The sequence below is a fragment of the Bacillus sonorensis NBRC 101234 = KCTC 13918 genome, assembly GCF_001592005.1.
In the GTDB taxonomy this organism is placed as follows: domain Bacteria; phylum Bacillota; class Bacilli; order Bacillales; family Bacillaceae; genus Bacillus; species Bacillus sonorensis.
On the sequence record NZ_BCVZ01000005.1, the window covers coordinates 1 to 57177 of the forward strand.

Sequence of the window (57177 nt, forward strand, 5' to 3'; positions counted from 1 at the left end):
GAGGGTTTGTCGACACGCTGAAACAGCCTTCAAAAATTGAAGGCTGTTTTTTTACGCTTTCAGCGCCGGTATTTCTTCAGGGCGGCTTCTATCGCGTTTCCATATCAGCTGAAGGATGAATAAGAGAAGGAATATACCGAGCCCTATCATATCTGTGTATCCTTCAGGATAAATCAGCAAAAGGCCGCTGAGCGCCGCAAGGATTCTTTCAAACCAGAACACTTTCCTCATCCAATACCCGATCATCCCCGCTCCGATAGCAATCATTCCTGCCAATGCCGTAAAGATGACCCAAATGATTTCATACCAGTGGGCATCAATCAGCAGCAGCTCAGGCGATAGTACGAAAACATACGGGATGATAAAGGCGGCAACGGCCAATTTGGCGGAAATGACACCGGTCCTGATCGGCTCGCCCCCCGCAACACCCGCCGCGGCAAACGCAGCCAAGGCGACCGGCGGTGTAATATCAGCGACAATCCCAAAGTAAAAGACGAACAAATGAGCCGACAGATCAGGCACGCTCAGCATAATAAGCGCCGGCGCCGCTATCGTCGATGTAATTACATAGTTAGCCGTTGTAGGCGATCCCATCCCAAGGACGAGGGCGGCAATCATCGTCAAAAAGAGAGATGGCAGCAAAGCTCCTCCGGCTAAATCAAGCAGCCCGTTGGCAAGCTTCAAACCGAGCCCTGTCTTTGTTACCACGCCGACAATAATGCCGGCCGCCGCCGTCGCGGCAGCGACAGAAAGCGCCATTCTCGCCCCGTCAGCAAGGGCCTGAATGATGCCTTTGACGCCCATTCTTGTATCCTTGTTAAAAAAGCCGACAATGACAGCCAGGACGATCGAATACAATGCCGCATGCATGACAGTGATCCCGGTCATTAAAAGAAAGACGACCGCAACAATCGGAAGGAGGAGATAGATTTTTTTAAATACCTCTTTGCGGTTCGGCATCTCTTCTTTTCTCAAACCCCTCAAACCGAGCCGCTTCGCTTCAAAATGGGTCATGATCCAAATTCCCGTAAAGTAAAGCACAGCCGGTATTGCGGCCGCCTTTGCGATGTCCCAGTACGTAATTCCGCCGCCGATAAACTCCACCATTAAAAAAGCAGCCGCTCCCATAATCGGAGGCATCAGCTGGCCGCCGGTCGAAGCTGACGCTTCCACCGCACCGGCAAACTCTTTTTTGTAGCCGAGCTTTTTCATCATCGGAATCGTAAACGATCCGGATGTGACGACATTGGCAACAGAGCTGCCGCTGATCGTTCCCTGCAGGGCGCTTGAGAAGATTGCCACTTTGGCGGGTCCCCCCGTGCTTCTTCCCGCAACCGCCACGGCGAGATCGTTAAAATATTGTCCCACACCCGTTTGAACGAGAAAGGCGCCGAATAAAATAAACAGGAAAATGAAGGTTGAGGAGACGGCCAGCGGTGTCCCCAAGATGCCTTCCGTTGTAAAATACATGGTCTGAATAAGCCGTTCCAGCGTCAGTCCGTTGTGGGACAAAAAACCGGGCAGACTGGAGCCGTAAAGGCCGTACAACAGAAACAAGCCGGCTATGATCGTAATCGGCAGCCCGACGGCTCTTCTCGTCGCTTCCAATACGAGCAGGACAGCCAATAATCCGACATAGAAGTCAACAGTTGTAATCAGGCCGATTCCTGTGACGATCGTTTCATAATTGATGACCCAATAGACGCCGACTCCTGCTCCTAAAACGGCTAAAACCGCGTCATACCAGGCCACTTTACATGTTCCGGCTGCCTTGAGATTCTTTGTCGCCGGAAACAGCAAAAAGATCAGGCCGAGCGCAAATCCCAAATGAACCGATCTTTGGATTTGCGCTGGAAACACCCCGAAAATGGCCGTGTATAATTGGAATAATGAAAAGCTGAGAAGGCCGGCGAAAGCGATGATCCCAGCCCAGCCCGCAAGCTTTCTCGTCCCGGCCTCAGGATCGTATTTTTCCAGCAGCTCCTGCTGCTCTTTTTCAGAAAGCGACATCCCGTGCTCCTTTTGTTCAGCCATTTATCTCCACTCCCTTCAATTGCTGCAAAACATTGATTTTTTGAACCGACATCCTTGTCCACGAACCCGGGGGAATATAGCGCTTTAATTCGTATTCCTTGCCTTTGTACTTGAGCCTGTGATTTGCCCTCACCCTTCCGATCCGCATATCGATGTACGGAAACGTCCGCTTCATATTGGAAAGGGTGTAAGTTCCGTCTGTAATGATAAGCTTTTCTCCCTGTTCCGCATTTGCCGGCATGCCGACCGCCGGATCATGATATACCAGGGCAGTCTGCCGGATCACCCCGTTTTCCCACACATACGTTTCTGCCACTTTTGTTTTGTGGATGGAATGCGTATAGATGATATCAAACGTTTTTTCCTTTTGCAGGGGAAGAAAAGCCATGACATCATCGCTGTCTTCTTTCTTGAATACAACGGCCGGCATATACGGAATCATACAGGCCGCCGTCACCATACAGGCGCAGCATACAGCCGCAAGCCATGCAAGCTTTTTCTGTTTTCCCATGATCCGCATATCCTCCGCTGATAGAAAAACGATAGACCATGGTTTCAGGTGCGGCGGTCTATCGTTTCAGATATTTACATATCAAAGACAATCGCAGATTACGATTTTTCGATCCCTTTTTCTTTAAAGTATTTGGCGGCGCCCGGGTGAATCTCGATATCGCCCAACCCTTCGAGCGCTGTCTCCGGCTTAATAAACTCACCCTTTGCATGATTGATTTTATCTGCTTCAAACAGCGCTTTCGTCATCTGATAGACCGTATCCTCATCAAGCTTGTCGGTGGCGACGAGCATCGCTTTAACGGCAACGGTGCTGACATCTTGGCCAATGCCGTAGGTGCCGCGTTTAATCGTGTCCTTGGCGTAAAACGGATACTGTTCGATCAGCTTTTTCTGCTTGTCTTCTTCAATATTTAAAATCTTGATTTTATTTTGGGCGGAAAGCCCTTCAACTGCCCCGGTAGGCGTTCCCGCCGTAATAAATGCAGCATCGATCGCTCCGGATTGAATGCCGTCGGTTGATTCTTCGAACGATAGATTTTGCGGTTTAATATCGTCAAAGGTGAGCCCGTGGACCTCCAAAATCTGCTTCGCATTGATATTGACCCCTGCACCTGCGGCACCTACAGAGACCGTTTTGCCTTTTAAATCGTCAACAGATTTGATTCCGCTCTTTTCTGTCGTTACGATTTGAACGGTTTCAGGATAAAGGGCGGCAATCGCTTTGATTCCGTCAATTTTTTGCTTGAACATCTCTTTTCCTTCAATGGCATATGTGGCAATGTCGGTTTGTGAAAAAGCGACTTCAGCCTCACCTTTTTGGAGAGTGGCCATATTTTCAGCTGAGGCGCCTGTTGTCTGTGTCGTAAATTTATCGCCTGTCGCTTCTTCCCAAAGGTTTGCAAACTGTCCTCCAAGCGGATAATATGTACCGCCTGTACCGCCCGTCAGCAGGCTGTAGCTTCCTGACCCTTTAGACGCAGATCCGCCTTCCTTGTCACTTGAGGCATCATTGCTTCCGCATGCGGCCAGCCCCATGACAAGAGTCAGCAAAAACGCCGGCAACGATATGGCTTTCCACCTTTTCATGCATTTTCCCCCTTTTTTGTTATACAAATATCAATCTCATGGATCATAAAAAATGCACTAGTTGTCAATAAATTCGTTAAATTTCAACTGTTTAGTTAATTTTATGTGCGGGCAGTTTTTAATATGCCGCGTCATCCTAAAATCCCGTCCACATCAGGATGCCTTCCTGGACATCTTAATCATTGGCCAGGCGAAGGGCAAGGATGATGGAAGGTTGTATTCCAAAACAAAACGAAAACCTGCTAAAAGCTGCAGGTTTTCTGGCTATTTTCGAATATGGACGCTGGAAAACACAAATTTATCATAACGGTGCCGTGCAAACGAATATTCGAAAGGCTCGCCGGTATTTAAAAAAGCGACCTGTTCGACTTCCAGCACCGGATCGTCATAGGCGCACTCCAAATACTTCCGGTCCAGCTCCGTCGGCTTATCCGCCCTGATTTTCCGGTGGGAGCCGGCGATTGTCAGTTTTAATGTTTCGGTAATATGCCGATAAACAGAACCGTGAAGCACCTCTTCATTCAATTCTGAAATCAGGTTTGAAGGCATATACGTTTTTTCAATAACATACGGCTCGCCTTCCACCTTCCGCAGCCTGATAATGTGGTACACCGGAACGTTTTTTTCGATTGATAGTCGCTTTGCTACTTCATTTGACGGAAATTCGACATCAAATTGAATGATGCTGCTTTCAATCTGCTTGTTGGCAAGAAGCTTTGTCAGTCCGAGGTTTTCGCGGTCGGTCACACTGACGGGAAGATCATGAATGGACGATTTGATAATAAAGGTGCCGTGTCCCCGTTTCCTGTAAAGCATCCCTTCCGATACGAGGATATCGAGAGCCCTTTTCATCGTCATTCTGCTGCAGTCAAATTCTTTGGCAAGAGAAAGTTCATCAGGTATCGGCTGGTCGGCAGAGTAGTACTCTTCCCGGATTCTTCTCCTCATTTCATTAGAAATATATTCGTATTTTCTCATGTTTTAACCACCAGTACTAAGGATTCTGTTTTATACCAAGCTTCTTTATTATTATATCGATTTCTCGGTTGAAATAAAAAGATGGCCGAAAAGACCATCTCTTTCTGATTCATATGGACTCCAAAATCCTTAGCCGTAACATTTAAAAACCGTTGTTATCTATCACGCGTTTAAACCAATACCCGCTTTTTTTCACCGTCCGTTCTCCGTTTTTATCAAGATTGACGGATACGAATCCGTAGCGGTTTTTATAAGCGTTCGTCCATGACCAGTTGTCCATGAACGTCCACAGATGGTAGCCCTTCACATTCGAACCTTCCTGAATCGCCTTGTGGACCCATTTTAAGTGCTCTTTTATAAACTCAATCCGGTAGTCATCCTGAATCATCCCGTCTTCCCCGCGGAAGCGTTCTTCCCCTTCGACCCCCATGCCATTCTCAGAAATAAAGCATTCAATATTCCCGTAGTTGTTTTTGAGATTCATCAAAATGTCGTAAATTCCTTTCTCGTAAATCTCCCAGCCGCGGTGGCGGTTCATTTTCCTTCCGGGCATTTCATAATGGTCAAAGAAGCGTTCAGGCGTAAAAGGCGCGTTCGGATGAGGCAGGTGTTCTTTTGCCTTGACCCGTCTCGGCTGATAATAGTTGATTCCGAGCAGATCAACCGTATTGTTTTTGATCAGCTCCAAATCCCCCGGTTCCATATCGGGAAGAAAACCTTCTTCTTTTATGATATCGGCCAAAAGCTGAGGAAACTCCCCTTTAACCGCTGGATCAAGGAATGATCTGTTAAAAAAGGCGTCGGCTATTTCTGATGCTTTCACATCTTCGGGATGACGGCTTCGCGGATAGGACGGCGTCACATTTAAGATAATGCCGATTTTCCCGTCTCCGCCAAGCTTCCGGTATGCTTCTACAGCTTTGGCGTTTGACAAAATTTCATGGTAAGCGACCTGAACCGCTTTTTGAAAATCAATTTCGTTCGGATAATGAAAATCGTATAAATAGCCGCCTTCCACGGGGACAATCGGTTCGTTATGGGTAAACCATGTTTTCACCCGGTCTCCGTATAGGCGGAAACATGTTTCTGCATAGGAGACGAAATGGCTGACGACTTCACGGTTTTCCCAGCCGCCGATTTCCTGAAGGGCCATCGGCATATCGAAATGATAAAGGTTGACAAAAGGCTCGATGCCTGCCGCCGTCAGTTCATCAATCACATCGCTGTAAAAGGAAGCGCCTTCCGGGTTCAACTCACCTTTTCCTTCGGGGAAAAGCCTTGACCAGGATATCGAAAAACGGAACGAATGGTGTCCAAGCTCCTTCATCAGCTGAATATCTTCCTTATACGTCTCGTAAAATCTTGATGTCTCCTCAGGACCCACACCGTCAAAAAAGCGGTTCGGCTCTATTTCGTACCAGTGGTCCCAAATATTTTTCCCTTTTCCCCCTTCATTCGCCGCCCCTTCGATTTGGGTGGCGGAGGCTGCCGATCCCCACCAGAAGCCTTTTGGAAACCGGTATTGGGCCTGTGCTGTTTTTACTTCTGTTTTTGACATGTGATCAGTCTCCTTTTACAATCCTATCGTCTTATTTTGGTCAGGCACATTGATTTCCTGTTCTTTTTTCACGTTCATCCGGTCGATGAATGTAAGGAACGGAAACCATATTGCAAAGACGACGGCTAAATTGACAATTTGCAGGATGCCCCCGGCAAGCGAGTTGGTCGCCATCATTCCGCTGATAAAAATCGGAACCGTCCAGGGAATCGTCACACCGGTAGGCGGCGGGACGAGACCTGATGCCATGGCAAAATACGTAATCAGCGTGACGATCATCGGTGACAATACCCACGGTATGATAATCAGCGGATTCATGACGATCGGCAGTCCGAAAATAATCGGCTCATTGACATTGAAGATGCCCGGAGCCGCTCCAAGCTTGGCTACCTGTTTGAGCTGCTTGCTTTTCATGAACAACAAAATCGCGACAATGACGGCCAAGGTCATACCGGTACCGCCCATGCCGACGGTATACACTTCCATGAACTGCTTATTGATAATATGCGGCACTTCCCCTGTTGCCGTATAGCTGTTTAAATTTTCAAGTGAAAGCGTATTCCAAATCGGGTCCATGACCGCGTTGATGATGATTTGGCCGTGCAGTCCGAAAAACCACAGCAGCTGGGTAAAAAATATCGCGATCAAAGTCGGGATAATACCGCTTCCAAGTCCGACAAGCGGAGCTTGAACAAGGTTGTAGATCAAATCGTGCAAATTCGAATGGAACGCCTGGGTTATGATGATATTGATGATTAAATAGACTGACAGCGTCATTACGGCCGGAATCAGCGCCGCAAATGATTTCGACACTGCAGGCGGAACGCCCGCGGGCATTTTGATCGTATAATTCTTTTGGACGAAGAACCTGAAAATCTCGGCTGCTGTGAAGGCGGTGATCATTCCGAGAAACATTCCTTTCGCACCGAGCCTGTCAACCGGAATGACATTGGCGATCGTTTGTCCGCCTTCGCCGTTTAACATAAACGGCGTCAAAATGAGAAAGGCTGCCAATGCGACGACTCCCCCAAAAACAGCTTCAACCTTATAACTTCTTGACAGATAATAGCCGATCCCGAAGACGACGAAAACGGACATGATATTGATCGTCGCACTCGGCGCGATGCTTAAAGCAGATTGAAACGCTTCAAGCGCTGATTTGCTCATCATTTTATCAAGAAACGGCAAATTTGTGATGACAACGATAATCGACCCAAAAATCGTGAGTGGAAATGCCAGCATGAACGCGTCTCTAAGCACGCCTAAATACCGGTTGTTATTAAGCTTGCCGGCAATCGGAACTAAAAAACGGCTCAGTTTCTCAAACATGGACTTATCTCCCTTCTATTCTATTTGGCGCATCTTGAATTTTGTCTTTGAAAATTTCCAGAAGCTCATAAACCAGTTCCTTCATCGTGAGACTCGACATCAAATGGTCCTCCGCATGGATTAGAAGCAGAGAAACATCCTGTTTCTTGCCGCCGGCTTCTTGCTGAACCATTTGAAAATGAATGTCATGGGACTGCCTCAGGTCTTCTTCGGCCTGAACGAGCAGCTTCTCCGCTTTCCCGACGCTCCCTGCCCGGTATTCCCTCAAGGACTGGATAACCTTGCTGCGGGCATTCCCGCTGTGAAGAATCAACTGAAAGCAAATTTGTTCGTCTGTCAATTTATTAAGTTTTGTCTTTTCCATTTCAATCAATCTCCCATCAGGCTTACCGCCTGTTCATACGCTTTTTTTCCATCTGCCATTCCATATGCCATCATATCAATCACATCAACCCGGATTCCGTATTTGTCCGCTTCTTTTTGCAGCTCATCTTTTAAAAAGCTCATTTGCGGCCCTATTAACACAACATCCGCCTGTTCCATTTCTTTTTTGGCCTGGTCTTGCCCTACCGCCCAAATTTTGGCTTCATCACCGATTGACTTTACGTATTCCTCCATTTTGGTGACGAGAAGGCTTGTCGACATTCCTGAACTGCATGCCAATAATATTTTTTTCATAATGATCCCCTTTCTATATTTAAAAGCGCTTTCAATATCTATTATTATAACTTTTTATTTTTAAATGTCTATACATTTAAAAATAAATGTTTGTATTTATTTTGACTGATACAAAACAAAAAGCCCTCTCAATTGAGAGGACTTTTGTACAAACCCGTTTACCGCGCTTTTTTCTGAAAGAGGCGGACCGCTTCTTTCGGCACATAAAACGATCCATTGCTTTCGACGATGACGCTGTTTAATTCATATTCTTTTCCGTTGATCCGGATGATGTTTTTGTTGACCGGCATTTCTGCTTTTGCTTTTTTGCGCGATACGGTAAGCACCGGGTTTGCAGGGTCTTTTTTATCAACTTTGACGCGGGCGCCTGCTTTTTTGAACGCTTCGCCGGCTTCAATAAAGATTTCGTTTGTTAATTTGTCTAAATTGAATCCCATCGCTTTGGCCATTGTCTTGGCTATGTCGGTATTCTCGATAAGCCCCTGCGGTTTTTCCGGTCCATACGAATACAGGAAGACGTCTTCCCCTGTGTGGCCTCCAGTTGTAAAGCCGAGATTCGCACGGTTTCCGAGCAATTTAACCAAAACAGAGCCGACAGCTTTTTTGTCTTTCGCGCCTTTCAGCTGTTCTTTTTCGGGTGCTGTTAAATTGTCCAGTCCGTACAGCCGGGCGACTTCTTCAATGTTTGACAAATCATCTTTTAATTTGCCTGTGGCGCCCTCAAGCGTCATTTTCGCTTTTTTGAGCGGATCAATGTATGCCGATACAGGTGTTTGATCATAGCCTTTTGTCGTATTGCTGTTGCCGATCGAAATCCCGCTGTTTCCATGGTCGGAGACGGCGATGACCATTGTATTCTTATCCTTTTTGGCGAACTCCAGTGCTTCTTTGACTGCGTTATCAAATGCCAGCACATCGCTGATCATGCCGATCGGATCATTTTGATGCGCCGCCCAGTCCGGCTTGCTTCCTTCGACAAATAAGAAGAAACCGTCTTTATCCTTTGACAGCGTCTGAATCGATTTTTTCGTCATCTCGGCAAGCGTCGGCTGTTCGGGATGTGTAGTGCCCCGGTCCATGTCATAAGCGAGGTCGCGCTGGGAAAAGGCGCCCCAGATTTTTTTTGATTTGGAACGGAGGAGTTCATCCTTTGTTTCCACAAAATCATACTTTTTCTCTTGAATCACGTTCACGAGGTCTTCATTGTCTTTGCGGTTTTTTTCCTTCGTTCCCGGCTGAAGCGAATCCTTTCCTCCCCCTAGGACAATGTCCATGTTTTGATAGACCTGTTGTTCCCCGAGCACTTCAAAGTTATTACGGTTCAAATGGTGGGCGGAATAGGAAGCTGGCGTAGCGTGCTGAATTTCTGATGTCGCGATGATACCGGTTGCTCTGCCGGTCTTTTTCGCTCCTTCCAGCACATTTGCCAAAGGACGATAATGATCTTTTTCACTGACAGGCTCGGCCCCCGGCGAATTCACCACTGAAGGCTTCACTCCGACATATGAGGAGTTTGACTTGTTGCCCGTGGCCATGGCCGTTCCGGCAGGCGCTGAATCTGTAATCGCCGATTCTGCCGAATACGTTCTGACTCCGCCTGTCACAATGCTGTCCAATGCAAGCGGTTCGCCTTTATACCAACGCGCCAAAGTTGTAGCTGTGGAGCTTGTTCCATCCATTACCATCATAATGACGTTTTTGGCTTTGCGATCTTCTTTTTTCTTCGCTGTTTCCATTGCGGCGCTGCCTGTTCCCGCCGACCCTAAGGCTACAGCACCCGCTAATGTGATGCCGACAATTCTGTTGCGGAAAAATCCCATCTGTACTCCCTCCAAAACTGCTTTTTTACTGACAAGCCTACACTATCATTCCCTTGTAAACAGGTCTTTTATTTTCTATTAATCTTATGTAAATATTCATGTAGTATGATGAAAAGAAGGCCTTTCGCCTTCTTTTTGCCTTATCCTTTTCCAGCCTGAAAACCCGGATATTTCGTCATTCCGCCATCAACATAAAGCGTCAGCCCCGTGACATAGCTTGCTTCGTCCGACGCCAGCCAGACCGCGCAGGCCGCCACTTCTTCCGGTTTTCCGATATACCCGATCGGAATCAGTTCGATAACTCCTTTTTTCAATTCAGGATCTGCAAATTTTTCGGCGTTAATCGGCGTATCGATCGCACCTGGTCCGATGGCGTTCACACGGATGCCTTTCGGAGCGTATTCAAGAGCGAGCGTTTCCGTCAATAATTTCGCCCCCCCTTTGCTTGCTGCATAATGCACAAAGTGAGGCCACGGAATCTGCTGGTGAACGGATGACATATTGATGACAGACCCTTTGATTCCGTTATCAATCATATAGCTGATCGCTTCCCGGCATCCTAAAAACATTCCCGTCAAATTGGTTGAAATCACGCGATTCCAATCTTCCAGCGACAAATCCTCTGAAGGGACTTCATTTTCAACGCCGGCATTATTCACCATGATGTCAACCGAGCCAAACGAATCAACCGCTTTATTGATAAGCGCTTTTACGTCTTCTTCTTTTGAGACGTCCCCCTGAAAAGCGACCGCTTTGGCGCCGCTTTTTTCAATTTCTGTTACCGTTTCTTCCGGGTTTTCTTCTTCTTTAAAATAGTTGATGACGACGTTGGCCTTTTCCGCACCGAACCGCAATGCCATCGCTTTCCCAAGGCCCGTGCCGGCCCCTGTGATCACAACCGTTTTTCCATGTAAACTTGGATACATGTCTTTGATTCCTCCTTATGAAAACGATTTGTTCTGATAGGTTGCCACAGAACGGCGGAAAGCATGCATCCGGCAGGAACCAAAAAAACCGCAGCCGTTATGGCTGCGGTTTGTCGCTATCATTTATTTCATCCACTCAGTGTGGAAAATGCCTTCTTTGTCTGTACGCTCATACGTATGGGCGCCAAAGTAGTCGCGCTGTGCCTGAATCAAGTTGGCCGGCAGCGTCGCTGTGCGGTAGCTGTCAAAATAAGCGAGAGCGCTTGAGAAGCACGGTACCGGAATTCCTTGTTCAACCGCAAGGGAAACCGTCTTGCGAAGTGCTCCTTGATAGCTTTCAACAATGTCTTTGAAATAAGGGTCAAGCAGCAGGTTGTCAAGTTCAGGATTGCGGTCATACGCATCTTTGATTTTTTGCAGGAAGGCTGCGCGGATGATGCATCCACCGCGGAAAATCATCGCGATATCACCGTATTTTAAATCCCAGCCGTATTCTTCTGAAGCGGCTTTCATTTGGGCGAAGCCTTGCGCATAAGAACAGATTTTGCTCATGAAGAGGGCTTTTCTGACCGCTTCAATTAGTTCTTCTTTGTTTTCCGTTACCGGTTTCGCTTCAGGACCTGTAAGCAGCTTGCTCGCTTTGACGCGCTCTTCTTTCATCGCCGAGATGAAACGTGCAAACACGGATTCCGTAATAATCGGAAGCGGAACGCCAAGGTCAAGCGCGCTCTGGCTTGTCCATTTTCCTGTTCCTTTTTGGCCTGCTTTGTCTAAAATCACGTCAACCATCGGCTTGCCTGTTTCTTCGTCTTTTTTCGTGAAGATATCAGCAGTGATTTCGATCAGATAGCTGTCAAGCTCTCCTTTGTTCCACTCTGCGAACACTTCATGAAGCTCATCAGATGATAAGCCGAGAAGATTCTTCAGAATGAAGTAAGATTCGGAGATCAGCTGCATGTCGCCGTATTCAATGCCGTTGTGGACCATTTTGACGTAGTGGCCCGCACCGTCCGGCCCGATATAAGTCGTGCAAGGTTCTCCATCCACTTTTGCGGAAATCGCTTCAAGAATCGGCTTGACAAGCTCGTGAGCCTCTTTTTGCCCGCCAGGCATAATAGACGGGCCTTTCAGCGCGCCTTCTTCACCGCCGGAGACCCCGGTCCCGATAAAGTGAATACCGCTTTCGGCAAGCTCCCTATTGCGTCTTTGCGTATCTTTATAATATGTATTTCCGCCGTCAATCAGGATATCGCCTTTTTCAAGATGAGGCAGGAGCGACTGGATTGTAGCGTCTGTCGGCGTTCCCGCTTTGACCATCAGCAAGATTTTGCGGGGCTTTTCAAGAGATGCGACAAACTCTTCAATGCTGTATGTGCCGACAACGTTTTTGCCTTCGGCCTCTTTCAAAAACTCTTCCGTTTTCTCGCTTGATCTGTTGTAGACAGAAACCGAAAATCCGCGGCTTTCAATATTCAAAGCCAAGTTTTTTCCCATAACTGCTAAACCAACTACACCTATTTGCTGTTTTGCCATGTCTAACGTCCCTTCTAAACGCTTTGCATTAATAATTTAATTTTTATTTAAATTGAAATTACCATACTTTGACCCACATTTTCAAGCTATTGATCTTTTCTTCCTTCTTGGAAAAAATCTTTGTTAAAGCTTGTTCCGCTCGTGTTGCTTTCTTTTTCGACGGCTTTGACCCCTTTTTTGATCAGCGCTGTTCCAAATTTTTCATTCAGTTCTTCCACCAGCTTTTGAATCGGTTCATCCTTGGCATCCTCTTCGAACGAAAACAAATCGAGCTGTTTGAAAGCCTCCGTCCGTTTGACAAGCCCTGTCCCCGTAACGCCCAGCAGCCTGACCGCATCACCTTGCCAATGCTGTTTGAACAGCGCTTTTGCTTCCTCTGCGATCTCATCTGCTTGATCGGTCGGATTTTGAAGGGTCTTGCTTCTCGTCATGTTCGTCCAGTCGGCGTAGCGGATCATGATAAAGAGCTTCGAAGCCATGACTTCCTTTCGCTTCAGCCTGTTGCTGACAGATGCGGACAGCTTGTCAAAAAGCCGGTTGAGTTCCTTTTCATCTGTGCTGTCATGCGGAAGCGTCGAAGAATTGCCGACGCTTTTAAACTCATAAATTCTGTCGGGGTTTACCTCGCCAAAATCGATTCCATTCGCCCTTCTTTTTAATCTCGGGCCGTTGATGCCCAAAAGCTGCTTCAAAGCGACTTCGTCTGCGCGGGCCAGATCCGCGATCTTTTCAATGTTCAGCGTTCTCAGCTTTTCAGCGGTCTTTTGGCCGATTCCGTACATCTCGGCTATATCAAGGGGCCAGAGTACGTCAGGCACCTCACGTTTTCTCAAAATGGTAATGCCAAGCGGCTTTTTCATATCCGAAGCCATTTTCGCCAAAAATTTATTCGGCGCGATTCCGATGCTTGACGGCAGAAGCAGCTCTTTTTGCAGACGCTCCTGGATTTCCAGGGCTGTTTTATACGCTTTTTCCCGATACGGCGTGTCCGTAAGGTCCATATATCCTTCATCGATCGATACAGGCTCCACAAGATCCGTGTATTCTCTCAGCACTTGAAACATTTCCCTTGAAGAGCTTCTGTAGCGGTCAAAGTTCGGAGGTTTTACGATCAGCTCCGGACAGAGGCGCTTTGCCTCCCACAGCGGCATAGGGGGTTTCACGCCGCGGGCTCTCGCTTCATAGCTGCATGTAACGACAATCCCTTTTCTTTCTTTCGCATTCCCTGCAATGGCGAGGGGCTTTCCGCTCAATGAAGGGTCATACGCCGTTTCAACGGAAGCGTAGAAGCTGTTCATATCAATATGAAAAATGACTCTTCCTTTATGTTTCCCGCCAGTCAAAACGGCTTCCTCCTCATCTTCTGATTAGACATATCAACCATACTTATAGTAAGATGTTATTGAAACGGAAGTGATAATCGTGATTCTCGAATCCTTTAATGATGCATTTTTTCTGTTTGAGTTTTTCACAATCATTTTACCCGCGCTGACGGCGATCGGAATCGCCCTTATTTTAAGAAATTGCTATACGGGTGAAAATTGGAAAACAAAACGGATTGAAGAAAATAAACCGATTCATTTTATTTATAGAATCGATTTTCTCGTTATCCTATATCATCGCATTACCTTATGGATTAGTAAAGTGATTCGCATGAAGGCTTCGTCGAATGATGATGAAGACCATCGTTTCCTTCTTCTTTCAATTTAACAGGTGTACGGGTGCTCGCTGCGGGCCCCGGATAAGAAGGAGGAAAATGTGTTGACCACAAAATTAAAGCAAATGTTTACAATCGCAATATCTTTATTGATGTTTTTGGCTGTAGGCGGGCATGCCTCAGCTGCAACCGGAGCTCCGAGTTCTGACGGGAACTTTTTCCAGCATTATATTGTGCTTCCTTTCTCAGAGCTGATTAAAGGAATCGCCGGATTTTTCAACGGCAGCTACGGGCTTTCGATCATTGTCGTGACGATCATCGTCCGTTTTCTCGTGATGCCGCTGTTTGCCAATCAGTACAAAAAACAGCGGACCATGCAGGAAAAAATGGCGCTCGTCAAGCCTGAAATGGATGCCATTCAAAGCAAATTGAAAAAGACGAAAGACCCTGTGAAACAAAGGGAAATTCAGCAGGAAATGATGAAGCTTTACCAAAAGCACAACATCAATCCGCTGGCGATCGGCTGTCTGCCGATGCTGATTCAATTTCCGATTTTGATCGGTTTTTATTACGCCATCCGCTCGACGCCTGAAATTGCCACACATACTTTCCTTTGGTTCAACTTGGGACATTCGGATATCATCATGTCTTTATGCGCCGGCCTGATGTATTTTATCCAGTTTTATGTATCGCAAAAATTAAATGCACAGAACGCGGCGCAGTCAAACCCGGCGGCACAGCAGTCAGCCAAAATCATGGGCTTCTTTTTCCCTGTGATGATGACGGTCTTTTCAATCAACGTACCGGCGGCCCTTCCGCTCTACTGGATGACAAGCGGAATGTTTCTGACCGTTCAAAACTTCGTCTTTCATCAAATGTATAAAAAGAACAAAAGCATACAGCCGGCTGAAACAGCTACGAAATAAAAAAGGCTGCGCCTATTGGGCGCAGCCTTTTTTGATTTCTGTCAGCCGGCAGTCGTGTGTTCATGATCAATGTGTTCGGAAATCGTCTCAAATCCGGCAATTCTTCCCGTGACGGCGTCCAGATCCAATTGAATGATCAGCTGACTGTTTCGTTCCAGAACGCCTTTGAAGCAATCCGACTGTAAGTGAAAGGGTTTGATGTCACCCTCATGAATCGCAATCATCTCTTTTGCATCTGATACAAGCAAGCCGGCCAGGCCTATCTTTGATGAAAAAATCAGCAGCTTGCTTTTTTCGTCAATCGAAAGCGGCTTATGGTGGAGGATGACGCCGGCGTCGATCACCGGAATCATCTCTTCCCGAATCTTGGAGATCCCGCGGACTTCGGGAGGAAGCCCGCTGATCTCTTTCAGATGTCCCATCCGTTCAATCGCCTGAATATGACGGATGTCCGCTCCATAGTCTTCCTGATTCACTTGAAAAAGTATGGCATGTTGATTTTCCACGTTGAACCCCTGCCTTTATTATGAAGGATTTGCAACTTCCTCAATAATCGCAATGACCATTTCAGCTGTTTTCACAAGCTCTTCAACCGGCATTTTTTCATTTTTCGTATGAATTTGTTCATATCCTACAGCAAGGTTGACGGTCGGAATACCGTGGCCCGCAATGACATTGGCGTCGCTGCCGCCTCCGCTCGTCAGCAGTTCGTATGGGCGGCCGATTTTTTCGGCGGCTTTTTTCGCAACCTCGACCACGAGGTCTCCATCTTTGTATTTAAAGCCGGGATACATGACTTCAATCTCCACTTCGGCGCGGCCTCCCATTTCGGCGGCTGCCGCTTCAAAAGCCTGCTTCATTTTCTCGGTTTGCTTTTCCATTTTTTCCGGAACGAGCGAACGGGCTTCTGCCAATATCTCAACCTGATCGCAGACGATATTGGTTTGTGTTCCGCCTTCAAAGCGGCCGATATTTGCCGTTGTCTCCTCATCAATGCGGCCCAGCGGCATTTTGGCAATCGCTTTTGAAGCGATCGTAATCGCGGAAACGCCTTTTTCCGGTTCAACTCCCGCATGGGCTGTTTTTCCGTAAATTGAGGCCTTCATTTTCGCTTGGGTCGGAGCGGCTACAATGATATTTCCGACCTTGCCGTCGGAATCAAGGGCATATCCGTATTTTGCTTGAATGAGCGAACGGTCCAAGGCTTTCGCTCCGACAAGTCCCGACTCTTCACCGACCGTAATGATAAATTGAACCGTTCCATGGGGAATATTCTTTTCCCGTAAAACCTTTATGGCTTCAAGCATTGCCGCAAGCCCGGCTTTATCATCGGCACCCAAAATCGTCGTTCCGTCCGTTTTGACGTAGCCGTTTTCCACGACCGGCTTCACACCATTGCCAGGGACAACGGTATCCATATGTGACGTAAAATAGATTGTATCCGCTTCTTTTGTTCCCGGAAGCGTGCATACGAGATTACCCGCCCCGTGTCCTGTCGCTTTCGCGCTGTCATCCTCAAAAACATCCAGTCCGAGAGCCGTAAATTTTTCTTTCAGCACTTTACAAATGTCTGCTTCATGTTTTGTTTCAGAATCAATTTGCACGAGTTCTAAGAACTCTTCCAAAAGGCGTTTTTCATTCATATTCGTTTCCCCTCCTATTTTTATAGCGGTATGTTTCCATGCTTTTTGTCCGGCCGGATGTCCCGTTTGTTTTTCAGCATGTCAAATGTTTGAATCAGCCTCTTCCGCGTCTCTTTCGGATCGATGATATCGTCGATCATCCCATGGCGGGCGGCAGTAAAAGGACTTGCAGCTTTCTCGAATGCCCTCATGTGCCGCTCTTTCTCAGCTTCAGGACCCTTTTCCCCCGCAAACAAAATATCTGCGGCTTCCCCGGCTCCCATGACGGCGATTTCGGCGTTCGGCCAGGCAAATACGGCATCCGCTCCAAGCGCCTTGCTGTTTAAAGCCACATAAGCACCGCCGTACGCTTTTCTTACAATCACCGTTACCTTGGCTACAGAAGCTTCGGCATATGCATACAGGATTTTGGCTCCGTGCCTGATCACGCCGCCATGCTCTTCGCGAATTCCCGGCAGGAAGCCTGGAACATCAACAAGCGTCAAAATGGGAATATGAAAAGAATCACAAAAACGAATAAAACGGGATATTTTATCAGCTGCATCGATGTTCAGACTGCCTGCCAAATGCTTCGGCTGATTGGCGACGATACCCGCCGCTTCTCCTGCAATTCTTGCAAAACCGATCACCGCGTTTTTCGCAAAATGCTTTTGCACCTCAAAAAATGTGCCGTTGTCAGCGATTTCCCGTATGATCTGTTTCACGTCATACGGACGCTGGCTGTCTTCCGGCAATAAAGTCATCAAGCCGGGTCTCAAATCATCATCCTCTGCAGGCCGCGGCCGGACCGGCGGCTTCTCTTCATGATTCTGCGGAAGATAGGATAAAAGCTTTCGCACCTCTTGAAGGACAGACTCATCGGAATCCCCGGAAAAATGAGCATTGCCGCTGATTGAATTATGTATGGATGCGCCGCCCAGTTCACCGGGGCTGACATGCTCTCCTGTAGCTGTTTTGATGACTTTTGGCCCTGTGATGAACATCCGCCCCGTTTTTTCATTCATAAAAACAAAATCGGTCAAAGCCGGAGAATAAACGGCACCGCCGGCGCATGGACCGAGGATGACAGAGATTTGCGGAATGACGCCAGAACAAAGGACATTTCGGTGAAAAATATGACCGTATCCATTTAATGATAGCACACCCTCTTGAATTCTCGCACCACCTGAGTCGTTAAGACCTATGAAAGGCGTCTTATTTTTAAAGGCAAAATCCATGACGTCCGCTATTTTTTTGGCATGCATCTCTCCGAGCGCCCCTCCGCTGACGGTAAAGTCCTGGGAAAATAAAGAGACGGGCCTTCCATGAATTTTTCCAACCCCCGTTACAACGCCATCGCCTAAAGGGCCGCCGGGCTGCCTGCTTCGCACAAAAGCGTTCAGCTCGACAAAACTGCCCTTATCAAGCAAAAGTTCGATCCGCTCCCTCGCAGTGAGCTTCCCTTTCAGCTTCTGTCTGTCGATCTTTTCCGGTCCTCCGCCAAGCGCAGCAGTTTGGCGGATTTTATCTAAATCATCAAGCCTGTCATACATATTCATTCTTCCGCTCCTTCCCATAAAATTTCTCATCCTCACAAACTTGTCCGCTGAAGAAAAGCAGGATAAAATGGTAGAAGAAAAACTAAAACAGAGGTGAACAGCTTGTCTCAAAAAATGATTAAAATCATGGTTTTTGTAATGATCGGTATCATGGTGCTGACGAGCCTTCTTTCAGGAATCAGCATGATGTTTTAATACAGAAGCGGCGGAAGGAGCAGGCCCTTTCTCAGGAAAGCGGCCTGTTTTTTTGACAGCGCGTCTGATATATGGGGCTGGATTGTCGGCAAAAGAAAGAAAAAAAGCATGAGCTTCTCCTTCTTCATTAGATTGACCAATGAAGGAGAAACTCATGCGATCAGGCAGGAGATTTAATCCCTTTAAAATAACTTTTGATCACCAAATATTGTTCCATTTCACCGAGAAAATTGAAAAGGGCTGCGCGCGCTTCAAATTCTTCACGCGTCGTCGGCAGCTCCATCTCCTCAATTTCCTCTCTCATCTTCACGAGACGCTTTAAAAATTTATGAGCCGTATTTCCCGGATGGATGGCCCCTCTCAAGTCATGAATAAACTCTGCGATCATATGCCCCTGCTCAACCGTCATCGAGATCGACGTAATCTTCGGAAGCACCCTTTCAATGATTTCAAACTGTTTTTCACGCATTTTAAAATAGTTGTAATACAAATTTTCGTGGCGCATAAAGTGATTTTCCACATCGCGGTATGCCAGTGTTTTCGCTGTATTGATCAACCGGTGCGTCTCAGGTATTTCCTTTCCCGTCCAGTCCTGTTCCCCTGTCAGCAGATAGCGCTCGATTTCCTCAAAAATTTTCGCGAAATTGTCTTCGATTTTTTGCTGGTACTTCTTGAGCTGCTTGTCCAAGCTTGGCATGTACAAATTCATGAGAAGCGCAACGCCGATCCCGGTAATGATAATTAAGAATTCATTCCAGATGAGAGAAAGCGTAATTCCTTCAGACATATAGAGATGAAGAATGATAACCGAGCTTGTGACGATCCCTTCTTTGATTTTCAGGATAACGGTTGTCGGAATGAAAAATAAAAGCATGAGGCCGATGACAGCCGGATGATAGCCGATCAGTTCGAAGAACATATATGAAAAAACAATCGCCAGGCAGCATGCAGCAAAGCGAGCCCATGACGCCTGAAGAGAGCGCTTTTTCGTCACTTGAATACAAAGGATGGTGATAATGCCTGTTGAAACAAAATTATGCAGGCCCAGGAGCTGGGCAATATAGATGGCAAGTGCCGTTCCAAGCGCTGTTTTTAACGTGCGGTAACCTATTTTAAACATCGTAAACCCCAATCTTTTAATCAATAGTTTGCTAAAATAAATCAAAAAAGAAGAAGAACTATGTCTTCTTCCGATTATTTTATAGTATTTTCTCCAAAAAGTCTTGAGCTCTTTGCGATTTTGGAGAAGAAAAAAATGTTTTCGGGTCTCCGTCTTCGACAATGGTTCCTCCATCCATAAACAGCACCCTGTCGGCGACTTCTTTTGCAAAACCCATTTCGTGCGTGACGATCACCATCGTCATTCCGGTTTTCGCCAAATCCTGCATGACCTGGAGCACTTCCTTCACCATCTCGGGATCAAGCGCTGACGTCGGTTCGTCAAACAGCATGATGTCCGGATTCATCGCCAGCGCCCGGGCGATGGCCACCCGCTGCTTTTGTCCGCCTGACAACCGGTTTGGATAGGCGTCTTTTTTATCGAGAAGCCCGACTTTTTCGAGCAGCTCTTCCGCCTTTTTAACCGCTGTCTCCCTGCTTTCTTTTTTGACATTGACAGGCGCATAGATGATGTTTTCAAGAACGGTTTTATGCGGGAACAAATGAAAATGCTGAAAGACCATTCCGATGTTCTCTCTGATTTTCAACACATTTGTTTTCTTGTCCGTAATCTCCTGATCCTTGATGAATATGCTTCCTTCCGTCGGCTTTTCAAGCAGGTTCAAACAGCGCAAAAATGTCGATTTTCCCGAACCGGACGGGCCGATCACCGCGGCCACTTCGCCTTTTTCAAAGGAAACGGAAATATTTTTGAGCACTTCGAGCTTTCCGTAGGATTTTGAGAGATTGCTAACGTTAATCATTGACATTCAGCTTCCTTTCAATCGCTTTGCCGGCAAACGTCAGAATCAGAACGAGCACATAGTAGATGAGGCCTGCAAACAGCATCGGTTCAAGGGGACTGTAAATCGCCGCTCCCGCCTGATAGCTGCGTCTCATAATATCGCCTAGGCCGATCACCGTCACAACCGCCGATTCCTTCGTCAGTGTAATCGATTCGTTGACAAGTGCGGGCATGATATTTTTAAAAGCCTGCGGCAGCAGGAGATCCTTCATCATTTTCGCATATGGCACACCAAGTGCCATCGCTGCCTCTTTCTGGCCTTTGTCGATCGCATTGATTCCGGCCCTGATGATTTCCGATACATAGGCGGCAGAGTTCAAACCAAACGCGATCACCGCCGCCCAGTAGGCATCGATATCAAATCCCAGAACCTGAGGCAGGCCGTAGTAAACAATCATCAGCTGGAGAACGAGCGGCGTCCCCCTGAAGATCGATGTATAAAAATCAGCGATCCAAGCGAGGCCTTTTATCGAGCTGATTTTCAGAAGGGTGATGAAAACCCCGAGCAAAAATCCAAATACCGCCGCAGCGGCGACTACTTTCAATGTAACGCCAAGCCCTTCCAATATAAAGGGCATTTCCGGTATCGTACTTGAAAAATCAAGAAAATTCATAATGACTCTCCTTCTCCCGCGTCCATACAGAGACGTACAATCGCACCTTAGCAAAAAAAGTTCAACAAAAGAGTTGAACTTTTATGCTTACTTTTGTGTGTCTCCGCTGAACCATTTTTCTTTCAATTTATCCAATTCTCCGCTTTTCTCCATTTCATCAAGCGCTTTGTTGAATTTCTCCGTCAAATCGCTTCCTTTTTTAAAGGCAATCGCGGATCCGGCTTTTTCATCCGGTTCTTTTGGAAGGTTGAAACCGACGAGTTCTGCATTTTTATTGATATATTTTTCGGCAACAATGTCTTCGATAATCGCTGCATCAAAACGGCCCGCTTTGATTTCTTCAGTTAAATCTGAAATGCGGTTGCGGTTTTCAACTTTCAAATCGTAGTCTGAAGTCAGTTCCTTCGCTTTTTCTTCCTGTATGGAACCAAGCTGGACGCCTACCGTCTTACCTTTCAGGTCTTCCAGCGATTTGATGCCGCTCGATTTTTTCGTGACGATCATGTTGTGAGCCGTGTAGTAAACCTTTGAAAAATCGACTTGCTTTTTGCGTTTAGGGGTCGGTGTCATCCCGGACAGTACGATGTCCACTTTGTTTGTTTTAAGGGCTGTCACCAATCCGTTGAAATCCATATCTTCGACTTCGATGTCATGGCCTGTTTTTTTCGCAAGCGCCTTGGCCAAATCGACGTCAAATCCGACGATTTTGTCTCCGTCTTTCGATTCAAAAGGCGGATAGTCAGCAGACGTTCCCATCACCAATGTTTTTTTATCGTCTGAGCTGCTCGTCCCGCAAGCGGCCAAAGCAAATGTGACACACGCTGTCACTAACAGTAAAAGCCATTTTTTCATGTTGTGTATCCCCCTGAATCATTTTGAATATTTATTCGTTGATATGTATTTTAAACATTTTCTGAGTCTATTGCAATACTATTTTAAAAAATAACTAAAAAACCTTTTCGTCGGCTTGTATAAATGAATCCCCCCCTGTCGCTTCTATCCGTCCAATTGCATATATATGAATTTTTTATACAAAAAAAGCCTGCCGTACAAATCGGCAGGCGGTGTTCTTTATACTTCTTCACAATACTCCTCAAACAGTCCCTGAAGCTTCGTGATGACGGCCATCGGCTCATATCCTTCAATCTCATGGCGCTCAACCATCTTTAAAATCTTGCCGTCTTTTAGCAAAGCGAACGACGGAGACGATGGCGGATACCCTTCAAAATATTCCCGGGCTCTCGCCGTTGCTTCCTTGTCCTGGCCGGCAAAAACCGTTACGAGATGATCAGGCCGTTTATCATAGTGGACAGCATGATAAGCGGCAGGTCTTGCAATTCCGCCGGCACAGCCGCAGACAGAGTTCACCATGACAAGCGTCGTCCCTTTTTTCGTCAGCGCTTCATCAACCTCTTCGGCCGTTTTTAATTCCTTGTACCCGGCGGCCGATATTTCCTGTCTTGCCTGGCGGACGACATCATTCATAAACAAATTAAAATCCATGTTCACTTAAGTCCTCTCCTTTTTCATCATCTTTTTTAATGATACTTTGAAACCGCCGATACCGCAAATCAGCTGTTTCATCCCCTGTAAGGTTTACCGCGGGGAACGATCGGGGAAACATAAAAAAGAGGACAGGTGAGCCATATGAACAAAAGAAAAGCCATGCTGATTTACAACGGCAATGCCGGTCAAAAACATATCCAAAAAACACTGGGCGCCGTTGTACCGATTCTTTCTCAAAAAATAGATGAATTGATCGTTAAACCGACGAGGCAGAAGCACGATGCTTTTCACTTTTGCCGGGATGTCGGGGAAGATATCGATCAATTATTCATACTAGGCGGGGATGGAACAGTCCACGAGTGCATAAACGGAATCAGTCCGCAGAAAGCGAAGCCTCAGATCGGCATTCTGCCGGGCGGAACATGCAACGATTTTTCGCGGGCGCTTCAGATTCCGCAGAACATTGAAAAGGCGGCGGAAGCGCTTGTCAACGGAGAGCCGGTCTCTGTCGATGTCCTGAAAACAGAGGAGCATTATTGTTTAAACTTCTGGGGCATCGGGTTTATTGCAAAGGCTTCAAGCCATATCAATCAGACAGAAAAAGCGCTATTGGGAAGAATCAGCTATTTTACCAGTGCGTTGAGGATGATCTCGAACCTCAAGCCGTTTCCCTTCAAGCTGTCGATTGACGGAGACGATTTGACGGATGAAGCGGTGATGATCTTGGTGCTGAACGGGCAGTTTATCGGAACCAGCCGGATTCCGCTTCCCACAGCAAGCATTCATGACGGCAAAGCGGATGTCCTCGTGTGCAGGAACACGAATCTGGCCGCATTAAAAGAGCTCTTTGCCATGGAAGAGCCTGAGCTTGAATCTTTGGGAGGGGAGCTTTCATATTATCAAGGAAAGACAATCAAAGTGGAGACCGCTGAAAAGATGGATGCCGATACTGATGGTGAAATTTACACGCAGACCCCCGCTTCAATTGAAGTGCTGAGCGGGCATGTACGCATGCTCGCCCCGGGAGATAGAGAAAAAAGCTGACCCGTTTCGGGCCAGCTTTTTGATGTTTAATAAACGGATGTATTCTCATCGATATGTTCTAAAATCTCTTTCACACGAGCCAGGAATCTTCCGCAAATCAGGCCGTCAAGAACCCTGTGGTCAAGCGACAAGCACAAATTCACCATATCTCTGACAGCGATCATTCCATGCTCCATCACAACGGGACGCTTCACGATCGATTCAACTTGCAGAATGGCCGCCTGCGGATGATTGATGATGCCCATTGACTGGACAGAGCCGAATGAGCCGGTATTGTTAACAGTGAACGTTCCCCCGCTCATATCATCGCTTGTCAGCTTGCCGCTGCGCACCTTGTGTGCCAAGTCGCTGATTTCTCTTGCAATGCCTTTAATTGTTTTTTCATCGGCATGCTTGATGACCGGCACATACAAGGCATCTTCTGTCGCCACTGCGATCGAGATGTTGATATCCTTTTTCTGAATGATCTTATCGCCGGCCCACATGCTGTTCATTTGCGGGAATTCTTTCAGCGCCTGGGCGACCGCTTTGACGAAGAAAGCAAAAAAGGTCAAATTGAAGCCTTCTTTCTTTTTAAATTCGTCTTTGATGTGATTGCGGTAGCTGACAAGGTTTGTGACGTCGACCTCCATCATCGTCCAGGCATGCGGGATTTCATGCTTGCTTCTGACCATATTGGAAGCAATGGCATTGCGAATGCCTGTGACAGGTATTTCAATGTCGCCGGCCGCGCTTTTCGGCGCCGGCGTTTCAGGAGCTTTCCGGACACGGTCCGCTGCCGCTTTCTGAGTGGCGGGCTGTTTTTCCTCCGCCTCCCTCTGAACCGGCGCGGCACCTGCTGAAATGATGCGCTGAAGATCCTTCCGGGTGATGCGTCCGCCCGCTCCGGTTCCTTCCACCTGCTCCAAATCGATGCTATGCTCTCCCGCAAGACGCAATACAGCAGGCGAGTAGCGCTTTTTATTCGACTTGTCCGCCGGTTCCGCTGCCGGCTGTTCTGTTGCTTCAGGTTCTTCTGAATCAGAAGGTGTTTCCTGCTTTGATCCGTCTTTTGTTTCGACCTTGCACATGACGTCTCCGACCTGCAAGGTCTCTCCTTCTTCTCCGACAAGCTCCGTAATCGTTCCCGTAAAAGAGGAAGGCACTTCAGCATTGACTTTGTCTGTCATCACTTCAGCGATCGGGTCGTATTTGTTGACATGATCACCGACGCTGACGAGCCATTTGCTGATCGTTCCCTCGGTTACGCTCTCTCCGAGCTGGGGCATTGTCATCTGTTCCACTGCCATACGATTATCCTCCTCACGTGTTTTTAAAACTCAGCCAGCTCTCTCATAGCCGCTTCTGCTTTATCCGGATTCACCATAAAGTATTTTTCCATTGTCGGCGCATACGGCATTGCCGGGACATCAGGTCCTGCCAGCCGCTTGATCGGCGCATCCAAATCAAATAAGCAATGCTCGGAAATGATCGCGGCTACTTCGCTCATCACACTGCCTTCTTTCGTATCCTCAGTCATAAGAAGCACTTTGCCCGTTTTGGAAGCGGCCTCAATGATCGCTTCCTTGTCGAGCGGATATACCGTTCTCAAATCGAGGATATGGGTGCTGATGCCGTCCTTTGCAAGCCGTTCAGCCGCCTGAAGGGCAAAGTGGACGCATAAGCCGTATGTGATGACGGTAATGTCTTCGCCTTCCCGTTTGACATCTGCTTTACCGATGGGCAGCACATAGTCGTCATTCGGGACCTCTCCTTTTATGAGGCGGTAGGCTCTTTTATGTTCAAAAAACAGCACCGGGTCTTCATCGCGGATGGCCGCCTTTAAAAGCCCCTTTACATCATAAGGCGTCGAAGGCATGACGATTTTCAGCCCCGGCTGGTTGGCGAACACGGCCTCAACCGACTGGGAGTGGTACAGCGCCCCATGGACGCCTCCGCCGTAAGGAGCCCTGATGACGATCGGACAGTTCCAGTCATTGTTTGAGCGATAGCGGATTTTCGCCGCCTCAGAAATAATTTGATTGACCGCGGGCATGATAAAATCAGCAAACTGCATCTCCGCGACAGGCCTCATTCCATACATAGCGGCGCCGATTCCGACACCGGCAATCGCGGATTCAGCCAATGGGGTATCCATGACCCGCTCTTCTCCAAACTGCTCATAAAGGCCCGCTGTCGCCTTGAAGACTCCGCCCTTTTTACCGACATCCTCTCCTAGAACAAAGACGCGCGGATCTCTTTCCATTTCCTCTTTTAAAGCCAATGTGACAGCATCTATATATGACATAACAGGCATTGGTTTTCCCCCCTACTCTGCATAAACATGCCGCAGCGCATCTTCAGGATCGGCATACGGGGCATGTTCAGCGTAATCTGTTGCTTCATTGACGGTGTTGGTGATCTCGTCTGAAATCGCTTTTTCTGATTCTTCACTGAGAAGTCCGGCTTCTTTTAAGTAGTTGGCAAATGTAATGATCGGATCGTTTTTCTTCGCTTCGTCCACTTCTTCCCGGCCTCTGTAGCTTCGGTCATCATCATCACTGGAGTGAGGGGTCAACCTGTATGAAATCGTTTCGATCAATGTCGGGCCTTCTCCTCTTCCAGCCCGCTCCCTCGCTTCTTTGACCGCTTTGTACACTTCAAGCGGATCATTTCCATCCACGGTGACTCCAGGCATTCCGTAGCCAACAGCCCGATCGGAAATTTTTTCACAGGCCACCTGCTTTTCATACGGAACAGAAATGGCGTATTTATTATTCTCGCACATGAAAATGACAGGAAGTTTGTGCACCGCAGCAAAGTTTGCCCCTTCATGAAAATCTCCCTGGTTTGAAGAGCCTTCGCCAAATGTTACAAATGTGGCGATATTCTTGTTGTCAAGCCTTCCCGCGAGTGCTACGCCGACGGCATGCGGAACTTGCGTCGTAACCGGCGAAGAACCTGTGACAATCCGGTTTTTCTTTTGCCCGAAGTGGCTCGGCATTTGTTTGCCCCCTGAATTCGGGTCCTCCGCTTTCGCGAAGGCGGAAAGCATAAGCTCCTTTGCCGTCATGCCAAAGGCAAGCACAACGCCCATGTCTCTGTAGTACGGAAGAACATAGTCGTTTTCACGGTCTAAAGCGAAAGCCGCGCCGACTTGTGCGGCTTCCTGTCCTTGGCAAGAGATCACAAACGGAACTTTTCCCGATCTGTTCAGCAGCCACATCCGCTCATCAAGCTTTCTTGCTAAAAGCATGGTTTTGTACATGTCGATTGCTTGTTCATCTGTTAAACCCACTGCTTCATGACGATTATTGCTCATTTATTTCACTCCTTCATGCTTTTTAAAAATGAATCGCTTTTCCATCAACGGCAAGCGCGGCTTCTCCAATGGCCTCAGAAAGCGTCGGGTGCGGATGGATCGTTTGACCGACCTCCCACGGCGTAGCATCAAGCACTTTTGCAAGTCCGGCTTCGGAAATCATGTCTGTCACATGCGGGCCGATCATATGAACACCCAAAATATCATCTGAATCCTGATCTGCGACGATTTTGACGAAGCCATCCGTTTCTCCGTATACGAGCGCCTTCCCAATTGCCTGAAACGGAAATTTCCCGACTTTGATGTTTCGACCTTCCGCCTTGGCCTCTTCTTCTGTCAGACCGACAGATGCAGCTTCAGGGCTTGAGTAGATGCACTTTGGAACGAGAGAGTAATCCATTGAATGCGGATGTTGATCTGCGATATGTTCGACAGCTGTCATCCCTTCATGGGAAGCAACGTGTGCAAGCTGCAGACCGCCGATGACATCGCCGATTGCGTAAATATGGGACTCCTTTGTCTGATACATGCTGTTTGTCGCGATGAAGCCGTTTTCGATCTGAATATCGGTGTTTTCAAGGCCGATTCCTTCTACATTGGCTTGCCTTCCGACTGAAATCAGCATTTTTTCGGCGGAATACGTATGCGTTTCACCGTCTTTTTCAGCTTGGATGCTGATCGTTTTTCCTTTTTCCAAACTGTCAGGCAACACTTTTGCCCCGGTTATGATCGTGATTCCTTTTTTCGCCAAACGGGTTTGCATTTCTCTCGATATGTCCGCATCCTCAGTCGGTAAAATTCTGCCGGCATATTCAACAACCGTTACGTCAACGCCGAAGTCGTTGAGCATTGAAGCCCATTCAATGCCGATGACTCCGCCGCCGACAATGACGATCGATGCGGGCAGATGCTCGAGTTCAAGGGCATCGTCGGAGGAAAGAATGTTTTCCCCGTCAGGCTCGAGCCCTGGAAGCGACCGCGGTCTTGAACCGGTGGCAATAATGACGTTTTTCGGAACGAGCATTTCATTTTCAGCGCCGCTGGCCATTTCAACCGATACCGTCCCGGGCATCGGAGAAAAGATCGACGGCCCGAGGATTCGCCCGATTCCTTCATATACATCGATTTTTCCTTTTTTCATCAAATGCTTCACACCGTTATAAAGCTGATCGACAATCTTTTGTTTTCGGCTTTGAACCTTGGAAAATTGCAGCTCGACTTCCGGAACGTTCACTCCGAATTCTTCCGCTTGTTTTGCCGTTCGGTAAACCTCAGCGCTTCTCAGCAGCGCTTTGGACGGAATGCAGCCTTTGTGGAGACATGTGCCGCCAAGCTTCCGTTTTTCAACAACGGCTGTTTTCAATCCGAGCTGCGAGGCTCTGATCGCGGCTACATAACCGCCCGTCCCGCCTCCAAGAATCACGAGATCATATTCTGTTGCCATGACTTTTCCCTCCTACCGGTTCGGATTCGGATATTGTTTTGCCTCTTCTTCGCCGTTCAGCACCCGAAAAGCGCCCTCAGCCAATGCCTGAAGCTCGTTTTCGCCCGGGTATACGATGACATCCGAAATCCAGTCTATGTATTTTCTGATTGAAGAAATAAATGTTTTTCCGTAAGCCAGTCCGCCCGTCAAAATGATGACGTCAACTTCTCCTTTTAATACGGCGCTGGCCGCTCCGATTTCTTTTGCAATTTGATATGCCATCGCTTCATAGATAAGCGCCGCTTTTTGATCGCCTTCCCGAATCATTTTTTCCACCTTCACCGCATCTGACGTGCCAAGGTAGCCGGCAAGCCCTCCGCCGCCGATGAGCAATTTCATTAGCTCATCACGCGTATATTCGCCGGAAAAGCATAAATCGATGAGATCGCCTGCCGGAATGGTGCCGGCCCGCTCAGGACTGAGCGGACCTTCCCCATGGAGGCCATTGTTGACGTCGATGACCCGTCCTTTGCAGTGGACGCCTGTCGTAATGCCGCCTCCCATGTGGGTGATGATCATTTTCATATCTTCATAGCGCTTGCCGAACTGCCAAGCCGCTTTCCGGGCCACCGCCTTTTGGTTGAGGGCATGAAAGATGCTCCTCCTTTCAATTGCAGGGGTTCCGGAAATTTTTGCGATGTCCGACATTTCATCAACGACAACAGGGTCGACGATGAACGCCGGGATATTGAGGCCGTCGGCAATTTCCCTGGCGATGATCCCTCCGAGGTTTGAAGCATGCTGTCCTGCATAGCCGTTTTTCAAGTCCTCGATCATCGCGTCATTTACTTCGTATGTTCCGCCTTCGATCGGCCGAAGCAGGCCTCCCCTTGCACAAACGGCATTCAATTTTGAAATATTGATGCCCTGTTCGTGCAGCGTTTCTAAAACAGCCTGCTTTCTGAACGAATACTGGTCGATAATCGTTTCATATTGCTGAAGCTTTGCCCCGTCATGGCGGATTGCTTTTTCAAAAATTGAACGGTCATCGTGAAAAACGCCGATCTTTGTAGATGTTGATCCCGGATTAATGACGAGAATACGTTTTTCCTGTATGTGCATTGATTTAAAACCTCCAATTTGAACAGGGGGGATTTTTTAACGTCTGCTTAAAATGTGATGCCCGTTTTGCAAAAATTGGCTTCTTGAACGGCGCATCCGTTCAATCCGCTCTTCAGCAAGCCGGTCTGCCGCCAAGTATGTCGGAATGCCGTCCCGTTTAGAAATGTCAAGGACCCGCTCAATATTTCCGTAAATGCCTTCGACTTTTTTGAGCGCCCGCTCTGAATTATAGCCGTAAAGCTCATCCGCAACATTGATGACGCCGCCGGCATTGATGACATAATCCGGCGCATAGACGATGCCCATATTGTGAATCTGATCACCGTGGCGCGTTTCTTTCAGCTGATTGTTGGCCGCTCCGGCAATGACTTTGGCTTTGAGCTGCGGAATCGTATCATCGTTGATGGTCGCTCCGAGTGCGCACGGCGCATATATATCGCAATCCTGCGAATAAATATCATCAGGATCTACAGCGCGGGCGCCGAAGTCAGCGACGGCTCTCTCGACCGCTTCTTTATTAATATCCGTCACAATCAGGTTTGCGCCTTCTTCATGAAGGTGGCGGCATAGGTTGTAGGCTACATTTCCGACACCTTGAACAGCGATGGTTTTGCCTTCAAGCGAGTCTGTCCCGAAGGCTTCCTTCGCCGCGGCTTTCATCCCTTTATATACACCATAGGCTGTAACTGGAGAAGGGTTTCCCGAAGAACCGAAAGCCGGGGAAATTCCCGTTACATAATCTGTTTCATCATGGATGATATCCATATCTTCAACCGTCGTGCCGACATCTTCAGCGGTAATGTACCTTCCGTTCAACCCTTGGATGTAGCGGCCGAAGGCGCGGAACATTTCTTCATTTTTATCTTTGCGCGGATCTCCGATAATGACGGTTTTGCCTCCGCCGAGATTCAATCCGGCAGCCGCGTTTTTGTATGTCATTCCCCTTGCAAGACGAAGCGCATCTTCTATCGCGGCTTCTTCATTTTCATACGTCCACATTCTCGTGCCGCCCAAAGCGGGACCGAGAGTTGTGTCATGAATCGCGATGATCGCTTTCAAACCGGACTCTTTATCTTGGCAAAACACCAATTGTTCATAATCGTACTGTTCCATATATCGAAATAGTTCCATTTCTTATTCCTCCTCATGTCGTGCTTCAGACGTACAGAGCGCCAAAGCAATCGAATACAGTTTGTTTTCCGCGGAATCGGCCCTGCTTGTTAAAGCAATGGGCGCTTTTGCTCCTGCCAAAATGGCTCCCACTTTTGCATCCGCAAAATGAATCAGTGATTTGTAGAGGACATTGCCGGTTTCGATCGACGGAACAAGCAGAATGTCGGCCTGACCGGCCACGATTCCGGAAATGTTCTTATGCCTGGCGGCAAGCTCCGAGATCGCGTTGTCCAAAGCAAGAGGCCCGTCGACGATACAGTCCCGGATTTGCCCCCGGTGATTCATCTGCGTTAAACTGGCCGCATGTAATGTAGCTTCCATCGCGGGATTCACCGTTTCAACAGCGGCAAGGCAGGCGGCTTTCGGCATGTTTACACCGACAGCTCTCGCGACACGCACTGCATTTTCTAAAATCTGCTTCAATTCTTCAAGCCCCGGCTTGATGTTCATCGCCGCGTCTGTCACATAAATCAGCCTGTCAAATCCGTTTACTTCGAATGCCGCAACATGTGACAGCACACGAGAGGAACGCAGGCCGTATTCTTTATTCAAAACGGCTTTCAAAAGAACGGCCGTCGGAAGATGACCTTTCATCAGTACATCCGCGTTGCCGCTTTTGACGGATTGAACTGCGATTCTCGCGGAGGATTCCGGCGTTTCCGAATGAATGATATCGACGTGCCGTTTTGACATATCAAGCTCTTCCATCATATGCCTGATTTTTTCTCTGTGCCCGATCAGCAAAAACCGGGCAAACTCTTTGTCGACTGCAAGCTTGACGGCTTGAAGGACTTCATCATCTTCTGCATGTGCGACGGCGACCGTTTTATTTTCCAGTTCCGCCGCTTTTTGAAATAATTGTGTCAGCTTCATAGTACCCACCTTTCTAAGCAAACATCCGCCCTATTATCATGCAAGTTTCGTGCCAGACCAAAAAGAGGGATCAGTACGTAGACCTGCTTAAACTTCTGCACAATTTTGCATTAGATTATGCAGTTTATTGCATGCTTTCTTTTGCAAGGTTGTATTTATCCATTTTGTAATAGAGATTCCGGATGCTGATGCCCAGCGCCTTTGCCGTTTTAGTCCTGTTATATTGGTGCTTTTCAAGCGTTTCTTTAATCACGTGCGCTTCAAAACGCTCAACGGCGTCTGAAAGCTTTTCATTTTCGATTTCAGCTAAAGCAAGGCTGGTGTCAGCTTTTTTCTTCGGGCCGTCCGCTTCAGGAAGGTGCTCCAAATCAATCCATTCCATCTGGGGCTTTAAAAAGATCATCGCCCGCTCAAGGACGTTTTCCAGCTCCCTGACATTCCCCGGCCACTTTCTCGCTTTCAGCGATTTGAGCGCTTTTTTCGTCAGACCCTTTACATTGCGGCCGTATTCTTGATTGATCTTTCCGATCAAATGGCGGCTTAAAGCCTCGATATCCTCTTTTCGCTGCCTCAGCGGCGGAATCGATATCGGATAGCGGTTGATGCGGTAGTATAAGTCTTCGCGAAACCTGCCTTCGGCCAGCGCTTTTTCAATATTGACGTTGGTCGCGGCAATAATTCTGACGTTCACCGGAATCGGCTTTGTACCGCCGACCCGGACAATTTCTTTTTCCTGCAGGACGCGGAGCAGCTTTGCCTGTGTATTCTGGGAAAGCTCACCGATCTCATCCAAGAAAATGCTTCCGTTATTGGCTTCTTCAAAGAATCCTTTTTTTCCGCCGCGCTTTGCTCCGGAAAAGGCGCCTTCCTCATAGCCGAACAGCTCTGATTCAAGCAAAGATTCTGATATGGCCGCACAGTTCACCCGGACAAACTTATTATACTTTCGGTCACTTTCGTTATGTATGGCATGGGCAAAAAGCTCCTTCCCCGTACCGGACTCGCCCCGCAGCAAAATTGTGGCAGGCGTTTTCGCCCCCAATTTCGCCTGCTCAAGGGCCACAAGCATTTGCTCGCTTGACCCGATGATATCGGCGAATGTATATTTCGCTTCAAGCGTGCGGATAATCTGGCGCGCCCTGTTCAATTCCTTTGTCAGCGACTGAATTTCGGATACATCCTGAATAACGCCGACACTTCCTTTTAAAATGCCGTCGACGATGATCGGCGCAACATTGACGATCACTTCTTTTTTGTTCGGGCCGACCTTCATTCTCGCGCCTCTCACAGGCCGCCTTGTTTCAAGCACCTTCAAATGCATGCTTTCGCCTTCCGATATGTCGGTATTGGCCGGTTTGCCAATCACCTGCTCTTTTGTCAGACCGGTCATCTTCGTATAGGCCCTGTTGATCATCATTCCGATCCCGTTTTCATCGACGACGGATATCGCCTCATCAGACGACTGAATGATCGCTTCAAGCATTGTTCTGACTTCTTTCAGGTTTGTCACTTCTTCAGCCAGTTCAACCGCATCTGTGATGTCTTTGAAAATGCTGAGCGCGCCTAACAGCGTTCCTCCGTCATCAATAATCGGGATCCTCGTCGTCACGATCTGCCTGTTCGGATGTAAAAACTGCTTTTGGTTGTATTCAGGCTCTCTCGTATTGAGAATGCGCGGAAGCTTCGTCGTCGGGATGACCTTCTGAATATGCTGGCCGATCGCTTTCTCCCGTTTTGTACCGGTCATTTCCTCAGCCATTTTATTAAACAGGATGATTTCTTCATTGATATCGATAAAAATCATGCCGTCATTCATGGAATTAAAAATCCGGTCATGTTTATATGTCTGTTCTTTTAACATTTGGATCAGCTGCTGTTTTTCATTCATCAGCTGAGAGATGATATACGCAAGCGAACCCGGGACGACAATCGCTCTGTCCGGTTTCTTTCGGACGAGCTGTTTTAACACATCAGGATCGCCGGTCGTTTCAATGATGATATCGATCTGTTTATTGATGTACGGCATCCAGTCCAGAGCCGTTTCAATCTCGTTTTTTTCCGCAATGGACATCCCCGGCGCCTTCGGATTTTTGTCAATGACCGCCTCAATATGCATTGTTTTCGTTTTCAGCAGCAAGTCTAAGAGAGCGGTCCCCCCTTTTCCAGCACCTACAATCAGTACTTTTTGCTTCATCCCTTTACCCCTTTGTATGAAAAATTTTGCACACTCAGATATTCATTTGCAACAATTTGCACAATATCTATGTTATCACGTTTTCCTTTCTTGACAAACTTTTTTTTCAAATAGACAATAAAGGTAAATAAATGGCAAGGGGATTCGAGTATGGGGAGACTGATCGCACTGCTTATTTTGCTAATACCGGGATGCATGGCAGCCGCAGGCATTAAATTGATGCGCGACACTGTATTCGGGGTATTAAACAGCCCGTTTCAAATACCCTGGCTGCAAGGGCTTGCGGGACTGATTCTATTCGCGGCAGGGCTTTACCTTTTAGGCGGATTTATTTTGTACAGAGACAGAAAGCGGAACCAGGTAAGCGAACGCTTCAAAAAAAAACAAAACAACCGCAGGGCTTGAGCATTTTGTTCCCGTCCATTAAAAAACGCCGCAGATCAAAATCCGCGGCATTTTTTTATAAAATGCTTTCCTTCAGCTTCATCGCTTTTTCGGGAAAATCGGTGAAAAACCCGTCAACACCGGCTTCCATCAGTTTTTTCATGTCCTCTTCGCGATTCACGGTGAACGGTCTGACCGTTTTATTGTTGCGGTGGGCATTTGCGATCGTTTCCGCCGACATCGAGCGCAGATACGGATGAAATCCGGTCGCCGGAATCATGTCAATGTATTGTTCAGGCTTATAAAGAACATCCATATAAAGCGCGGCCAATTCAATATCGGGATTCAGCCTCCGGCAATAGGCGAGGCTCTCATGGTTAAAAGAAGAGATGATGATGCGGTCCTCAAGTTTATATTCAGAAATCAGCGCCATCACTTTTTCTTCCATTCCTTCATAGCGGACGATGCTGTTTTTCAGCTCTACATTAATAAGAAAGCTGCCTTTCACCGCCCAGTCGAACACCTCTTCAAGGGTGGGAACTGTGACAAACCCGGTCTTTTCAGAAAAACGGTAGCTTGCGTCCCCCTGCTCGATCTCTTCATATGTAAAATCTTTTATATAGCCCTTTAATGAAGTCGTCCTGTCAAGCTTCTCATCATGAATCACGACAAGCCGGCCGTCTCGCGTCATTTGTACATCAAGCTCAATGCCGTCGGCACCCGCTTGAGCCGCATGTTCAAACGCAGTCATCGTGTTCTCGGGATAAGTCCCTGAAGCCCCTCTGTGTGCAAAAACTTTTGTCATGTCAGTTCACCTCAAAATGATTTCAAAGCCCATCCTCATTATGACGGTCTTATGATTTACTTTCCACACATAGGCCTTTTTTTAACATAAAGATTACATTTTAAGCCCCGGTAATGGACGGGGCTTGGCGATTAATCATAATACGAAACGACAGCCTCGGCAATCGCATCGGCGGCTTTTTCCTGATAGACGGAGCTTCCGAGTTTCTGCGCATCGGATTTATTGGTGATAAAACCAAGCTCAACTAAAGCACTCGGCATTTGCGAATGTTTGATCACATAAAATCCCGATTCCTTCACTCCCCTGTCCTCGGTGCCGAGAGCGCCGGGAAGATGCTCCTGAATGTCCGCCGCCAGCCGTTCGCTGTCAGCCGCTTTATATGTGGCGTCAAAATATGTCTCTGTTCCCGCCGCTTCAGGAGCGGCAGAATTGGCATGGATGCTGATGAAAAGGTCTGAACCATTTGTACTCGCTTTGGCCACCCGTTCTTCAAGACTCAAAAACGAATCACCCGTCCTTGTCACGACCGTGTCGGCTCCTTCTTTTTCCAGCTTTTCATTCAGCAAATTGGACACATCAAGATTGACATCCTTCTCCAATAGTCCGTTTCCGACCGCACCGCTGTCATCCCCTCCATGCCCGGCATCCACATAAATCGTTTTTCCCGAAAGCGGCTCAGCCGCAAACGCCCCGGGCAGAATCATGACAAACGAGAACAGGAGCAAAGCCAAGCTCTTCCATAGTAAATTCACGGTTTCTTCCTCCTCATTTTCAATCTATCATTCTTTCTTTTTCAAATCTTTCAGCTGAAATGTTCCATCGTTCGCCTTTCGATACTTGACTTCCACCTTTGTATACTCTTTGATCCCTTTATATTTGTCCCGTTTTTCGGGAGGGACCTGCAGCATCGTCTCCTTGCCGTCAATGTTCACAGCCACCGTATGCTGATCCGCCAAACCAATAAAAGTGCCTTCCTTTGTCAGCCATTCGCCTCCCTCTGCTTTCCGGCTCCCGTCGCCGCTTTGCTGCTCTTCATGCTGGATTGTCCCGCAGCCGGCCAAAAGCAGCATGGCAAACAACACAAAGATGACTCCCTTTTTCATCTCGATCACCTCATCCGCTGGTTTTTTCTACACCCCGTACAATATCTTTAACACTCCCTGCCTGTAAAGCAGCCCTCCCCGGCGGACCGCTCCCGAAATCCACAGCCGAATGTCTCGGTCATTTCCGGTTGTTAGCAGTCTTCCGCCCACAACCGTCCATGAAAAACGATCTAGCAGAAGTGATATTTGACTGTAAAATGGGAAAAAGCAGAACTTTTTCATCATTTTTTGAGCACTCCCGGCTCTCAAGGAAAAGGGAAGCGTTCTTTCTACATAAAAAAACGTCTTTTCCACTGGGAAAAAGACGTTTTATGCGGCTTGGCGCTTGATATGATTCAGTTTATGATAAAGTATGGTATTTCGTGAGACAATCGTCGGAATTTGAAAGCGACCAATAAAAAAGGAATCCCGATCCTGACGAGCTCCCTCCTCATCCGTTTGTTCTGATAAATAAATCATTTAAAGTGCTGCAACACGATCCCTTTCCCGTCGCTCAATTCTATTTCTGCATATGCTCCATTTATAAACGTCATTTGCGGGGGAACATGACCACAATCAATATCAAATATAATTGGGATTTGAAGTTCAGCGGAAAGATCCCGGTAAACTTCTTCAATTGTGTAATTGGCGACAGGAGTATTCGCCGGACTTCTCCCAAACATAATCCCAGAGCAATCGTCAAACCAGCCGGCTAATTTCATTTGTACGAGAGATCTGCGCAGATCAGTCGTTGATAACTCGCAATTTTCAAAAAACCAAATAACAGGATCACCTTGTATATCATGTTCTTTAAAATGTTTTACGCACCCATACGATGTACCGACTAAATGCCTAATTGTATCAATACAGCCGCCAAGCAGCCGTCCTTGTATGTTTACTTCTTTATTCACCGTTGTTTTCCAACAGGTCTTTTCAGTCAGATTGAATACGCAGGGAGCAGGGCTATCAAACTCCCATTCTTTCTGATAATGTTCTGATGAAGATTGCCGGACGGATTCATTTTCTTTTGTCGATAAAACAGTCTCCCACATTGCTGTCCTATTATCTGAAAACTCCCCTCTTAAATCAACTAAATTTGTTCCATGCGCAGTAGCCATACCGGTTTTCAAAGTAATAGCCAAAAGCAACAGACTAATATCCGAATATCCCAGCATCCATTTATTCTTCATATTTTCAAAGTCAATATACTCAAGGACTTCAATAAGCAGTTCCCCGCCCCAAGGAGGGAAAATGAAATCAATCTCATCATTGCGCATCATATGATTAAATTCCGCTGCCCTTTCTATGGCAGGAGCAGATCTCGCCTTGTCCTGAGTCCAAACGGTATCGCCGCAGACGATATGATAACCCAGCTTTTTCATGCGACTGCACGCAGCCTTCAATACACCATGCAACTCAGGCGGCACTCCCGATGATGGGGCAGTTACTCCAATGGTTGCGCCTTTTTGCAGGAATGGATATCGTATCATGGAGACCTCCAGTGTTTTTCATTATTTTAACATGAATACCATTGTATCTGATCGACTCTTAGAGCCTTTACATCTTCAATATTTACGACTGAAACATGGTTGTGGGCAAAACCGCTATCAACGGAAAATTTGCACTAATATTAAATGGCAAAAGCCCCAGCTCTAAGAAACGGGCTATATTTATTTACACGCTTTATTTTAACTCTCTTCTGCGTCACTAAAGAATACCTATCTTAAAGGCTTAGGATGCATTGTTCCATTTAAAACTTTTAGAAAAGATTAATCCATTCTAAAGAAAGAGGAGCTTTTGATATTATTTAAACAATAAACAATCCATGACGAAAAAGGACATATACAACAAAAAAAGCCAGCTCAACTGAGCCTGACTTTTTTATTAATAATCGCAAACTTTATCTTTACATTCGGGTTTTCTTTCGGCATCGACTGTGAAGGAGCCAACTTCGTCATTTGACTTATCGTAAATACCCCATATTTTCTTTTGCTTATCACCATTTAGATACCCTTTTATATCAACTCCGCCCATCGGATTCACTTCGTAGTCATCAGAATAATCAATTGACTGAATGTCATTATAATTCGTTTTAATAAAGTCTGTCATTCTTTCCTTAGCCAAATTAAAAAGTTCTTCTTTTTCTCTGTTATCATGTTGTTGCTTCATAAAAATTCCTCCAAATGTTATAATAACCAGAGCAAGAAGGATAATTATGTATTTCCTCATAAAACCATCCTTTCCTCCTTACATTTTACATAGTTTAAGGGGTTATGTACATGAATAAAAAGTGCGATATTCCTAATTTAACGGACAAAGATTATTATTTTCTTAGCCAAAACACTTATAGTACAGAGAAAATGAAAGAAGCTTTCAAGGAAAAAACACCTATAGAGAGCAAATCAAATAAAGCTTATTACGTTGATAAAATAAAGAGGGACTCTGATACTGGACTCGACGCGTATGTTTTTGTTCAAGCTAAGAAAAAGAACGACAAATGGATTAAACCTGATAAACCAGAAAACGTCGTCGTAGCCTTCGCGGGGACAGATCCGAAAAGTCAATTCTTTCAAGATGTTATCGATGCTGATGGCGGTAACGTCGTTATGGGTCTTGATCCAAAAAAGAAATCGCAATACATCATCGAAAAAGATGCGAAAGATACATCCAAAACACTAGGAAAATACAACGCCACCCCCTCACAAGACGCAATACTCAGCTCCGGCAACTATAAATTGATTACGAAAACATCCCAAATCGGTCAAGCCGACGATCTTGTAAGAGAAATCAAACAAAAATATAAAGGCACTTCGACAGTTGTTTCAACCACCGGACACTCGCTCGGCGGCGCAGAAGCGGAATACAGCGCAGTCAACAATGATATTTATGCTGTGGCGTTCAATAATCCATCCGTTGTTAAATTGCATTCGGAGGAAAAACAGAAGGAAATCAACAGCGGTAAATATGACTCATATGTAAAATCTATCGTTAACCCGGACGATATGACCGGCTCCGGGTGGTGGGATGAGTACCTGCGGCATGCAGGCCGAACGATATATACGAAAGATCCCTCGATTTCCCGTGCGGAACGACAAATACGACTTGATCCCAAGTTTAACGGCGGTATATTGGGTATGGTGTTTGGTGTCGCTTCAGACTACATTACTACAACTGCGATGGGAATGCCGGACACCCACGGTCTCAATAAAGGAAACTTTGCATTCGATGAAGACGGCAACGTTCAAAATATAGAAGGCGATAAGCTCGTCTACGACAAAAACTTAAAAGCGATGCTGCCGCCGGAGGTTGCTTCCGGAAGCGGCGCGATCAAAGTTACGCCCGAAGTCGCTAAACAGCTTGCTGAAAAAGTAAATGCGATCATAAACGACCTTCGCACGATGAAACGAGAAGCGGAAAACGCCTATCAGGAACATGATGCCGCGATAAACGATCTGAAATACGATACCTATCGCCAGGTCGGCCGCGGCTTATACGATCAGCTTTCACTTGAGGATGTGAACAATACGCTGAATGATTTGGCGCAGTCGTTTGACAAAAAAGGAAACCCGCTGTTTTACGATGTTGATGCCGAAGCGGCCTATATCGCATCACTACAGGACACGATTTCAGATTTAGAGGAAATCAGCGGCTATCTCGGGCAAATCACAAAAGATTTCAAATCAAAGGACGAGATGCTGGCAAGATGGCTAAAGCTATAGGAGTGTAGTAAATGGATACGTTAGATAAACTGATCAAAAAACAAAACGACCCGATGGAGAAGCGCAGGCAGCTTGCTATGCTGAAAACGGGTATGAGAGGCGTAGCCGGAACAAAGCTCGAATCCGTTCGAAATACCCTCAGACCGAAATTTAAAGCAGGCGACATACAAAAGGAAATGAACAGCGTCTATTCATCGCTTCTCTACAGCTTCCAAGGAAAAGCACAGCAGGCGCTCGCTCAACGGATCAGCCAAAGCGCACAGCAGCTGATCAAAACAGAGCAGGACGGAGAAAGCTTTGTGAATGGGTTTAAGACGAGATAAAGACGCCAATTACGGCGTCTTTTTTTGTGTAGTTATTAGAAAAGATACGCATAAATCATCGGAAAACCCGCTTCAAATAAGCCTTATGAAGCCTTATGCTCAAGCCGCAGCTTATCAGCCACCATCGCGATGAATTCAGAATTCGTCGGCTTTGCTTTTGACATGCTGACGGTGTAGCCGAACAGCGATGAGATGGAGTCGATGTTGCCTCTGCTCCAAGCGACTTCGATGGCGTGGCGGATCGCCCGTTCGACTCGGCTTGCGGTTGTGTTGAATTTTTTGGCGATGTCCGGATACAGCACTTTTGTAATGCTGCCGAGCAGTTCAATATCGTTATACACCATCGAGATGGCTTCTCTCAAGTACAGATATCCTTTGATATGGGCGGGAACTCCGATTTCGTGGATGATGCTCGTGATGCTGGCGTCCAGGTTTTTCTTTGGTGATTCAGGCTGCGGACGCAGAATGCTGTTTTGGGCTGAAGGGGCGCGGTGTGTCATTTGTGACCCGTTTCCGCTGACCTGGCGGATATGGCCGACAAGGTTCTCCATATCGAATGGTTTTAGAATAAAATAAGATGCGCCCAAATCCACGGCTTTTTTCGTCACGTCTTCCTGGCCGAAAGCTGTCAGCATGATGACGTTCGGCTGTTTTTTGAGCTGGGATTCCCGCAGTCTCTCCAAAACGGCCAAACCGTCGAGATGGGGCATAATAATGTCCAGCACGAGAACGTCAGGCTCCTTGTCTTTAAACAAAGAAAGGCATTCTTGGCCATTGTAAGCCACGCCGATCACTTCCATGTCATTTTGACCCTCGATATATTCGCTTAATAGGCCGACAAGCTCCCTGTTATCATCAGCAACACATACTTTAATTTTCTCCACGTTTCTTCCTCCCCAATGTGTATGTTGATAAAATTCATCATTCTTTTTCTAATATGTTTAATTCGACAGTGTCACATTATTCCCTTTTTAAAAAATTGATTTTTGCAATATTAGTGGTATATCTTGCTTTTTTTCGGTTTTTTTCTGATTTTCTCGTTTTTTCGACTTAAAATGAAACTTGACAAACAGAGGAACGTGAATTTGTCGAAAAATCTTTTCCTCCTCTATTTTAACGCACGATGATGAAGAATGAAAGGTGTATGAGAAAACTGCCGGGAATCCCGGCAGTTTAGCTTGCTTTATCCTTTTTGTAGATATCGATTCCCGCTTCAGAAAGCATCCATTCAATGTGAACGCCATAGCCGCTGGTTGGATCATTGACGAAAACGTGTGTGACCGCTCCGATGATTTTTCCGTTTTGAATAATCGGGCTGCCGCTCATCCCCTGAACGATGCCCCCTGTTTTATGAAGCAGCCTAGGGTCTGTAATTTTCAGCACCATTCCCTTTGTTGCCGGGAATTTTTGCGGAGTTGTGCTGACGATTTGGATATCGAACTTTTCGACCTTATCGTTTTCAATAACCGTCAAAATCTGTGCCGGTCCTTCTTTGACTTCATTTGAAAATGCAATTGGAATGGCTTTGTCTGAAACACGGTTTTTGATGGGCTGATGAAGCGTCCCGAATATTCCAAAAGGACTGTTTCGGTTAATATCGCCGATTACTTTTCGTTCAGATGCAAAACGGGCCAGTTTTTCTCCGGGATTTCCGCCCGTTCCTTTCTCGATTGACGTTACAGTTGATTTTACGATCTGGCCGTTTTCTACGACGATCGGTTTTTTCGTGTCCATATCGGAAATGACGTGCCCCAAAGCCCCGTATTTTTTCGACTTCGGTTCAAAAAAGGTCATCGTGCCGATTCCTGCGGCAGAGTCCCTGATATACAAGCCGATTCTGTATTTGTCTTCAGCCTGGTCCTTTTCCGGGACAAGCTTTGTTTTGATCTCCTGTTTATCCCTTTTGATGAGCAGATTTAAGGTCTCTCCTGTTTTCCCAGCCTTTTGAATAAAAGGGGTGATATCATTCATTTTTTCGATTTTCGTTCCGTTGATTTCTGTGATTATGTCGCCTACCGCGATTCCGGCTGCTTCACCTGGTGATTTCTTTCCGTCATTTGTATTGATTTGGTGAAAACCGACAACCAATACCCCGACAGAGTGAAGCTTTACGCCTATCGACTGCCCGCCGGGTACAACCTTTAAATCGGGAAGAACATTTACTTTTGTTTTTTTGACAGGAAATCCGGCAAAGTCGTAGACGAGCTCCGCTTTTCCATTTTTTTCGCCTTTTATTTCCACTTCATGTTTATTTTCTTTTAATGTGAACGCTTCTGATGAATCGTCTTGAGGTGTACTGACGGATAAGCTTGTTTCGACAGCGCGTGAATCCGTCTCAAAAATGTTCATGTTTTTTGGTATTTCAATGTATTCTTTGACCGGTTTGTAAAATCCTACACTTATTAAAGAAACAAGGAGAATTATACCCACAGCTTTTCTGATTTTTTCAACATCCACCTTTTCACTCTCCTCGCACCTAACCCACACCATGAGAAATTCTTTCGCTACATTCATTACTTTTGCCTTCCTGACAATGATTTATAACTGTGAACGCAAGAAAAACATTGGATAAAATGATAAAGAAACGTTTGCATAAGAAAATAATAAATTCGACGGATCCAGTCAGGCAAAAATGGAAAAACAAAAAATAAGCTGTTCAGACTGAACAGCTTATCCGGTGGTTTTGACGAGTTTGGCCTGATGCAAAAGCTCCTTTGCATGGCGCTTCGTCAGATCTGTCACTTCGACGCCGGCAATCATCCGGCCGATTTCCGATATTTTTTCCTGTTTTGACAATGGTGTGACGCTTGTTGTCGTTCGTCCGTCCTTGGACTGTTTTGTAATTAAAAGATGCGTGTCCGCCATTGCCGCTACTTGCGGCAAATGGGTGATGCACAGCACTTGGGAGCCGATCGATACGCGGTGGATTTTCTCGGCGATCGCCTGCGCCACTCTCCCGCTCACCCCGGTGTCCACTTCGTCAAAAATGATCGATGTGACGTCCTGCTGCGCGGAGAAAATGCTTTTCATCGCCAGCATAATTCTTGACAATTCGCCGCCTGAAGCGACTTTTGACAAGGATTTCAGCGGTTCGCCGGTATTGGTCGAAATTAAAAAGCGGACGCTGTCAATCCCCTGCTTTGTCAGATGAACAGGGGTTCCGTTCACGACAGGTGCTTCTTCGCGGGCATCTGCCGTTTTCAGTTGGAATTCGGTATCGAACGTCGATTTTCCCATATAGAGCTCTTTTAGTTCCTGCTGAATCTGGTTAGCAAGTTTTTTCGCCCATGATTTTCGGATATCTGACACATTCATCGCTTCGATCGCGACATCTTTGCCGACTGATTCGAGCTCCTCTTTTAATGCCTGCAGATGGCTGTCACGGTTTTGGATACGATCGATTTCTTCCTCGATTTTCGCGGAATATGCCTGTATATCTTCAACAGTGGCGCCGTATTTTCGCTTCAATTGTTTGATTTCGTTCAATCTGGATTCAATGAAATCGAGCCGTGCCGGATCGTATTCCAAGTCGTCCAGCATGTTTCTGATTTGAAAGGTTGAATCCTCCAAAATATAGTAAGCGTTGGCAACAGATTCAGATATCTTTTTCAGTCCGTCATTGATGCCGGAGACATTCTCTAGCTCGCTTGATGCCATCCCGACCCAATCGAGTCCGGCCTGTTCGTTGCGAAGCGCGTTATAGGCATTTTGCAAAGCTTCATATATTTTCTCAAAGTTTGAAATCTGCCGGCGCTCTTCCTCCAAAAGCTCGTCCTCTTTGGGCTCGAGGTTTGCGGATTCGATTTCATCAAGCTGAAACTGAATCAAATCAAGTCTGTGGGCCATTTCCTGTTCGCTTTCAGAAAGCTGTTTCACCTTTTTCATGACGTTCATATAGCGGCTGTAAACTTCCTGGTAGGCTTTCAGCGCTTTTTCGATTTCCTCGCCGGCGTACCGGTCCAAAAGCTGAAGATGATGGTCGTCTTCCATTAGCAGCTGGTTATCGTGCTGACCGTGGATATCAAGCAGAAGCCTGCCGACCTCCCGCAAAGCGGCAATCGTCACAAGCTTGCCATTTACACGGCAGATGCTTTTGCCGTTTGCATTGATATCCCGTCTCATGACGATCATCTCGTCAGAAGCGTCGATGCCAAGCTCTCCGCACAGATCGAAGACCGGATGCCCGCTGTCCAGCAGAAAAAGCCCTTCTAATTCGGCTCTTTTTTCTCCATATCTGACATATTCGGATGAACCTCTTCCGCCCACAAGCAAAGAGATGGCATCGATGATGATCGATTTTCCGGCCCCGGTTTCGCCGGTTAACACCGTCAGCCCTTTTTCAAAAGAAATGGTTAGTTCTTCGATAATCGCAAAGTTCTTAATCGATAATTCAGCTAACAAGCTTTTATCGCACCTCTTTTCAGGCTTCATTATAAAAGTTCCAATATTTTTTTCTGTACCGTTTCCGTATCGGCCGGCGTCCGGCAGATGATCAAAATGGTATCATCTCCGCAGATGGTTCCCAGAATCTCCTCCCAGTCCAAATTGTCCATCAGCGCCCCGATGGCCTGGGCGTTTCCCGGCATCGTCTTAAGGATAATCATATGGCTTGCCGAATCGATTTTGACAAACGCATCCATTAATGACCTTTTTAATTTTGAAAGCGGATTAAACCGCTGATCAGCAGGCAGGCTGTATTTGTATGTGCCGTTGTTTGTCGGAACCTTCACCAAATGGAGCTCTTTAATATCGCGTGATACAGTGGCTTGTGTCACATTATAGCCGTCTTTCTTTAAAATATCGACGAGCTCGTCCTGTGTCTCGATCTCTTGTGCGGTAATAATCTCCCTGATTTTAATATGCCTTTGACCTTTGTTCATTTTACACCTCTGTATATACACATATTGTGTATGTTTATACAATCATGTTATATGATTTTAATGAAAAAGTACATCTTTACAGTAAAAAAGGAATAATAGCTCACTATTATTCCTTTACATCCGACTTTTTCGCTTTTAATGTCTTGTGAGCTTCTTCGACAATGTGATTGATCATATCCTCCGGAATCGGCGCTCCGGGGTTGTCCTGTCCTGTCCATTGCAAATGCAGGAGAAATTCGATATTGCCGTCGCCTCCTGTAATCGGAGAAAACGATGCATTTTTGCAATCATACCCTTCCCGCGCAGCAAACTGGCTGATGTCATTCAGCACAGCTTTGTGAACGAGAGGATCGCGGACAATTCCCTTTTTCCCCACTGATTCACGGCCGGCTTCGAATTGCGGTTTGACGAGGGCCACGCAATCGCTTCCCGGAACTAAAATGGTTTTCAGAACGGGCAGTATGATTTTCAGCGATATAAATGAAACATCAATTGTTGCAAATTCCGGCAGGCCGGCTGTGAAATCGGCAGGAGTGCAGTACCGGAAATTGGTGCGCTCCATGACGATGACCCGTTCATCCTGCCTTAACTTCCAGGCAAGCTGGTTATAGCCCACATCAACGGCATAAGAGCTTGAGGCGCCGTTTTGCAGGGCGCAGTCTGTGAAGCCTCCGGTTGATGAGCCTATATCAATCATTTTTTTGCCGCGGACGGAAAGCTGAAATTCATTCAGCGCTTTTTCAAGCTTCAAACCGCCTCTGCTGACGTATTTTAACGGGTTTCCTTTGATGGTCAGCGGGATGGTGCGGTCCACTTTTTCGCCGGGTTTGTCCAGCCTGTTTTCATTCGTGTAGACAATGCCGGCCATAATGGCTCTTTTCGCTTTTTCCCGGGTTTCCATCAACCCTCTTTCTACCAATAAAATATCAAGGCGTTCTTTTTTTGCTGTCATGATCCAATTCCTTTATGAGTCTTTACGGGTGTCAGCATTCTTATTCGTCTGATGACATCTTCCTTTGTCAAGCCGATCTCTTCAAGAAGCTTCGCAACGCTTCCGTGCTCAATGAAACGATCCGGTATGCCCATTCTGTCGATCATCGGACTGTAAGATTGATGGTCATGGGCGAATTCAAGGATCGAGCTCCCGAATCCTCCCTGAAGAACAGCCTCTTCTATCGTTAAGATCGGAAGCCCTTCTTTCAGGATACCCTTGAGCATGGCTTCATCAAGCGGCTTGATAAAGCGGGCATTCACCACTCTGACGGAACGGCCTTCTTTTTGGAGGTCTTCCGCAGCATCGAGCGCCATTTGAATGGTTGTTCCGAACGTTAAAATCACCGCGTCGGTCCCGGGTCTCAGGACTTCCCATGTCCCGATCGGAATCGTCTTCAGTTCTTTATCCAATTTGACGCCGAGTCCGTTTCCGCGCGGGAAGCGCATGGCGATCGGGCCGTCATCGTATTGGACGGCCGTGTTGACCATATGCTGCCCTTCATTTTCATCCTTAGGCATCATCAGCACCAAATTGGGAATATGCCTTAAAAAAGCGATATCAAATACGCCTTGATGGGTTTCCCCATCGGCGCCGACAAGGCCTGCCCTGTCAATTCCGATAAATACGTTTAAGTTTTGCCGGCAAATATCATGGACAACCTGGTCATATGCGCGCTGCAGGAACGTTGAATAAATCGCCAGAAACGGCTTCATATCCTGGGTCGCAAGGCCGGCCGCCATCGTTGCAGCATGCTGTTCGGCTATCCCCACGTCAAACATTCTGTCGGGAAATTCGCTTGCAAATCCTTCAAGCTTGGAGCCGACCGGCATAGCCGGGGTAATGGCCACGATCCGTTCATCCTCCCTGGCAAGCCTCCGAACCGTTTCGCTCACGAGGGCGCTCCATGACGGTGCCGCCGCTTTCGGCTTCACAAAATCGCCCGTATCGATTTTATATGGTCCTGTGCCGTGCCAAGTCCCAGTTTTATCAGCTTCTGCGGGCTTGTAGCCTTTCCCTTTTTTCGTAATCACGTGAAGGAGTACAGGCCCTTTTGTTTTCTTCGCATACTGCATATTTTCAAACAGCTCTTCATAGGAGTGACCGTCCACAGGCCCCAGATACGTAAAACCGAGCTCTTCAAAAAACATTCCGGATACTAAAAGATATTTTAAGCTGTCTTTGACCCGTTCAGCTGTCGCGGCCAGCTTTCCCCCCACAGCCGGTATACGCTTGAACAGGTATTCAAGCTCATCTTTGACCCATTGGTATTTTCCGGCCGTGCGCAGCCTTCCGAGCATGGAATGAATCGCTCCGACGTTTGGAGCGATGCTCATCTCATTGTCATTCAGAATGACGATCATATCCTTTTGCTCATGGCCGATATGGTTCAGCGCTTCAAGGGCCATCCCGCCCGTGAGAGCGCCGTCGCCGATGATCGGGATGATATACTCGTCTGTCCCTTTTAAATCCCGTGCGACCGCCATTCCCATCGCTCCGGAAAGAGAAGTTGAGCTGTGGCCTGTCTCCCAGACATCGTGTTCGCTCTCATTCCGTTTCGGAAAGCCGCACAAGCCTTTATGCTGGCGCAGCGTTGCAAAGTCCTTTCCGCGGCCGGTTAAAAGCTTGTGGACGTAAGATTGATGCCCAACATCCCATAAAAATTTATCTCTCGGGCTGTTAAATTCTTTATGAAGAGCAATCGTCAGCTCAACCACACCAAGATTCGGGCCGATGTGCCCTCCCGATTCAGAAAGCGTTTCAATTAGAAAACGGCGAATCTCGGCCCCCAGTTCTTCAAGTTCCTGAATGGAAAGATGTTTTAAAAACGCAGGGTCTTTTATAGATAACAGATCCAATCGGATCAACTCACTTTCAGCATGATTTCTGCAAGTATGCATTCTTAACGTTTTATTTAAAAATGGATGAACACCCATTTTACCAGTTTGAATTATTATATGATGAACCTACCCTCATGCGCAAACTTGCATATGCGGACACTTCAGTCTAAAAAACGGCCGCTAACACATCGTGATAACGGCGCGGCCTTTCTCGTTCAACTGTTTACATTTTATCATAACAAGTCTTTTATACTCAAATGGAAACCGCGGCATCAGTGATCCCGGTCTGCTATCATGTCGCACAATTCGTACAGCAGGTCTTGTTCGAGGGAAAGTTCCGAAATCAGCTGCTTTGCTTTTTTAATGTGCTCGTCAAGCTTTTGTTTGGCCCCCTCAAGCGACAGAAGAGACGGATAGGTCGATTTTCCGTTTGACGTATCAGACCCGATCCGTTTGCCGATTTTATCCTCTGAACCTTCAAGATCCAAAATGTCGTCTCTGATTTGAAAACCGATACCGATATGATGGCTGAATTCGCGCAGCTTTTCTATTTCTTCTTCAGGTGCATCGGCAAGTATAGCACCTGCGATTACGCTGAAGCTGAGGAGTTTGGCCGTTTTTCCTTCATGGATCGATTGAAGCTCTTGTAATGAGACGGGCTTTGACTCCGCTTCCATATCGAGAATCTGGCCGCCGACCATGCCTTCCGCACCCGCGGCGGAGATGAGCTCATTCACAAGTCTGAGACGTTTTTCCGCCGGCACTTCAGCCGATACATGGGTGGTGATCATTTTAAAGCTTTCGGTCAGAAGGGCGTCTCCGGCAAGTACAGCCGTCGCTTCTCCATAGATCTTGTGATTTGTCGGTTTTCCTCTTCGCAAATCATCATCATCCATGCAAGGAAGGTCGTCATGGATCAGCGAATAGGTATGGATCATTTCAACCGCGCAGCCGACCGGTATGCCGTCCTCTTCTTTTTTTCCGTATGCATGAAGAAGAGCAAGCACCAAAATCGGTCTCAGCCTTTTTCCTCCCGCTTCCAAAGAATACAGCATGGATTGTTTAAGAGTTGACGGCGCTTGCAGCTTTTGAATATATAAAGGAAGACGCTGTTCGATTAACGCTTTTCTCGTGTTTAAAAATTCGTCTAGCCTATTGGTCACCTTTGTCCTCCTCCCGAACACTGAAAGGAGCTAATTCGCCATTTTCACGCAAAATGTAGTCCATCTGCTTTTCAACATTTTGCAGCTTTTCGTGGCACATCTTTGAAAGAAGCATGCCTTCCTGGAAATAATCGATCGCTTTTTCCAAAGGGACATCCCCTTCCTCCAGTTTTGATACGATGTCTTCAAGACCTTTCATCGCCTCTTCAAAGGACATGTCTTTTTGTTTTGTTTTCTTTTCTTCAGCCATTTGTTTCGCCTCTCTTTTGCCGTACGTCACAGGTTAGGATCCCATCCTTCAATTTCACTTGGATCTCGTCTTGTTCTTGAACCTGTTCAATACTTTTAATCAATTCGTCTTCTTTATATGTCAGACTGTACCCTCTTTCCATGACTTGAAGAGGGCTTAATGCATTCAGTTTACCAAGAACCGTCTGAAACTGCGAGTGAATCTGCTTGAGCTGCACATTCATATTTCGCTTCAGCCGGTTCGTCTGTTCCCCATGCCGCAGTCTCGCCTGCTTTAATTGCTCTTCCGGATGGCGCATTTCCAATTTATAGGTCTGTTCATTCAGCTTCTGCTTTTTCCGGTCGAGCGCCATGGCGGTCTGCTTTTGAAAACGGTCGAATACAAGATCAAACTCCTGTTCCTTTTGTGCGTAAAGCCTTTTCGGATAACGGAAAGCGTAGGAGGATTGAAGATGTTTCACCCGCTCCTGCCGTTTGCGCAAATCCTGCTGCATTGCTTTTGTGATTCTGACATCCAGCGTTTTCACACGTTCCAGCAGGTCGAGCATATTCGGAACGGCAAGTTCTGCGGCTCCTGTAGGGGTGGCGGCGCGCAGATCAGCCGTAAAATCGCTGATTGTAAAATCAGTCTCATGTCCGACAGCGGATATGATCGGTATGCCGGAAGAAAAAATCGCTCTTGCGACAATTTCTTCATTAAAAGCCCACAGCTCTTCAATCGATCCCCCTCCGCGCCCGACAATTAATACATCGCACAGTTGTCTGCGGTTTGCCTCTTCTATGCTTCTGACGATGGACTCACCCGCGTTTATTCCTTGGACAAGGGTTGGGAGGACAATCACTTTTACGAGAGGATATCTTCTTTTAATGGTGGTGATGACATCCCGTACAGCTGCTCCTGTAGGAGACGTGACAACACCGATGACTGATGGAAAAGCGGGGATGGGCTTTTTGTATTTTTCGTCGAACAGCCCTTCTTGTGAAAGCTTTTTCTTTAATTCTTCATAAGCCAAATGAAGCGCGCCGATTCCGTCAGGCTGGATTTCTTTGGCATAAAGCTGATAATTGCCGCTCGGTTCATAAACCGAAATGCCGCCTCTCACCAATACTTTCATTCCGTTTTCGGGAGTGAAGCCGAGGCTTCTGTTTTGTCTGGCAAACATGACCGCCTGGATGCGGGCGTTGTCATCTTTCAGCGTAAAATAAATATGGCCCCTGCTATGTATTTTAACATTTGACAGCTCACCCTTGATCCAAAGATCATCAAGATGGGGATCGACGTCAAATTTGCGTTTAATATATTTTGTCAAAGCCGTGACCGTGACAAATGATACTTCGCTCATGGCACAGTCTCCTTTCCTGCCGGCACAATGAACATTCATCCGCCGGGCTGTCCGGCGGATGAACGGGTGTCCGTTAGATAGAACGTTTTGCTGATTTAACCGTATTATGGGCAAGCATGGTAATGGTCATCGGACCGACTCCGCCCGGTACTGGCGTGATATAGGAAGCTTTCTCTTTCGCCTCGTCAAACGCCACATCTCCGGCCAGTTTGCCGGTTTCCAGACGGTTGACGCCGACATCGATGACAACGGCCCCGTCTTTAATTTGATCCGCTTTGATAAAATTGGCTTTCCCCACAGCCACGATGAGAATATCGGCTTTTTTCGTATGAGCCGTAAGATCGGCTGTTCTTGAATGGCAATATGTGACGGTTGCATTTTCGTTCAGAAGCAGCTGACCTACTGGCTTTCCGACGATATTGCTTCTGCCGACGACAACAACCTCTTTTCCTGACAGATCAATGCCGGTTTTCCTTAATAACTCGACGATGCCAGCCGGTGTGCAAGGCAGGAATGTATCTTCGCCAAGCAGCATTTTCCCGACATTTAGCGGATGAAACCCGTCGACATCTTTGTCAGGGGAAATTCTTTCAATCACCGCTTGTTCGGAAATATGATCCGGAAGAGGCAGCTGGACAAGAATTCCGTGAAAGTCGTCATTATTGTTGTACTGGTCAATGACCTCAAGCAGTTCCTGTTCAGAGAAGCTTGCGTCGAAATGATCCAATTGAAAACGAATCCCCATAGCCTCAGCCGCTTTTTTCTTGCCGCGAACATATGAAAGAGACGCCGGATCATCGCCGATTAAAATAACGGCCAGCCCCGGGGTAACTCCCTGTTTTTTCAGCTCTTCTACTTCCTTGGCCAACTGCCCGCGCTTTTCTTTCGCTGTTTCTTTTCCGTCGATGATGGTTGCTGTCATTTGTTCTCCTCCTAAATTATTCTAAATCGGATTTAATGTTAGAAAGAACACCGTTTACAAACTTCGCCGACTTGTCATCTCCAAATTGCTTTGCCAGTTCAATCGCTTCATTCATAGAGACATTGACAGGTATATCGTGTGAAAACGCCATCTCATAAACCGATAAACGCAAAATCGCGCGGTCGACATTGGCCAGTCTGTCAAGCTTCCAATTGACGAGATGGCGTGTGATCATCTCATCGATTTTTTCCTTGTTCTCTAAGACCCCGTATACAAGCTGTTCGAAAAAAGCGTCGCTTTCCCGGCCGTCCAGGGCATGCGCCATCGCTTCTTTCGGTTCAATATTGCTGACATCAATTTGGAATAGTGACTGCAAAGCCTTTTCTCTTGCTGTTCTTCTTTTCATTCTTTCTTTTTCTCCTTTAACCCTCTTTGCTGCTTGCCCTTAAGCCACAAAGAGATCATATCATATTTTTAGTCTTTCCGCATGTAAAAATCAAGGTTTTATCGCTTATAACCGAATATTTATTAAGAAACACTGAAAATCATTCGTTTTTAAAGCGATCGGCATTGTGACGCTTGCGTCCTCTATATTTTTCATCGTTACCGTTAGAATGATGCTCATAAATTCCATTTTTCAGAAGGGTGGAACATGAAAAAACCAAAGGGCCGTCATTCCCCTTGGTTCTTCCATTCAATCGCACTACATCTCTTGATCAATTTCGACTTCGTGTGTTTTTGAATCAAATTGAATTCCGACGATGTGAATATTAATTTCATTGATCGAAAGAGCTGTCATATTGAGGAGCGTCTGGCGGATGTTGTCCTGGACGGCGCGTGCCACCTTCGGAATCGACACGCCGAATAGCATCACACAGAATACATCGATCGTAATCCCGTCATCAGACAGGTCGACTTTGACGCCCTTGCCATGATTCTTTTTTCCGAAGCGTTCCACAACACCTGTTGCAAAATTGCCCCGCATTTCAGCGACGCCTTCAACTTCGGAAGCAGCGATTCCGGCAATCACTTCAATGACTTCCGGAGCGATTTCCACTTTTCCCAAATGATGTTCTTCATGGCTCATTTCCAATAAGCTGTTGTCGTCTTTCAATATATTCACCTCCGTAAAATTTACGATCCCATTACATCATATATTTCTAAAAACTTCGTGTTAAATTCTCCGCTTACGAATGTTTCATGGTCCAATAATTTCAAATGGAACGGTATTGTCGTATGGATGCCTTCGATTACAAACTCGCTCAAGGCCCGCTTCATTCTTGAAACGGCTTCTTCCCTCGTCTTTCCATACGTAATGACTTTGGCAATCATGCTGTCATAGTAAGGCGGAATCGAGTATCCCGAATAGACAGCTGAATCCACTCTGACGCCAAGACCGCCCGGAGGCAGGTACATCTCAATTTTCCCAGGTGAAGGCATGAAGTTTTTCTCAGGATTTTCCGCATTGATCCGGCATTCGATCGCCCATCCGGTAAAGGTCACATCTTCCTGTGAAAGGCTTAGTTTCTCGCCGGACGCCACTTTGATCTGCTCTTTGATTAAATCGACGCCGGTGACCATTTCTGTTACGGGATGTTCAACTTGAATCCGCGTGTTCATTTCCATAAAGTAAAATTTCTGTTCGCGGTAATCATAAATGAACTCGACTGTTCCGGCGCCCGTATATTGAACGGCTTCCGCCGCTTTTACGGCCGCTTGGCCCATTTTCTCCCTTACGCCTTCATCAAGAGCCGGTGAAGGTGTTTCTTCTAGAAGCTTTTGCAGCCTTCTTTGGATCGAACAGTCGCGCTCGCCCAAATGAATCGTGTTTCCATGCGTGTCGGCGAGCACTTGAATTTCGACGTGTCTGAAATCTTCGATGTACTTTTCAATATACACGCCGGGATTTCCAAATGCTGTGGCGGCTTCCTGCTGGGTGATCTTGATGCCGTTGATCAATTCTTCTTCGGTGCGGGCGATCCGGATTCCTTTACCGCCTCCGCCGGCTGTTGCCTTTATAATCACAGGATACCCGATATCGCGCGCCAATGAAACCGCATCTTCGATATTTTCAATAATTCCTTTTGATCCGGGCACAATCGGAACACCGGCCTGCTGCATCGTTTCCCTTGCGACGTCTTTTGTCCCCATCTTGGAAATCGCGGCGGCAGTCGGGCCGACGAATGTGACGTTGACTTCTTCGCAAAGTTCGGCAAAATCCGCGTTTTCCGCAAGAAAGCCGTAGCCTGGGTGAATCGCGTCCGCGCCGGTCATTTTGGCGACGGTGACGATGTTGGTGATGTTCAGGTAGCTGTCCTTTGACAGCTTCGGCCCGATGCAGAACGCTTCATCCGCCATCTGAACGTGGAGCGCCTCTTTATCGGCCTCCGAATAGACGGCTACCGTTTCAATCCCCATTTCTTTACAAGCTCGAATGATTCTGACGGCAATTTCTCCCCGGTTCGCAATTAATAGCTTTTTTATCATCTTATTGCTCCTTACTCTGCTTTTACTAAAAATAGAGGTTGTCCGTATTCAACCAGCTGACCGTTTTCAACTAGAACTTCAACGATTTCACCTTTCACTTCGGCCTCGATCTCATTGAAGAGCTTCATCGCTTCCACAATGCAGACGACGGAAGATTCGGTGACTTTTGATCCCTCGGTTACGTAAGGATCGGCATCTGGTGAAGAAGACGCGTAAAACGTTCCGACCATCGGAGACGTGATTTGATGAAGATTTCCGTTGTCTTTCGCCGCTTCCTTGACCGGCTCTTCCTGAACAGGCGCCTGCTTTTCCTGAACGGCAGCTTGTACCGCCGGCGCCGGAGCAGGTGCGGCAGGAACCTGTTGAACCATTTGAACAGAACCGCCGACATGCTTTTTAAGTTCGACCTTCGATCCTTCGTTTTCATATGTAAATTCATTTATCGAAGATTCATCAATTAGTTTTATGAGTTGTTTTATTTCATCAATGTTTAACATGCTATCGCACCCCTAATGAATAAATTTATCATGATTATCAGTTAGTACTAAAAGTACATACTATATTCATCTTACAGGAGAGGGATGCTGAATTCAACTCCTATCATAAGTGCGCCCTCAGCGGCATGGCTTCAGACATAAAAAAATCCCGCTTTTATCCAAGCGGGAACCGTTTTTATTCAGAAGGCTCAAATGTAACAGCCACATCATTGAGGTTTTTCACTTCTTTTTCGACGATGTCAATAATATCTATCGCGGCGGCTTTTGAATGCTCTTTCGCTTTCACCGTAATGTTGACCTTATCTCCTTCAGCATTGACTAGAGCATCTTTGTATCCTTTGGTTTTAATCAGTGTTTCCAGCGTTTTTTCCGTTCCTTCCGCATCGCTCAGCTCTGTCATCTTATCATAGGCTTCGCTTTTTTCCTTTGCTGTCGCTTTGTCGCTCATGACGATGTCGTTTAATTCTTCCCTCATTTTGCTGCGCTGATCATCCATTTCCATCCGGTATGTCGTAAAGTCGTCTCCCTCAGACGTTTCTTCCGTCACCACACTGCCATCTCCTGCACTCTGTTCGTTGGCCGACGTTTCTTTATCTTCAGTTTGTTTGTCTTCGGTTTGTTTGTCTTCGGTTTTGCCTTTTTCGGAGTCTGTTCCTTTATCTTTTGCAGGCTGCTCTTCCATCGGTTTTTCTTTTTCAGCGGCGACTTGTCCTTTCTCATCAACAGTCACTACATTTTCTCCTTCAGGTGACATGATATAATAGACACTCAGCACAACGACGAGACTTAACATGGTTAAAAGCCAGACCGTTTGTTTTTTCAGCATCATTTATGAATCCTCCTTCATTTTTTTAGGGGCAACAGCGACGCGGTGGCTTGGAACGTCAAGAACCCTTGTCACTGCTTCAATGATTGTTTGTTTTATTTGAACGTTGTCGACTCCCTGAGCGACAACGAGAACGCCTCTAATCTCGGGCTTTTTCGTCTGGACGACAACCGGCGTCTCTTCCTGGCCGTGTTTGATCATGACGATCTCTTCATCTGATGATGTTTCGGTAACGGTCCTTTTTCCGCCCTGTTTGTCTGTTTCATCTGTTGATGTTTCTTGTGTTTTCTTATTTTTTTCAAACACCTTCAGGGAAGTCGCATCAACATTGACGACGATCGACACATCCTCAACACCGATGATCGTTTCCAGAATCTCTTTCATCTGGTTCTCGTAATCCCGTTCATAGTCCTCGATAGAATCTTTCGGCTTGTCAGCCCCGGCCGGCTTAAACACTTCTTGTTCACGGCCTTTTTTCTGGTTTTCGGATGACGTTTTTGATGATGCGGCGGGAAGATCCATTTTTGGCTGAGATGGCCCGGAAGAAAAAATCTGGCTCGCCAGCATAAAGGAAACGCCCAGTACAAATAACAGCAGAAAATAGTGGTATTTCGTCAGTCTCGCTTTTCCTTCTTTGTCTTCTTTCGGGAGCAGATGACCGATCAGCTTCTCGATCCAGGTTCTTTTATTCATTGCCGCTTTGTTCTCCCCCTTCGAAATGGACTGTGATCTTGTCGGGGTTCATGTCCCATATGCCTGCAAGCTGTTTTTTGATGTTTTCTGCTTCTTGATGCTCCCGGCCGCGATTGGTCTGATAGTCTTCATCAGTATTGATGTCCACAGGCGAGACGGCTTGGACCGTTTTTTCGGAAGCGGCTTCCAAATAGACGACGGCTTCCATATGCCGGGCGATGTCTTCCTCAGATTGCAGGCGGCCGTTTGAAGAGATTTTCACTTGTTCTATTTTATATTTGTCATGACTGAACCTCTCCTCTGCACTCTGTTTTAATTGAGCAGCCATCTGTTCTAAAATATATGCTTGTTGTGAGGCTTGTATTTCTTTTTTTTCTGAATTCAGCTGATTTTTTATTTCTTCGGATTGAACTTGTCCATTTTTCGTCAGCTGCTCGAAGATCACGTCAGGATCGGCGCGGAACAGCGAAAAAATCGGATTCAGGATGACAACGATTAATAGAAGGCTGATCACCATTTTTGCGTATTTCTGCATGCTGGAGTTCGGCAGAAGCATGTCGATGATGATGGCGAGCAGAATAAATAAAATAATGTTTGTCAGCCACTCTGTGAGAAAGCTCACATCAACCCCTCCCCTATTTCATCATCATGGTCAGGTTCCCTGCCGTAATAATCACAGTTAAGCTTAAGAAAAACATCAGTGAGACGATGGCCATCGCCGCGAATATATAGATGACGCTCTTGCTGATCACATCAAGGCAGCTGATGACGGGTCCGCCTCCCAAGGGCTGCAAAACAGCGGCGGCAACTTTGTATATCAGGGCAAGGGAGAGGATCTTGACAGCCGGGAAGGCGGCGATGCAAATCAGAATGGCAACACCGAGAATTCCGACGGTGTTTTTGAGCAGAAGCGAAGCGCTGATCACCGTATCTGTCGCTTCAGTGAACATCCGGCCCAAAACAGGAATAAAATTGCCCGTGATAAATTTGGCCGTCCGTAACGTGATGCCGTCCGTAACGGCGGCTGATGCCCCCTGGACAGAGATGACGCCGAGAAATACCGTCAAAAAAGCGGCCAGCGTGCCGATTGCGACATTCCTCAGCAGCTGGGCAAGCTGTGTTACTTTGTACTGTTCCGTCATCGTGCTGACGATGCTTAATATCGCGGATAAAAATAAAAGCGGAAGCACAACATACTGGATAAAAAGGCCGCTCGTATTCATTAAAAACAGAATGACAGGATGGAAGAAAGCGGCTGATGCGGCTCCTCCCGAAGTCGCCATCAGCGCGAGGAGCAGGGGGACGAGCGATAGAATGAAGCTTGTCATCGTCTGGATCGTTT

The 57177-nt window shown here is 46.8% G+C and carries 59 protein-coding genes (1 of these 59 only partly in view); 7 read left to right on the forward strand and 52 right to left on the reverse strand.

Features of this window, described 5'->3' with window-relative positions; all coding sequences use genetic code 11:
- Positions 1-51: 51 nt before the first annotated feature.
- From BTR1S_RS08405 to BTR1S_RS08460, 12 genes are all read right to left on the reverse strand, one after another.
- Positions 52-2034, reverse strand: coding sequence for a TRAP transporter permease (locus tag BTR1S_RS08405; RefSeq protein ID WP_006637450.1), 1983 nt, complete (start codon positions 2032-2034; stop codon positions 52-54).
- Complete coding sequence (locus BTR1S_RS08410; RefSeq protein ID WP_006637451.1) at positions 2027-2545, reverse strand: DUF1850 domain-containing protein; 519 nt, start codon at positions 2543-2545, stop codon at positions 2027-2029. Before BTR1S_RS08410 ends, BTR1S_RS08405 begins: the two co-directional genes overlap by 8 nt.
- Positions 2546-2643: 98 nt before the next feature.
- Entirely contained in the window at positions 2644-3633 is a 990-nt protein-coding gene (locus tag BTR1S_RS08415) for a TAXI family TRAP transporter solute-binding subunit (RefSeq protein WP_029419403.1), read from the reverse strand.
- A gap of 264 nt (positions 3634-3897) precedes the next feature.
- On the reverse strand, positions 3898-4611 hold the full coding sequence (locus BTR1S_RS08420) for a GntR family transcriptional regulator (RefSeq protein WP_006637453.1): 714 nt from the start codon (positions 4609-4611) through the stop codon (positions 3898-3900).
- A gap of 142 nt (positions 4612-4753) precedes the next feature.
- The gene (gene gmuD, locus BTR1S_RS08425) at positions 4754-6169 is read right to left on the reverse strand and encodes a glycoside hydrolase family 1 protein (RefSeq protein WP_006637454.1); all 1416 of its coding nucleotides are present in this window, start codon (positions 6167-6169) and stop codon (positions 4754-4756) included.
- A gap of 15 nt (positions 6170-6184) precedes the next feature.
- On the reverse strand, positions 6185-7498 hold the full coding sequence (celB, locus tag BTR1S_RS08430; RefSeq protein ID WP_029419402.1) for a PTS cellobiose transporter subunit IIC: 1314 nt from the start codon (positions 7496-7498) through the stop codon (positions 6185-6187).
- A 4-nt stretch (positions 7499-7502) separates the two neighbouring features.
- Positions 7503-7862 carry a PTS sugar transporter subunit IIA gene (locus tag BTR1S_RS08435; RefSeq protein ID WP_006637456.1) on the reverse strand — a complete coding sequence of 120 codons (360 nt, stop codon included), beginning with the start codon at positions 7860-7862 and terminating at the stop codon, positions 7503-7505.
- Between the two features lie 5 nt (positions 7863-7867).
- Entirely contained in the window at positions 7868-8176 is a 309-nt protein-coding gene (locus BTR1S_RS08440) for a PTS sugar transporter subunit IIB (protein ID WP_006637457.1), read from the reverse strand.
- Positions 8177-8334: 158 nt separating this feature from the next.
- On the reverse strand, positions 8335-9996 hold the full coding sequence (locus tag BTR1S_RS08445) for an alkaline phosphatase (protein ID WP_029419401.1): 1662 nt from the start codon (positions 9994-9996) through the stop codon (positions 8335-8337).
- A gap of 140 nt (positions 9997-10136) precedes the next feature.
- Complete coding sequence (locus tag BTR1S_RS08450) at positions 10137-10922, reverse strand: glucose 1-dehydrogenase (protein WP_006637459.1); 786 nt, start codon at positions 10920-10922, stop codon at positions 10137-10139.
- Positions 10923-11045: 123 nt separating this feature from the next.
- Positions 11046-12455 (reverse strand): NADP-dependent phosphogluconate dehydrogenase, encoded by a 1410-nt coding sequence (gnd, locus tag BTR1S_RS08455; protein WP_029419400.1) that lies wholly within the window; start codon positions 12453-12455, stop codon positions 11046-11048.
- An 86-nt stretch (positions 12456-12541) separates the two neighbouring features.
- The gene (locus tag BTR1S_RS08460) at positions 12542-13798 is read right to left on the reverse strand and encodes a DNA polymerase IV (protein ID WP_006637461.1); all 1257 of its coding nucleotides are present in this window, start codon (positions 13796-13798) and stop codon (positions 12542-12544) included.
- A gap of 79 nt (positions 13799-13877) precedes the next feature.
- Between BTR1S_RS08460 and BTR1S_RS08465 the strand changes: the two genes are divergently transcribed.
- Entirely contained in the window at positions 13878-14165 is a 288-nt protein-coding gene (locus BTR1S_RS08465) for a hypothetical protein (protein ID WP_006637462.1), read from the forward strand.
- Positions 14166-14237: 72 nt separating this feature from the next.
- Positions 14238-15038 carry a membrane protein insertase YidC gene (locus BTR1S_RS08470; protein ID WP_034326532.1) on the forward strand — a complete coding sequence of 267 codons (801 nt, stop codon included), beginning with the start codon at positions 14238-14240 and terminating at the stop codon, positions 15036-15038.
- 41 nt (positions 15039-15079) lie between these two features.
- Here the strand turns inward: BTR1S_RS08470 and BTR1S_RS08475 are convergent, their stop codons facing one another.
- From BTR1S_RS08475 to BTR1S_RS08485, 3 genes are read right to left on the reverse strand one after another with little or no spacing between them, the layout of a single operon-like run.
- Positions 15080-15544, reverse strand: a complete 465-nt coding sequence (locus BTR1S_RS08475) for a chemotaxis protein CheW (RefSeq protein ID WP_006637464.1) — start codon at positions 15542-15544, stop codon at positions 15080-15082.
- 18 nt (positions 15545-15562) lie between these two features.
- Positions 15563-16681 (reverse strand): tripeptidase T, encoded by a 1119-nt coding sequence (locus BTR1S_RS08480; RefSeq protein WP_006637465.1) that lies wholly within the window; start codon positions 16679-16681, stop codon positions 15563-15565.
- A gap of 20 nt (positions 16682-16701) precedes the next feature.
- Positions 16702-18219, reverse strand: coding sequence for an acyl-CoA carboxylase subunit beta (locus BTR1S_RS08485; protein ID WP_006637466.1), 1518 nt, complete (start codon positions 18217-18219; stop codon positions 16702-16704).
- A 102-nt stretch (positions 18220-18321) separates the two neighbouring features.
- Here BTR1S_RS08485 and prli42 point away from each other — a divergent pair, with 102 nt between their 5' ends.
- Positions 18322-18414, forward strand: a complete 93-nt coding sequence (prli42, locus tag BTR1S_RS22475) for a stressosome-associated protein Prli42 (RefSeq protein WP_152419319.1) — start codon at positions 18322-18324, stop codon at positions 18412-18414.
- Between the two features lie 160 nt (positions 18415-18574).
- Here the strand turns inward: prli42 and BTR1S_RS08490 are convergent, their stop codons facing one another.
- From BTR1S_RS08490 to BTR1S_RS08510, 5 genes are all read right to left on the reverse strand, one after another.
- The gene (locus BTR1S_RS08490; protein ID WP_029419399.1) at positions 18575-19534 is read right to left on the reverse strand and encodes an aromatic acid exporter family protein; all 960 of its coding nucleotides are present in this window, start codon (positions 19532-19534) and stop codon (positions 18575-18577) included.
- Positions 19535-19613: 79 nt separating this feature from the next.
- Positions 19614-20336, reverse strand: a complete 723-nt coding sequence (gene artM / locus BTR1S_RS08495) for an arginine ABC transporter ATP-binding protein ArtM (protein ID WP_006637468.1) — start codon at positions 20334-20336, stop codon at positions 19614-19616.
- Positions 20329-20991 carry an arginine ABC transporter permease ArtQ gene (gene artQ / locus BTR1S_RS08500; RefSeq protein WP_006637469.1) on the reverse strand — a complete coding sequence of 221 codons (663 nt, stop codon included), beginning with the start codon at positions 20989-20991 and terminating at the stop codon, positions 20329-20331. The genes artM and artQ overlap by 8 nt, the downstream gene beginning before the upstream one ends.
- Positions 20992-21078: 87 nt before the next feature.
- On the reverse strand, positions 21079-21843 hold the full coding sequence (artP, locus tag BTR1S_RS08505) for an arginine ABC transporter substrate-binding protein ArtP (RefSeq protein ID WP_006637470.1): 765 nt from the start codon (positions 21841-21843) through the stop codon (positions 21079-21081).
- A 219-nt stretch (positions 21844-22062) separates the two neighbouring features.
- Positions 22063-22500, reverse strand: coding sequence for a BrxA/BrxB family bacilliredoxin (locus BTR1S_RS08510; RefSeq protein WP_006637471.1), 438 nt, complete (start codon positions 22498-22500; stop codon positions 22063-22065).
- Between the two features lie 138 nt (positions 22501-22638).
- On the opposite strand from BTR1S_RS08510, the gene BTR1S_RS08515 reads away from it, so the two are divergent.
- Positions 22639-23541 (forward strand): YegS/Rv2252/BmrU family lipid kinase, encoded by a 903-nt coding sequence (locus tag BTR1S_RS08515; RefSeq protein WP_029419398.1) that lies wholly within the window; start codon positions 22639-22641, stop codon positions 23539-23541.
- Positions 23542-23567: 26 nt separating this feature from the next.
- Here the strand turns inward: BTR1S_RS08515 and BTR1S_RS08520 are convergent, their stop codons facing one another.
- The 8 genes from BTR1S_RS08520 to BTR1S_RS08555 form a co-directional block, all read right to left on the reverse strand.
- Positions 23568-24830, reverse strand: coding sequence for a dihydrolipoamide acetyltransferase family protein (locus BTR1S_RS08520; protein ID WP_029419397.1), 1263 nt, complete (start codon positions 24828-24830; stop codon positions 23568-23570).
- A 23-nt stretch (positions 24831-24853) separates the two neighbouring features.
- On the reverse strand, positions 24854-25837 hold the full coding sequence (locus BTR1S_RS08525) for an alpha-ketoacid dehydrogenase subunit beta (RefSeq protein ID WP_006637474.1): 984 nt from the start codon (positions 25835-25837) through the stop codon (positions 24854-24856).
- Positions 25838-25849: 12 nt separating this feature from the next.
- The gene (locus BTR1S_RS08530) at positions 25850-26842 is read right to left on the reverse strand and encodes a thiamine pyrophosphate-dependent dehydrogenase E1 component subunit alpha (protein ID WP_006637475.1); all 993 of its coding nucleotides are present in this window, start codon (positions 26840-26842) and stop codon (positions 25850-25852) included.
- A 22-nt stretch (positions 26843-26864) separates the two neighbouring features.
- The gene (lpdA, locus tag BTR1S_RS08535) at positions 26865-28286 is read right to left on the reverse strand and encodes a dihydrolipoyl dehydrogenase (RefSeq protein ID WP_006637476.1); all 1422 of its coding nucleotides are present in this window, start codon (positions 28284-28286) and stop codon (positions 26865-26867) included.
- Positions 28287-28298: 12 nt separating this feature from the next.
- A complete protein-coding gene (gene buk / locus BTR1S_RS08540; protein WP_006637477.1) occupies positions 28299-29390 on the reverse strand; it encodes a butyrate kinase in 1092 nt (363 codons plus the stop codon).
- A gap of 36 nt (positions 29391-29426) precedes the next feature.
- Entirely contained in the window at positions 29427-30521 is a 1095-nt protein-coding gene (gene bcd, locus BTR1S_RS08545) for a branched-chain amino acid dehydrogenase (protein WP_006637478.1), read from the reverse strand.
- Positions 30522-30524: 3 nt separating this feature from the next.
- A complete protein-coding gene (yqiS, locus tag BTR1S_RS08550; RefSeq protein ID WP_006637479.1) occupies positions 30525-31436 on the reverse strand; it encodes a phosphate butyryltransferase in 912 nt (303 codons plus the stop codon).
- Positions 31437-31560: 124 nt separating this feature from the next.
- Positions 31561-33630 (reverse strand): sigma-54 interaction domain-containing protein, encoded by a 2070-nt coding sequence (locus BTR1S_RS08555; RefSeq protein WP_006637480.1) that lies wholly within the window; start codon positions 33628-33630, stop codon positions 31561-31563.
- 150 nt (positions 33631-33780) lie between these two features.
- On the opposite strand from BTR1S_RS08555, the gene BTR1S_RS08560 reads away from it, so the two are divergent.
- Complete coding sequence (locus tag BTR1S_RS08560; protein WP_006637481.1) at positions 33781-34035, forward strand: DUF2627 domain-containing protein; 255 nt, start codon at positions 33781-33783, stop codon at positions 34033-34035.
- Between the two features lie 55 nt (positions 34036-34090).
- Here BTR1S_RS08560 and BTR1S_RS08565 read toward each other — a convergent pair whose 3' ends face one another.
- The 6 genes from BTR1S_RS08565 to BTR1S_RS08590 all read right to left on the reverse strand — a co-directional run bounded on the left by BTR1S_RS08565 (position 34091) and on the right by BTR1S_RS08590 (position 38130).
- Positions 34091-34819 (reverse strand): glycerophosphodiester phosphodiesterase, encoded by a 729-nt coding sequence (locus BTR1S_RS08565; RefSeq protein WP_029419396.1) that lies wholly within the window; start codon positions 34817-34819, stop codon positions 34091-34093.
- Positions 34820-34950: 131 nt separating this feature from the next.
- Positions 34951-35571, reverse strand: coding sequence for an N-acetylmuramoyl-L-alanine amidase family protein (locus tag BTR1S_RS08570; RefSeq protein WP_006637483.1), 621 nt, complete (start codon positions 35569-35571; stop codon positions 34951-34953).
- Between the two features lie 27 nt (positions 35572-35598).
- The gene (lytA, locus tag BTR1S_RS08575; RefSeq protein ID WP_029419395.1) at positions 35599-35922 is read right to left on the reverse strand and encodes an acidic lipoprotein LytA; all 324 of its coding nucleotides are present in this window, start codon (positions 35920-35922) and stop codon (positions 35599-35601) included.
- A gap of 27 nt (positions 35923-35949) precedes the next feature.
- Positions 35950-36147 (reverse strand): hypothetical protein, encoded by a 198-nt coding sequence (locus tag BTR1S_RS22480; protein ID WP_155910181.1) that lies wholly within the window; start codon positions 36145-36147, stop codon positions 35950-35952.
- A 230-nt stretch (positions 36148-36377) separates the two neighbouring features.
- A complete protein-coding gene (locus BTR1S_RS08585; protein ID WP_029419393.1) occupies positions 36378-37391 on the reverse strand; it encodes a S66 family peptidase in 1014 nt (337 codons plus the stop codon).
- A gap of 394 nt (positions 37392-37785) precedes the next feature.
- Positions 37786-38130 (reverse strand): DUF1433 domain-containing protein, encoded by a 345-nt coding sequence (locus BTR1S_RS08590; RefSeq protein ID WP_006637487.1) that lies wholly within the window; start codon positions 38128-38130, stop codon positions 37786-37788.
- A gap of 50 nt (positions 38131-38180) precedes the next feature.
- On the opposite strand from BTR1S_RS08590, the gene BTR1S_RS08595 reads away from it, so the two are divergent.
- The gene (locus tag BTR1S_RS08595) at positions 38181-39620 is read left to right on the forward strand and encodes a lipase (RefSeq protein ID WP_034326464.1); all 1440 of its coding nucleotides are present in this window, start codon (positions 38181-38183) and stop codon (positions 39618-39620) included.
- Positions 39621-39631: 11 nt separating this feature from the next.
- Positions 39632-39943 carry a hypothetical protein gene (locus tag BTR1S_RS08600; protein WP_029419391.1) on the forward strand — a complete coding sequence of 104 codons (312 nt, stop codon included), beginning with the start codon at positions 39632-39634 and terminating at the stop codon, positions 39941-39943.
- A gap of 83 nt (positions 39944-40026) precedes the next feature.
- Here BTR1S_RS08600 and spo0A read toward each other — a convergent pair whose 3' ends face one another.
- From spo0A to spoIIIAE, 18 genes are all read right to left on the reverse strand, one after another.
- On the reverse strand, positions 40027-40827 hold the full coding sequence (gene spo0A, locus BTR1S_RS08605) for a sporulation transcription factor Spo0A (protein WP_006637490.1): 801 nt from the start codon (positions 40825-40827) through the stop codon (positions 40027-40029).
- A 289-nt stretch (positions 40828-41116) separates the two neighbouring features.
- Positions 41117-42433 carry a SpoIVB peptidase gene (spoIVB, locus tag BTR1S_RS08610; RefSeq protein ID WP_051056677.1) on the reverse strand — a complete coding sequence of 439 codons (1317 nt, stop codon included), beginning with the start codon at positions 42431-42433 and terminating at the stop codon, positions 41117-41119.
- A 180-nt stretch (positions 42434-42613) separates the two neighbouring features.
- The gene (gene recN / locus BTR1S_RS08615) at positions 42614-44344 is read right to left on the reverse strand and encodes a DNA repair protein RecN (RefSeq protein WP_029419390.1); all 1731 of its coding nucleotides are present in this window, start codon (positions 44342-44344) and stop codon (positions 42614-42616) included.
- 29 nt (positions 44345-44373) lie between these two features.
- Complete coding sequence (gene ahrC, locus BTR1S_RS08620) at positions 44374-44823, reverse strand: transcriptional regulator AhrC/ArgR (protein WP_006637493.1); 450 nt, start codon at positions 44821-44823, stop codon at positions 44374-44376.
- Positions 44824-44929: 106 nt separating this feature from the next.
- A complete protein-coding gene (locus BTR1S_RS08625) occupies positions 44930-45775 on the reverse strand; it encodes a TlyA family RNA methyltransferase (protein ID WP_006637494.1) in 846 nt (281 codons plus the stop codon).
- Entirely contained in the window at positions 45772-47673 is a 1902-nt protein-coding gene (gene dxs, locus BTR1S_RS08630; protein WP_006637495.1) for a 1-deoxy-D-xylulose-5-phosphate synthase, read from the reverse strand. The genes BTR1S_RS08625 and dxs overlap by 4 nt, the downstream gene beginning before the upstream one ends.
- Positions 47674-47927: 254 nt before the next feature.
- Positions 47928-48818, reverse strand: coding sequence for a polyprenyl synthetase family protein (locus BTR1S_RS08635; protein ID WP_006637496.1), 891 nt, complete (start codon positions 48816-48818; stop codon positions 47928-47930).
- Positions 48808-49068: an exodeoxyribonuclease VII small subunit gene (locus tag BTR1S_RS08640; protein WP_006637497.1), complete on the reverse strand. Its 261-nt coding sequence runs from the start codon at positions 49066-49068 to the stop codon at positions 48808-48810. Before BTR1S_RS08640 ends, BTR1S_RS08635 begins: the two co-directional genes overlap by 11 nt.
- Positions 49061-50410 (reverse strand): exodeoxyribonuclease VII large subunit, encoded by a 1350-nt coding sequence (gene xseA, locus BTR1S_RS08645; RefSeq protein ID WP_006637498.1) that lies wholly within the window; start codon positions 50408-50410, stop codon positions 49061-49063. Before xseA ends, BTR1S_RS08640 begins: the two co-directional genes overlap by 8 nt.
- Before the next feature lie 73 nt (positions 50411-50483).
- The gene (gene folD / locus BTR1S_RS08650; protein ID WP_006637499.1) at positions 50484-51332 is read right to left on the reverse strand and encodes a bifunctional methylenetetrahydrofolate dehydrogenase/methenyltetrahydrofolate cyclohydrolase FolD; all 849 of its coding nucleotides are present in this window, start codon (positions 51330-51332) and stop codon (positions 50484-50486) included.
- A gap of 16 nt (positions 51333-51348) precedes the next feature.
- Positions 51349-51738, reverse strand: a complete 390-nt coding sequence (gene nusB, locus BTR1S_RS08655; protein WP_006637500.1) for a transcription antitermination factor NusB — start codon at positions 51736-51738, stop codon at positions 51349-51351.
- A gap of 297 nt (positions 51739-52035) precedes the next feature.
- A complete protein-coding gene (locus BTR1S_RS08660; protein WP_034326529.1) occupies positions 52036-52419 on the reverse strand; it encodes an Asp23/Gls24 family envelope stress response protein in 384 nt (127 codons plus the stop codon).
- A gap of 47 nt (positions 52420-52466) precedes the next feature.
- Positions 52467-53819 carry an acetyl-CoA carboxylase biotin carboxylase subunit gene (gene accC, locus BTR1S_RS08665; RefSeq protein WP_006637502.1) on the reverse strand — a complete coding sequence of 451 codons (1353 nt, stop codon included), beginning with the start codon at positions 53817-53819 and terminating at the stop codon, positions 52467-52469.
- Positions 53820-53830: 11 nt separating this feature from the next.
- Positions 53831-54316 (reverse strand): acetyl-CoA carboxylase biotin carboxyl carrier protein, encoded by a 486-nt coding sequence (accB, locus tag BTR1S_RS08670; protein WP_029419389.1) that lies wholly within the window; start codon positions 54314-54316, stop codon positions 53831-53833.
- A gap of 175 nt (positions 54317-54491) precedes the next feature.
- Entirely contained in the window at positions 54492-55142 is a 651-nt protein-coding gene (locus BTR1S_RS08675) for a SpoIIIAH-like family protein (RefSeq protein WP_006637504.1), read from the reverse strand.
- A gap of 3 nt (positions 55143-55145) precedes the next feature.
- Complete coding sequence (gene spoIIIAG / locus BTR1S_RS08680) at positions 55146-55835, reverse strand: stage III sporulation protein AG (protein WP_006637505.1); 690 nt, start codon at positions 55833-55835, stop codon at positions 55146-55148.
- Positions 55828-56457, reverse strand: coding sequence for a stage III sporulation protein AF (gene spoIIIAF / locus BTR1S_RS08685; protein ID WP_029419388.1), 630 nt, complete (start codon positions 56455-56457; stop codon positions 55828-55830). Before spoIIIAF ends, spoIIIAG begins: the two co-directional genes overlap by 8 nt.
- A gap of 13 nt (positions 56458-56470) precedes the next feature.
- A protein-coding gene (gene spoIIIAE, locus BTR1S_RS08690) for a stage III sporulation protein AE (RefSeq protein ID WP_087962509.1) crosses the window boundary here: on the reverse strand, positions 56471-57177 show its 3' portion. 490 nt of this gene lie beyond the right edge of the window; the window shows 707 of its 1197 coding nt (coding positions 491-1197); its start codon lies off the right edge, out of view; it ends in the stop codon at positions 56471-56473.

Excerpts from the sequence above, each read along its gene's own strand:
- BTR1S_RS08405 (WP_006637450.1), bottom strand. The coding sequence starts at position 2,034 with ATGGCTGAACAAAAGGAGCACGGGATGTCGCTTTCTGAAAAAGAGCAG.
- BTR1S_RS08410 (WP_006637451.1), bottom strand. The coding sequence starts at position 2,545 with ATGGGAAAACAGAAAAAGCTTGCATGGCTTGCGGCTGTATGCTGCGCC.
- BTR1S_RS08415 (WP_029419403.1), bottom strand. The coding sequence starts at position 3,633 with ATGAAAAGGTGGAAAGCCATATCGTTGCCGGCGTTTTTGCTGACTCTT.
- BTR1S_RS08420 (WP_006637453.1), bottom strand. The coding sequence starts at position 4,611 with ATGAGAAAATACGAATATATTTCTAATGAAATGAGGAGAAGAATCCGG.
- gmuD (WP_006637454.1), bottom strand. The coding sequence starts at position 6,169 with ATGTCAAAAACAGAAGTAAAAACAGCACAGGCCCAATACCGGTTTCCA.
- celB (WP_029419402.1), bottom strand. The coding sequence starts at position 7,498 with ATGTTTGAGAAACTGAGCCGTTTTTTAGTTCCGATTGCCGGCAAGCTT.
- BTR1S_RS08435 (WP_006637456.1), bottom strand. The coding sequence starts at position 7,862 with ATGGAAAAGACAAAACTTAATAAATTGACAGACGAACAAATTTGCTTT.
- BTR1S_RS08440 (WP_006637457.1), bottom strand. The coding sequence starts at position 8,176 with ATGAAAAAAATATTATTGGCATGCAGTTCAGGAATGTCGACAAGCCTT.
- BTR1S_RS08445 (WP_029419401.1), bottom strand. The coding sequence starts at position 9,996 with ATGGGATTTTTCCGCAACAGAATTGTCGGCATCACATTAGCGGGTGCT.
- BTR1S_RS08450 (WP_006637459.1), bottom strand. The coding sequence starts at position 10,922 with ATGTATCCAAGTTTACATGGAAAAACGGTTGTGATCACAGGGGCCGGC.
- gnd (WP_029419400.1), bottom strand. The coding sequence starts at position 12,455 with ATGGCAAAACAGCAAATAGGTGTAGTTGGTTTAGCAGTTATGGGAAAA.
- BTR1S_RS08470 (WP_034326532.1), top strand. The coding sequence starts at position 14,238 with ATGTTTACAATCGCAATATCTTTATTGATGTTTTTGGCTGTAGGCGGG.
- BTR1S_RS08480 (WP_006637465.1), bottom strand. The coding sequence starts at position 16,681 with ATGAATGAAAAACGCCTTTTGGAAGAGTTCTTAGAACTCGTGCAAATT.
- BTR1S_RS08485 (WP_006637466.1), bottom strand. The coding sequence starts at position 18,219 with ATGAATATGTATGACAGGCTTGATGATTTAGATAAAATCCGCCAAACT.
- BTR1S_RS08490 (WP_029419399.1), bottom strand. The coding sequence starts at position 19,534 with ATGTTTAAAATAGGTTACCGCACGTTAAAAACAGCGCTTGGAACGGCA.
- artM (WP_006637468.1), bottom strand. The coding sequence starts at position 20,336 with ATGATTAACGTTAGCAATCTCTCAAAATCCTACGGAAAGCTCGAAGTG.
- artQ (WP_006637469.1), bottom strand. The coding sequence starts at position 20,991 with ATGAATTTTCTTGATTTTTCAAGTACGATACCGGAAATGCCCTTTATA.
- artP (WP_006637470.1), bottom strand. The coding sequence starts at position 21,843 with ATGAAAAAATGGCTTTTACTGTTAGTGACAGCGTGTGTCACATTTGCT.
- BTR1S_RS08515 (WP_029419398.1), top strand. The coding sequence starts at position 22,639 with ATGAACAAAAGAAAAGCCATGCTGATTTACAACGGCAATGCCGGTCAA.
- BTR1S_RS08520 (WP_029419397.1), bottom strand. The coding sequence starts at position 24,830 with ATGGCAGTGGAACAGATGACAATGCCCCAGCTCGGAGAGAGCGTAACC.
- BTR1S_RS08525 (WP_006637474.1), bottom strand. The coding sequence starts at position 25,837 with ATGCCTGTTATGTCATATATAGATGCTGTCACATTGGCTTTAAAAGAG.
- BTR1S_RS08530 (WP_006637475.1), bottom strand. The coding sequence starts at position 26,842 with ATGAGCAATAATCGTCATGAAGCAGTGGGTTTAACAGATGAACAAGCA.
- lpdA (WP_006637476.1), bottom strand. The coding sequence starts at position 28,286 with ATGGCAACAGAATATGATCTCGTGATTCTTGGAGGCGGGACGGGCGGT.
- buk (WP_006637477.1), bottom strand. The coding sequence starts at position 29,390 with ATGCACATACAGGAAAAACGTATTCTCGTCATTAATCCGGGATCAACA.
- bcd (WP_006637478.1), bottom strand. The coding sequence starts at position 30,521 with ATGGAACTATTTCGATATATGGAACAGTACGATTATGAACAATTGGTG.
- yqiS (WP_006637479.1), bottom strand. The coding sequence starts at position 31,436 with ATGAAGCTGACACAATTATTTCAAAAAGCGGCGGAACTGGAAAATAAA.
- BTR1S_RS08555 (WP_006637480.1), bottom strand. The coding sequence starts at position 33,630 with ATGAAGCAAAAAGTACTGATTGTAGGTGCTGGAAAAGGGGGGACCGCT.
- BTR1S_RS08560 (WP_006637481.1), top strand. The coding sequence starts at position 33,781 with ATGGGGAGACTGATCGCACTGCTTATTTTGCTAATACCGGGATGCATG.
- BTR1S_RS08565 (WP_029419396.1), bottom strand. The coding sequence starts at position 34,819 with ATGACAAAAGTTTTTGCACACAGAGGGGCTTCAGGGACTTATCCCGAG.
- lytA (WP_029419395.1), bottom strand. The coding sequence starts at position 35,922 with ATGAAAAAGGGAGTCATCTTTGTGTTGTTTGCCATGCTGCTTTTGGCC.
- BTR1S_RS22480 (WP_155910181.1), bottom strand. The coding sequence starts at position 36,147 with ATGATGAAAAAGTTCTGCTTTTTCCCATTTTACAGTCAAATATCACTT.
- BTR1S_RS08585 (WP_029419393.1), bottom strand. The coding sequence starts at position 37,391 with ATGATACGATATCCATTCCTGCAAAAAGGCGCAACCATTGGAGTAACT.
- BTR1S_RS08590 (WP_006637487.1), bottom strand. The coding sequence starts at position 38,130 with ATGAGGAAATACATAATTATCCTTCTTGCTCTGGTTATTATAACATTT.
- BTR1S_RS08595 (WP_034326464.1), top strand. The coding sequence starts at position 38,181 with ATGAATAAAAAGTGCGATATTCCTAATTTAACGGACAAAGATTATTAT.
- BTR1S_RS08600 (WP_029419391.1), top strand. The coding sequence starts at position 39,632 with ATGGATACGTTAGATAAACTGATCAAAAAACAAAACGACCCGATGGAG.
- spoIVB (WP_051056677.1), bottom strand. The coding sequence starts at position 42,433 with ATGGTGTGGGTTAGGTGCGAGGAGAGTGAAAAGGTGGATGTTGAAAAA.
- ahrC (WP_006637493.1), bottom strand. The coding sequence starts at position 44,823 with ATGAACAAAGGTCAAAGGCATATTAAAATCAGGGAGATTATTACCGCA.
- BTR1S_RS08625 (WP_006637494.1), bottom strand. The coding sequence starts at position 45,775 with ATGACAGCAAAAAAAGAACGCCTTGATATTTTATTGGTAGAAAGAGGG.
- BTR1S_RS08640 (WP_006637497.1), bottom strand. The coding sequence starts at position 49,068 with ATGGCTGAAGAAAAGAAAACAAAACAAAAAGACATGTCCTTTGAAGAG.
- xseA (WP_006637498.1), bottom strand. The coding sequence starts at position 50,410 with ATGAGCGAAGTATCATTTGTCACGGTCACGGCTTTGACAAAATATATT.
- folD (WP_006637499.1), bottom strand. The coding sequence starts at position 51,332 with ATGACAGCAACCATCATCGACGGAAAAGAAACAGCGAAAGAAAAGCGC.
- nusB (WP_006637500.1), bottom strand. The coding sequence starts at position 51,738 with ATGAAAAGAAGAACAGCAAGAGAAAAGGCTTTGCAGTCACTATTCCAA.
- BTR1S_RS08660 (WP_034326529.1), bottom strand. The coding sequence starts at position 52,419 with ATGAGCCATGAAGAACATCATTTGGGAAAAGTGGAAATCGCTCCGGAA.
- accC (WP_006637502.1), bottom strand. The coding sequence starts at position 53,819 with ATGATAAAAAAGCTATTAATTGCGAACCGGGGAGAAATTGCCGTCAGA.
- accB (WP_029419389.1), bottom strand. The coding sequence starts at position 54,316 with ATGTTAAACATTGATGAAATAAAACAACTCATAAAACTAATTGATGAA.
- BTR1S_RS08675 (WP_006637504.1), bottom strand. The coding sequence starts at position 55,142 with ATGCTGAAAAAACAAACGGTCTGGCTTTTAACCATGTTAAGTCTCGTC.
- spoIIIAG (WP_006637505.1), bottom strand. The coding sequence starts at position 55,835 with ATGAATAAAAGAACCTGGATCGAGAAGCTGATCGGTCATCTGCTCCCG.